Here is a 57,671-nt window from a genome sequence, read left to right as displayed (position 1 = left end):
GACCGGCCGCGACGTCGACGCCTTAAGCGATGAACAACTGGCGCACGCAGCCCGCGACACCACGCTGTTTGCCCGCCTGACGCCGCTGCACAAAGAACGAATTGTGCGCCTGCTGCGTTCGGAAGGCCACGTGGTCGGTTTCATGGGCGACGGCATCAACGACGCGCCGGCGCTGCGGGCGGCGGATATCGGTATTTCGGTGGATTCGGCGGTGGATATCGCCCGCGAGGCGGCGGATATTATCCTGCTGGAAAAAAGCCTGATGGTGCTGGAAGAAGGCGTCATCGAAGGTCGACGCACCTTCGTCAACATGCTGAAATACATCAAGATGACCGCCAGTTCCAACTTCGGCAACGTCTTCAGCGTGCTGATCGCCAGCGCTTTCCTGCCGTTTCTGCCGATGCTGCCGCTGCACCTGTTGATCCAGAACCTGATGTACGATATTTCGCAGATCGCCATCCCGTTCGACAATGTGGACGACGATCAGGTCAAAAAACCGCAGCGCTGGAATGCCGGCGATCTCGGGCGGTTTATGGTGTTCTTCGGCCCGATCAGCTCTATTTTCGACGTTCTGACGTTCTCGCTGATGTGGTGGTTCTTCCACGCCAACACGCTGGATTCTCAGACGCTGTTCCAGTCCGGCTGGTTTATTGAAGGACTGTTGTCGCAAACGCTGATTGTGCACATGATCCGCACCCGCCGCATCCCGTTTATCCAGAGCCGTCCGTCCTGGCCGGTGATGGTGATGACGTTGTTAATCATGGCGACCGGCATCGGGCTGGTGTTCTCGCCGCTGGCCAGCTTCCTGCAGTTGCAGGCGCTGCCATTAAGCTACTTCCCGTGGCTGCTGGCGATCCTGAGCGGTTATCTGCTGCTCACTCAGGCGATGAAAGGCTTCTTTGCCCGCCGCTACGGCTGGCAATAACAACAACCGGCGCAGCGGCTGATTACCGCTGCGCCCTGATTTTCCACTCTTGATTCAGCCTGTTCTGCTTACCTTTTTTCCCAAAACGTCATTCACTATAAGGGACAACAAATCACGTCTACACTGACACTAAATTGAATAATGAAATGACCCGCCAAGGGCTTAGGGAGAAACAGGATATGATTTTTCACCGCCGCGTTATCCCGATGTTATCCGTCATGGTGCTGCTCGCCGGATGTGCGCAACCGCAGACCACTCGCGTACAGAACGAACTTGGTCAGATTAACCAGAAACTGCGCGACCTCACCAACCGCGCCGTCGCGCTGGAACAGCAGAATACGTTAAACGCCAACTCCACCTCCGGCGTTTATTTGCTGCCTGCCGCCTACAATCGGGCATTGCTCGACAGCAGCATCGGCAAGTTAAGTCTGGAACTCAGCAAGGTTGAACCGGAAGCCAACGGCACGCGCGCTTTGCTGACTATCCGCACCATGAACACGCTGACGCTACCGGCCTTCCGCGCGCAACTTGACTGGGGAGCGCTTGACCCGGTCAGCGGTAAGCCGTTAACCGGCGACACGCAGACTCAGTGGCTGACTATCCCGCCAACGCTGACGCCGGTCTCGGAAATCACGGTAGAGGTGCGGCTTTCCGGCCTGACGCCGGAGCAGCTCGGTTTCGTGCGGGTGCATGATGTGGCGGCGGACCCTACGCTGCGTCGCAGCGAACCGAGTCAGTGACAACCCTGAATCGGCCCCCAGCGTCGACCATAAGAAAACCCCGCCGAATGGCGGGGTTTGTGTTTGCAATTCCAGGCAGTGAAAAAGCGGTTACGGCAGCAACGACGGCTGGTCCGCGCCTTCTTTTTCCACTTTCTGCACCAGCATATGCTCGCGCTTCATACCCAGCTTGAGCGCCAGAGCGGATGCCACATAGATAGAGGATGCCGTACCGATGGTGATACCGATCAGCATCGTCAGCGAGAACCCCTGTAGCATCGCGCCGCCGAACAGATACAACATCAGGATAACCACTAACGTCGTCCCCGACGTGATCAAGGTCCGGTGCAGCGTTTGGGTCAACGACACGTTGAAAATCTCGTAAGGCGTACCGCGGCGGATCTTGCGGAAGTTTTCACGAATACGGTCAGAAACCACGATGCTGTCGTTCAGCGAGTAGCCGATGACCGACATCAGCGACGCCACAATGGTCAGGTCGATTTCAACAGAGAACAGCGACAGCACGCCCATGGTGATGATAACGTCGTGCGCCAGCGCGATAACCACACCCGCAGCCAGACGCCATTCGAAACGAAAGCCGACGTAGACCAAAATACAGATTAACGCCGCCAGCAACGCCATGGCGCCGGTCTGCGCCAGATCCGCGCCCACGCTCGGCCCGACGAACTCGATGCGTTTAACCGCTGCATTCTGGCTGGTTGCTTCGTTGATCACGCTGACAACCTTGCTGCCCAGCACCTGACCGCCGGTTTCACCTTGAGCAGGCGGCATACGCACCATAATGTCGCGGCTGCTGCCGAAGTTCTGCACCAACGGATCGGCAAAGCCGGCTTTCTCCAGCGCCCCGCGCATCTGCTCCAGATCCACGGATTTTTCCAGCGAAATTTCGATAACCGTGCCGCCGGTAAAATCCAGCCCCCAGTTGAAGCCGCGCACGCCCATCACGACGATAGACAGCACCAGCAGCAAACCGGAGAAGCCGAAGGCCCAGTAGTCCCAGCGCATAAAGTCATAAACTTTACGGCCGTAATTCAATTGTTCAACAGTATATTCCTGTGCCACAACGCACTCCTCAGATAGACAGCTTTTTGATGCGTTTGCCGCCGTACAACAGGTTTACGATGGCACGGGTACCCACGATCGCAGTAAACATGGACGTCGCCACGCCGATACCGGTCGTAATCGCAAATCCTTTAATCGAGCCGGTACCGATCGCATACAGGATAATGACCTTAATCAGCGTCGTGACGTTCGCATCGAAGATGGAACTGAATGCGCCCCGGTAACCTTCGTCGATCGCCTGCTGAACGGAACGTCCGTTGCTTAGCTCTTCTTTGATACGCTCGTTAATCAGTACGTTGGCGTCCACCGCAACCGCAAGGGTTAACACGATACCCGCGATCCCCGGCATGGTCAGCGTGGCCCCCGGCAACAGCGACATAATGCCGACCACCAGCACCAGGTTCGACAGCAGAGCCGACGTCGCAATCATGCCGAACTTCTTGTAGAAGATGATCATGAACAGGATCGACACGGCCAGGCCAGCCAGACAGGCTTCCAGCCCCTGGGTAATATTCTGCATACCGAGGGTTGGGCCGATGGTGCGTTCTTCCACAATCTGAATCGGCGCAATCAGCGCGCCGGCACGCAGCAGCAGTGACAGTTGACGGGCTTCGTTCGGGTTGTTGATGCCGGTAATACGGAAGCTGTTGCCCAGACGGGACTGGATAGTGGCGACGTTAATCACCTCTTCCTGTTTTTCCAGAATCGCGCGGCCGTTGGCATCTTTCTTACCGCTGTCCTTATACTCCACGAACAGGGTCGCCATCGGTTTGCCGATGTTGTCCTTGGTGAAGTTGGACATCATGTTGCCGCCGGCGCTGTCCAGCGAGATATTTACCTGCGGACGGTTGTATTCATCGTTGCCGGAGGTGGAGTCGGTAATGTGGTCGCCGGTCAGAATCACGCGCTTGTACAGCGCCACCGGTCCGCCATCACGCATATTCATCACTTCGGTGTCGCCCGGCACGCGGCCGCTGCTCAGCGCGGCTGGATCGACATTGCTGTTGACCAGACGGAACTCCAGCGTAGCGGTCGCACCCAGAATTTCTTTGGCGCGCGCGGTGTCCTGAATCCCCGGCAGTTCCACCACGATGCGGTCGGCGCCCTGACGCTGCACCAGCGGTTCGGCTACGCCGAGCTGGTTGACGCGATTGCGCAGGATGTTGATGTTCTGCTGCACCGCATATTCGCGGGCTTCACGCAGACGGGCATCGCTCATGACCGCACGCAGCGTATCGCTGCCGCTGGCATTGATCACCAGATCGCGATGACGGGAGGTCAGGTAATTGACCGCGTCGTCACGCAGTTGGCCGTCGCGGAACAGAATGTCCACGCCATAATTGTCTGACTTGCGAACAGAAGCATACTGGATGCCTTTCTCGCGCAGATCGCTGCGCAGGGAATCCATCGTCTGCTCCTGCAGCTTGCCTAACGCGGTGTCCATATCCACTTCCATCAGGAAGTGCACGCCGCCACGCAGGTCAAGACCCAGTTTCATCGGTTCCGCCCCCAGCATTCTCAGCCAGGTAGGGGTAGCGGGCGCCAGGTTGAGCGCAACCACATACTTCTCGCCCAGCGCGGTCAGCAAAACTTCACGAGCGCGGAGCTGTACGTCCGGCGTGGAGAAGCGCGCGAGAATGGCACCGTTTTCCAGCGCAATAGACTTGCTGGCGACATTTTGTTCTTTCAAAACATTCTGGATCTGGACCAGCGTAGATTCACTGGCGGCGGTTCCTCGCGCGCCAGTGACCTGAATTGCCGGATCCTCACCATACAGGTTAGGAAGTGCGTAGAGCAGACCAATGACGATCGCCACGATCAGCATCAGGTACTTCCACAGAGGATAGCGGTTTAACACGGTAGTTCCCTTCGGGAAAGTCGAAAAATTACAGGGCCTTCATGGTACCCTTCGGCAGTACGGACGTCACGTAGTCACGCTTGATCACGACTTCGTTGGTATCGTTCAGGGCGATAGTGATAAATCCATTATCAGCCACTTTGGTCACACGACCCACCAGGCCGCCGTTGGTCAGCACTTCGTCGCCTTTGCTGATCGAATCCATCAACTTTTTGTGTTCCTTAGCACGTTTTTGCTGAGGGCGCAGGATCATGAAGTAAAAAATCAGACCGAACACGGCCAGCATAATCACCAGAGAGTACGGGCTTCCCTGAGCCGGAGCACCTGCGGTTGCTGCCACTGCGTCGGAAATGAAAAAACTCATTTAAATGTCCTCTTTAGTTATCAAAACAACAGTTATCAACACGAAAAGTTATCAAAACAAAAAATTATCAAGACGAAAAGTTATCTGTAAAACGTTCATGCCACGCAAACGTGCTTACTGCGGCGCATGACCTTCATGGTCATTTCCCGCCGCGTTGTCGACTAACGGCGGAACCGGTTTACCGATGCGCTGGTAAAACTCGGTCACAAAGCTCTCTAATCTACCGTCCTCGATAGCCTGACGTAAACCCGCCATCAGGCGCTGATAATAGCGCAGGTTGTGGATGGTATTGAGGCGCGCGCCAAGTATTTCGTTACAACGGTCCAGATGGTGCAAGTAGGCGCGGCTATAATTGCGACACGTGTAGCAATCACAGTGTTCATCCAGCGGTCCGGTGTCATCTTTGTGCTTGGCGTTACGAATCTTGACTACGCCGTCCGTGACGAACAGGTGGCCGTTACGGGCGTTGCGGGTCGGCATCACGCAATCAAACATGTCGATGCCGCGGCGTACCCCTTCCACCAAATCTTCCGGTTTACCCACCCCCATCAAATAGCGGGGTTTATCCGTCGGCAATTGCGGGCAGACATGCTCCAGAATGCGGTGCATATCGGCCTTCGGCTCGCCGACCGCAAGGCCGCCCACAGCGTAACCATCAAAGCCGATGTCCACCAGCCCTTTTACCGACACATCACGTAAATCTTCGTAAACACTACCCTGAACGATGCCGAACAGCGCGTTTTTGTTGCTTAATTCATCAAAACGCTGACGACTGCGCTTCGCCCAACGCAGCGACATTTCCATCGATCGCTTAGCGTAGTCCCAGTCAGCCGGGTAAGGGGTGCACTCATCGAAAATCATCACGATATCGGAACCGAGATCGTACTGAATTTCCATGGATTTTTCCGGGCTAAGGAAAATAGCGTCGCCGTTGATCGGGTTGCGGAAGTGCACGCCTTCCTCGGTGATCTTGCGGATATCCCCCAGGCTAAAGACCTGAAAACCACCGGAATCGGTCAGGATCGGACCATGCCACTGCATAAAATCATGCAGATCGCCGTGCCGTTTCATGATTTCCTGCCCCGGACGCAGCCACAGGTGGAAGGTGTTGCCCAGAATGATCTGAGCGCCGGTGTCTTTGACTTCTTCCGGCGTCATTCCTTTAACGGTGCCGTAGGTGCCGACCGGCATAAACGCCGGGGTTTCCACCATACCACGATCAAAAACCAGACGACCGCGACGCGCGCGGCCGTCCGTTTGCAACAGTTCGTACTTCACTTAGCCTCCAGCATCAGAAAACAGTCTGATGACGTTATTGATATACCCACAGAACCTGGCCTGCGGTATGAAACATGAAAATGAATCGACGGCGGACTACCCCACCAGTTCCTGTTCCGCCGACGGATTACGGGTGATGAACATCGCATCTCCGTAACTGAAAAAGCGGTATTGCTCAGCCACTGCCTGCCGGTAAGCGGTCATGGTGTGGCGGTAACCGGCGAATGCGGAAACCAGCATAATCAGCGTCGATTCCGGCAGGTGGAAATTGGTCACCAGCGCATCCACCACCCGGTAGTGATAACCGGGATAGATAAAGATACGGGTATCGCCGAAAAACGGCGCGATAGCCTCCCCGGTACTAGCCTGAGCCGCGCTTTCCAGCGAACGTACCGAGGTAGTGCCGACCGCAATAACGCGATTGCCTCGCGCTTTGCAGGTCAGCACCGCATCCACCACCGCCTGCGGCACCTCGGCATACTCGGCGTGCATGATGTGATCTTCGATGGACTCCACCCGCACCGGCTGGAACGTGCCGGCGCCGACATGCAGGGTAACGAAGGCCATTTCCACGCCTTTTTCTTTCAGCGCAGCCAGCAGCGGCTCGTCGAAATGCAAACCGGCGGTCGGCGCCGCCACCGCGCCGGGGCGCTGGCTATACACCGTCTGGTACAATTCGCGGTCCGCCGCCTCATCGGGGCGGTCAATATAGGGTGGCAGCGGCATATGCCCGATGTCATTGAGAATGGTCAGCACATCGCGCGTATCGTCAAAGCGGATTTCGAACAGCGCGTCATGGCGTTCCAGCATGGTGGCTTTCACGCTTTCATCTTCGCCGAGCAGCAGTTCGGTGCCGGGCTTCGGCGCCTTGGATGCGCGCACATGCGCCAGCACACGCTGGTCATCCAGCATTCGTTCCACCAGCACTTCCAGCTTGCCGCCGCTGGCCTTACGTCCGAACAGGCGCGCCGGAATCACCCGGGTATTGTTGAACACCAGCAGATCGCCCGGCTGTAATTTATCGAGCAGATCGGTAAAGACGCCGTGCGTGAGCGCGCCTGTGGGGCCATCCAGCGACAACAGACGGCAACCGCTGCGTTTTGCCTGCGGATAACGGGCAATCAGAGACTCAGGCAATTCAAACGAAAAATCGGCAACACGCATGACCATTCACTTAATTTTCGGCACAGTGGAACAAAAGAAGCGGCCTAGTCTAGAGCCCGTCGGGACCGGCTGCAAGAAATAAGCGGGACAGAGCGTCGCCTTCCTCTATACTTGCCGCATTGATTACGCCTCTTCACCTTTCAGGGACCGCTCCGACGCCATGAATTTTCTCGCGCACCTGCATCTCGCCACGCTGGCGCAAAGCTCGCTGACCGGAAACCTGATGGCGGATTTCGTACGCGGCAACCCCGACAGTCTGTACCCACCCAAAATCGTCGCCGGTATCCGTCTGCACCGTCGCGTCGATGTGTTGACCGACAGCCTGCCGGAAGTGCGTACCGCCTGCCGCCATTTCAGCGCCGACTATCGCCGGGTCGCGCCGATCGCGCTGGATGTGCTGTGGGACCACTTTCTGGCGCGCAACTGGCCGGAGCTGGAACCGGCGATACCGTTGACGCGCTTCGTCGCCGACGCGGAACAGCAGATCGCGCCCCATCTGGCCGACAGCCCGGAGCGCTTTCGAAACCTTAACCATTATCTGTGGCCGGAACGCTGGCTGGAACGCTACGCCGAACTGCCGTTTATCGCCGACGTGCTGCACCGCATGTCGGTACGCCGGCCGAAGCTGGCGGCGCTTTCCGGCTCATTCAGCGATATTGAGCATCACTACCATCAATTTGAAACATTATTCTGGCAGTTCTATCCTCGTATGATGCATCTGGCAAAAACAGGTCAGCTTGATGGCCCGGCTGACGCCGCACGGTAAAATGAGGAACAGCTCGCCAGGCTGTTCATCTGTCAGTGAAAAGAATTATCAATTGATTCGATAGACAAAAGCTATCTTATTGATTGGTCGCTTTCGCTTTATTCACCGGCAGGCTGTACCTATACTTACGGCGTTTATTACATTCACCTATCATTAACAGCTATTTACAGGAGTAATTATGGTCCTGGTAACTCGTCCTGCCCCCGACTTCACTGCCGCTGCCGTACTGGGAAGTGGGGAAATCGTTGAGAATTTCAATCTGAAAAAGCACATCAACGGTAAACCGGCTGTGATCTTCTTCTGGCCGATGGACTTCACCTTCGTATGCCCGTCCGAGCTGATCGCGTTCGATCACCGCTACGAAGAGTTCAAGAAGCGTGGCGTTGAAGTGGTTGGTGTGTCTTTTGACTCCGAATTCGTGCACAACGCCTGGCGTAAAACCCCGGTCGAAAACGGCGGTATCGGCGAAGTGAAATACGCGATGGTCGCTGACGTTAAACGCGAAATCCAGAAAGCCTACGGTATCGAACACCCGGAAGCCGGCGTGGCGCTGCGTGGTTCTTTCCTGATCGACAAAAACGGCATCGTGCGTCACCAGGTGGTGAACGATCTGCCGCTGGGTCGTAACATCGATGAAATGGTGCGTATGGTTGACGCGCTGCAGTTCCACGAAGAGCACGGCGAAGTATGCCCGGCTCAGTGGGAAAAAGGCAAAGCGGGTATGGGCGCGTCTCCGGACGGCGTTGCAAAATACCTGAAGGAAAACGCCAACAACCTGTAATCGGCGTATTCGATATCAGTAATCAGCCAGCGGCTTCGTCCGCTGGCTTTTTTGTCTATAGAAAACCCCCAGCTAGGCTGGGGGTTCCGTAAAGCTTCCAGCTTTGAGCCAGTTATCAAAACCCCTTTTGATTTGTTAAAACACCTTGCGGTCTGGCAACTGCAAAAGTTCAACAAGAAATCAAAAGGGGGTCCCAATGGGGGACGAAAAGAGCTTAGCGCACACCCGATGGAACTGTAAATATCACATAGTTTTTGCGCCAAAATACCGAAGACAGGCGTTCTACGGAGAGAAACGCCTGGCGATAGGCAGCATTTTAAGAAAGCTGTGTGAGTGGAAAAACGTACGTATTCTGGAAGCGGAATGCTGCGCAGATCATATCCATATGCTTGTGGAAATCCCGCCCAAAATGAGCGTATCCGGCTTTATGGGATATCTGAAAGGGAAAAGCAGTCTGATGCTTTATGAGCAGTTTGGAGATCTGAAATTCAAATACAGGAACAGGGAGTTCTGGTGCCGGGGATATTACGTAGATACGGTAGGGAAAAACACGGCGAAGATACAGGAATACATAAAGCACCAGCTTGAAGAGGATAAAATGGGAGAGCAGTTGTCGATCCCTTATCCGGGTAGCCCGTTTACGGGCCGTAAGTAACGAAGTTTGATGCAAATGTCAGATCGTATGCGCCTGTTAGGGCGCGGCTGGTAACAGAGCCTTATAGGCGCATCTGAAAAACCTCCGGCTATGCCGGAGGATATTTATTATGCCCGCCATCCGGCGGCGGGCAATGCAGGTCAGTACGCTCAGCTACCGCGCCGGCGAAGCGCGTAACTCGCCAGCAGCAGTGCAATCCACACCATGCCGGCGTACAGCGCAATGCGGGTATCCGGGAAGTAGCCAATCAGGCCGATGATAAACACCAGGAACACGATGCCGACCACCGCGGTCGCTGCGCCGCCCGGCAACGGAAACGCCAGCGCTTTGGCCTGCTCGCGGCTCAGTTTGCGGCGAAAGGCAATCTGCGAGCACAGAATCATGATCCACACCCAGACGGTGGCGAAGGTCGCCAGCGAGGCGATCACCAGAAACACCTTCTCCGGCATGATGTAGTTGAGGTACACCGCCACCAGCAGCGCCAGCACCATCACCACCACCGTGACCCAGGGCGTGCCGCGCCGCGACAGGCGGCTGAACACCTGCGGCGCATGCCCCTGCTCCGCCATGCCGTGCAGCATGCGGCCGACGCCGAACACGTCGCTGTTGATGGCGGAGAGCGAAGCAGTAATCACCACGAAATTAAGGATACCGGCCGCCGCCGTGATGCCCATGTGCTGGAAGGTCAGTACGAACGGGCTGCCGCTGGTCCCTACCTGATTCCACGGATAAATCGACATGATCACGAACAGGGTGCCGACATAGAACACCAGAATACGCCAGGGCACCGAGTTGATGGCGCGCGGAATGGATTTATGCGGCTCTTTGGCTTCGCCGGCGGTGATCCCGATAATCTCCACGCCGCCATAGGCAAACATCACCATCTGCAACGACAGAATCATCCCCATCACGCCGTTGCTGAAGAAACCGCCGTTGGTCCACAAATTATGGATGCCGGTAGGCTCGCCGCCGTTGCCGATCCCCCAGACGATGATGCCGATCCCGGCCACGATCATCACCACAATGGTGGCGACCTTGAAGAACGACAGCCAGAACTCCAGCTCGCCGAACACTTTAACGTTCATCAGGTTGATGGCGCCGATGATCAGCACCACGCTCAACACCCAGATCCAATGCGGCACCGCCGGAAACCAGACGCCCATATAGATGCCGAAGGCGGTAACGTCGGCAATCGCCACAATCAGCATTTCAAAGCAGTAGGTCCAGCCGGTGATGTAACCGGCCAGCGGGCCGAGGTAATCGCGAGCGTAGCGGGAAAAGGAACTGGCCTGCGGGTTGTTGACGGACATCTCGCCCAGCGCACGCATAATGATATAGGCGAACACGCCGCCAATCAGATACGCCAGCAACACGCTGGGGCCCGCCATCTGGATAGCGCTGGCCGAACCATAAAACAGCCCGGTGCCGATGGCTGAGCCCAGCGCGATAAAACGAATATGCCGCGTACTTAAGCCGCGCTTGAGTCTGGATTGTTGTTCCATAGGTTTGGATTGTTGTTCCATAAATGAGCAACCCTGTCTTTACAAACGAAAAAACCACAGGCAAACGCCTGTGGTGAAAAACATCAGTCAAACCGTACTCAGGAATGTGCGGTAACTTCCTGACGACCGGTGATGCGGTCATAAATCGCCACCACCAGCAGAATGATCAGCGACGGCGGCAGCCAGGCCAGCCCTTGCTCGCTCATCGGCAGGCTCTGCATCCAGCCCGGCAGCAACGGCTGAAAAGCGGACGACTTGATGCCGTCAACCAGACCGAACAGCAGACTGACCAGCATCACCGGCGCGATGACGTGGGTGCTGTTATTCCACCAGCGGCGGGTGAAACTCAACAGCACCAGAACGATACACGGCGGATAGATGGCGGTCAGCACCGGCACCGACAGCTGAATCAGGTGACTCAGCCCCAGATTGGACACCACCATCGAGAACAGCCCCAGCACAAATACCAGCGCACGGTAGGACAACGGCAGGTACTGAGCAAAAAATTCGGCGCAGGCGCAGGTCAACCCTACCGCGGTCACCATACAGGCGATAAAAATCAGCAACGCCAGGAAGCTGCTGCCCATATTACCGAAGGTGTATTGCACATAAGCGTGCAGGATCTCGGCGCCATTCTGCGCGTTCGGCACCAGCGAACCGCTGAAAGAACCGAGGTGGAACAGGCTCAGGTACACCAACGTCAGCCCCAGACCGGCGATCAACCCAGCCAGAATGGTGTAGCGGGTCAACAGCGCCGCATCGGTGATGCCGCGTGAACGAGCGGCGTTGACAATCACAATGCCGAATACCATCGCGCCCAGCGTGTCCATGGTCAGGTAGCCGTTGACGAAACCGCTGGAAAACGGCACCTGCTGGTACGCTTCGGCGGTCGGCGCCGGCGAGCCGGCCGGCCATAGCAATGCCGCGATGCCCAGCACGGTCAGCGCGATGATTTTCACCGGCGCCAGAATATGCCCAACGGTATCCAGCAAACGGCCGGGATAGAGCGAAATCGCGATCACAATGGCGAAGTAAATCAGGCTGTAAATCAACAGCGGCGACGCGCCTTCGCCCACCAGCGGCGCGATCCCGACTTCGAACGATACCGTAGCGGTACGCGGCGTGGCGAACAGCGGCCCGACCGCCAGATAGCAGACCGTCGCCAGCAGTACGCCGGCTTTTTTGCCGATCGGGCTGCTCAGCGTATCAATACCGCCGCCCACGCGGGCCAACGCTATCACCGTCAGCACCGGCAGGCCCACCGCGGTAATCAGGAAACCGAGCGCGGCGATCCACACGTGCTCACCAGCCTGCTGACCGACCATCGGCGGGAAAATGATGTTTCCGGCGCCGACAAACAGAGCAAAGGTCATGAAGCCCAATGCCACGATATCTTTGGAAGTTAAACGATGACTCATATGTATGTTGTTGTTGCCTGTAAAAATGTTGTTGTCTGTAAAAAACGGTGTTGCCGGCAGAAACCGGGCGCTAAAGCGGCGCACGCGAAAAGCGAGACGTCCGTGCGATGTGCAGGATTATGGATGTGAGATTTTATTGCACAGCGTTAATGGGGGCTAAGTAAAACGTTTATAGCAATAAAAGGCAATACGCGATCGGTAAACCAGAACATTAATCTGATATTTTGTAAAAAAATAGCATCTCAGTTTATCTTTTCACGGGCAGGCTATACATGATTTGTGCATTAAAACAGTTTGTAGCGCGATAAATCAGCTCAAAATTACGACAACGAGCAATAATTATCCATATTAAAAACTTATAGAAATAAAAAACGCCGGTAATACGCGCCGGCGTTATAAAAAAGCATATTGGTTTGCAGCGCCGGTGATTACCAGACGCGTTTGGCGATATCCACCACCAGCTTCAGTTTGTCCCACTGCTGCGCTTCCGACAGCGTGTTGCCCTCTTCGGTAGAAGCAAAGCCGCACTGCGGGCTTAAGCACAGCTGGTCCAGCGCAATATATTGCGTCGCTTCGGCAATGCGCTTCTGCACGTCGTCCGCATTTTCCAGCGTCCCGGTCTTGGTGGTAATCAGGCCCAGCACCACCTTCTGGTGACCCGGCTTGATGAAACGCAACGGTTCGAACCCGCCCGCCCGTTCGGTATCATATTCGAGGAAGAACGCATCCACTTTCACTTCGCCAAACAGGGTTTCCGCCACCGGCTCATAGCCGCCTTCGGAAATCCAGGTGGAACGGAAGTTGCCGCGGCAAACATGCAGGCCCACCACCAGATCGGCCGGTTTGCCTTCCAGCGCCTTGTTCAGCACCTGCGCATAGGTACGACGCAGATAATCCGGATCATCACCGCGTTCGCGGATTTGGCGCTTCTGGTCTTCGGAGCACAGATACGCCCACACCGTATCGTCCAGTTGCAGATAACGGCAGCCCGCGTCATAGAACGCATGGATGGCATCACGCCAGGTCTGCGCCAGATCGTCGAAGTAGTCGGCCAGATCCGGATAAACGGTACTGTCGATTACGCTACGGCCGCCGCGGAAATGCAGCACGCTCGGGCTGGGGATGGTCATTTTGGCTACGGCGTCGCCGGCCACGCTTTTGAGGAAACGGAAATCGTCCAGCATCGGGTGCTGCGGATTAAAGCTGACCTTGCCGGTCACTTTTACACCGCGGGCTTTAGTCTGCACGCCGTTGAACTGGATGCCCTGCTCCGCTTCATAACGTTCCACGCCGTTCAGGTTGTCAAAGAAGTCGAAGTGCCACCAGGCGCGACGAAACTCGCCGTCGGTCACCAGTTGCAGACCCGCCGCGCGCTGCAATTCCACCGCACGCTGAATTTCCTGATCTTCGACGCGGCGCAACGCTGCCGCATCAATCTCACCGGCCTGAAACTGCAAACGCGCCTGCTTGATGGCAGCCGGACGCAACAAACTGCCGACCACATCGGCACGGAACGGAGGAAGGGCTTGTGTCATGTTTAGCTCCTGCACTTCAGCTGACGCGAAACGGATCGGTTTCAGTCAGTCGATTTTTAGATGAATTGATTTTTAGAGGAAATAGTTACGCCGCTGAACTTTATAGCCATCCAGACGGCTAGACATGGAGCTATCCTGTCATGAGTTTTTCTCAGCGACAATGGAAGAATTTTCACATCACGTGAAATAAATTCATCTTAGGCATCAGTTTATTGCAGGATCACCCATCGACGACGAAACGGCATCGCCAAGCCCAAGCAGTTGTCTGGCCTGCTCGCGCGCCATTTCCGGCAGCGGCAGGTAACCATCCTGGCTGACCAGCGCCTGCCCCGGCGCCGACAGTACCCGCTCCAGAAACGCGGCGGTCAGCGGTTCCAGCGGTTTACCAGGCATTTTATTGACGTAGATGTAGAGATAGCGGGTATAGGGATAACGCCCGCTGCGGATGGTGTCGGCGGTCGGCAGCACGTAATCGTCTTTGTCGCTGGCCGCCAGCGGCAGTACCCGTACCCCGCTGGCGCGAAAGCCGATGCTGGCGTAACCGATGGCGTTGACCGACGCCGCCACCGCCTGCACTACCGAGGCTGAACCGGGCAATTCGTTGACCTGCGGCAGGAAATCGCCGCCGCACAGCGCCTGTTGTTTGAAGAAGCCATAGGTGCCGGAGGCTGAATTGCGCCCATAACGCAGTAGCGATCGTTGTCGCCAGACGCCGTTCAGCCCCAGTTCCTGCCAGCGTTGCACCGTTTTTCCAGCGCCGCAGCGGCGCGTCACGGAAAAGATGGCGTCAAGCTGGCGCACCGTCAGCCCGGTAATCGGGTTATCCTGATTGACCAGCACCACCAGCGCGTCCAACGCCACCGGCACCGCCGTCGGCGCGTACCCGTAATGCTGCTCGAACGCTTCGATTTCGCTGCTCTTCATCGGCCGGCTCATCGGCCCCAGCTGCGCCGCCCCTGCCGCCAGCGCCGTCGGCGCCGACGACGAGCCGGCCGCCTGAATCTGCAGGTTAACGCCGGGGTAATGCTGGCTGAAATCCGCCGCCCAGAAGGTCATCAGGTTCGCCAGCGTGTCGGAGCCGGCGCTGGACAGGTTACCCGCCAGCATCGCCTGCGGCGCAGCGGCGGCGGCCTGACCGAACAGGCACAACAGCAAGGCAAGCAGGCGGCGGGTGGGTATCATGTGCGGTTTCCATCGGGGTGAAAGACAAGAGCACGCTATTTTCGGCACAGCGGCGGAGACAATCAAGCCCCGCCGCCGTCATTACAGCTGTGGATTCGCGGCGTTCTGACTCAGCACCGAGCGGACTATCAGCCGGTTCGGCAACGTGAACATGAAGCGGGAGCCGGCGCCCTCTTCGCTGAGGATCTCCAGCCGGGAGTCGTGGTGGCTGAGCGCATGCTTGACGATCGCCAGCCCTAGCCCGCTGCCGCCGGTCTGGCGCGAACGGGCCTTGTCGACGCGATAAAAACGCTCGGTCAGGCGGGGAAGATGTTCGGCGGCGATGCCCGGGCCGTTATCGCTGACCTGGAACTGCGCGCCCTGCGGCGTCTGCTGCCAGCATACCTCAATGCGGGTACCCTGCGGCGTATGGTTGACGGCGTTATACACCAGATTCGACACCGCGCTGCGCAACTGCTCTTCGTTGCCGAACACCTGCAGTTGCTCGTTGACGCGAAACACAATCTCGTGACGTCCCTGACTCAGGGTATCGGCTTCACGCTTGAGCACCCGCAGCATCAGCGGGATATCCACCTTCTCGTTGAGATCGATGGCGGCAGCGGCTTCGATGCGCGACAGCGTCAGCAATTGCCGCACCAACCCGTCCATGCGGCGGGTTTGCTCCTGCATGGTGTGCAGCGCCTTGGACTGCAACGCGCCATCCAGCGATTCGTCGTTCATCATCTCCAGATAGCCCTGCAACACCGTCAACGGCGTGCGCAGCTCGTGGCTGACGTTGGCGAAGAAGTTGCGGCGCGCGCCTTCCAGTTGGTGCATCTGGGTCACATCGCGGGCCACCATCAGCAGTTGTCCTTCCGAGTAGGGCATCACCCGGAATTCCACGTGGTGGGAATTTTTCAGCATCAGCGTCAGCGGGCGGCTGAAGTCCTGCTGTTGCATGTACTGAGTGAACTCCGGGTAACGCAGCAGGTTGAGGATGTTCTGACCGTTGTCTTCCGGCCAGCGAAAGCTGAGCAGGTGCTGAGCCAGCCGGTTACACCAGATGATGACGCCCTCTTCGGTGGTGATGACCACCGCATCCGGCAACGATTCCGCCCCGCTGCGAAAGCGTTTAATCAGCAGCGCCAGCTCGCGCCGACGGCGGCGGTTGCGCAGTTGCATCTGATAGAGGCCGTAAAACAGCGGCTCCCAGCTCCAGCGGCCGGGCGGCGGGGTCATGCTGCGGTCAACCCACAGCCAGTAGGACAGGCGCAGCTGGTTATAGAAGTTCCAGCACAGCGCCGCCAGTACCGACGCCAGCAGAAACCAGGGCAGATAGCCGATAATCAGCCCCAGCAGCAGACCGGGCAAACAAAAAAAGCCAGCTCCAGCGCCAGCTTTTTCCAGGACAAACGTTCTAGCACGTCAGATTTTCTCCGGGACTCACGCTATCAATAACGTGTTGAGAAACGGTATCCAGTTCCCCGAACGGTCTGAACCATCTTGTCGTGTCCGCTGGTTTCCAGCGCCTTGCGCAGGCGGCGGATATGGACATCCACAGTGCGATCCTCAACATAAACGTTAGTGCCCCATACGTGATTCAGCAACTGCTCACGACTATATACCCGTTCCGGGTGCGTCATAAAGAAATGCAGCAGCTTGAACTCCGTCGGCCCCATATCCAGCGCGTGTTCTTCCGTGGTCACCCGATGCGAAGAGGGATCCAGACTCAACCCGCGCATTTCAATCACTTCCTCAACCGCCATCGGCGAAATCCGGCGCATCACCGCCTTGATGCGCGCCACCAGTTCTTTGGGCGAAAACGGTTTGGTGATGTAATCGTCGGCGCCGACTTCAAGACCACGCACGCGATCTTCTTCTTCACCACGCGCCGTCAGCATCATGACCGGAATATCACGGGTCAGCGCTTCGCGTTTCATGTGCTTGATAAACTGCAAACCGGACCCGCCGGGCAGCATCCAGTCCAGCAGCACCAGTTCAGGATAAGGTTCGGCCAGCCGGGTAACGGCGCTGTCGTAATCCTCAGCCTCAACCGGCTGATAACCGTTCTGTTCCAGCACGAAGCACACCATCTCGCGAATCGGCGCTTCATCTTCCACCACCAAAATACGTCTTGCCATATCAATCCTGCCGTTAATCGTCACGGTTAGCGTGCGGTGTGCATTATGCGTCAGTTTTATGACAGATTTATGAAAAATGGCGCCCCGGACTACGGTACGTTTCCGCCCTGACAGCCGCAGCCCCCTGCCGCTGCCGAAGACCGCCGGTACGCTTAATTTCTCACATTACCTGTCCGCGACGACACAGCCAAATACTCCCGGGTAGCCGGGGCCATACAGATATTATGGGACATGCCCTAAACTGCACGCCTATAATCGCCGATGATAAAGACGCGGTGTTTCGCCATGACGAACAAGCGCCTTGCCTCACTGACCGCCATTGTCCGCAAGCACCGCCAAAACAACATATCGTTTGCACTCACCTGCAGGGAGTCTCATGCGAATTATTCACACGTCTGACTGGCATCTTGGTCAGTACTTTTATACCCGGAGCCGTGCGCCTGAGCATCAGGCATTTTTACACTGGCTGGTTCAGCAGGTTGAGCAGTATCAGGCCGATGCAGTAATAGTAGCAGGCGATGTGTTCGACAACGGCGCGCCGCCCAGTTATGCCCGTGAAATGTATAACCATTTTGTGGTGGCGTTGCAGCGCACCGGCTGCCAGTTGGTGGTGATGGGCGGCAACCATGATTCGGTCGCCACCCTGAATGAATCACGCGCGCTGCTGGCCTGCCTGAATACCCGGGTGGTCGCCGGTTTTGACGGCGATATCCACGAACAGGTGCTGGTGCTGAACAACCGCGCAGGCGAGCCCGGCGCGCTGCTGTGCGCCGTTCCTTTTTTGCGTCCGCGCGACGTGCTCACCAGCCAGGCCGGCCAGTCCGGCGCGCAAAAACAGCAGGCGTTGCAGGATGCCATCACCCATCATTATCAGCGCTGTTACCAGCTCGCCTGCGAGCAGCGTGAAGCGCTGGGTCGCGAACTGCCGATTGTGCTGACCGGCCACCTCACCACGGTGGGCGTCGCCACGTCCGATTCGGTGCGCGATATCTATATCGGCACGCTGGACGCGTTCCCGGCGCAGGCCTTCCCCCCGGCGGACTACATCGCGCTCGGCCATATTCATCGCCCGCAGCGGGTGGCGCAATGCGAACACATCCGGTACAGCGGCTCGCCGATCCCGCTGAGTTTTGACGAACTGAATCATGAGAAATCGGTGTATCTGGTGCATTTCGAGCAGGGAAAACTGCAGGAGGTCACCGCGCTGACCGTGCCGACCGAACAACCGATGCAACTGGTGAAAGGCAATCTGCCGGAGATCGAACGCCGGCTGGCCGGATTCCGCGACTATCACGGCGACAAACCGGTGTGGCTGGACATTGAAATCGCCACCCAGGATTACCTGAGCGACATTCAGCAGCACATTCAGGCGCTGACCGAACCGCTGAACGTGGAAGTGCTGTTGCTGCGCCGGGCGCGGGAACAGCAGCAACAAATGCTGGTGCAACTGGAAAAGGAAACGCTGGAGGAACTGCAACCCGCCGAGGTGTTTGCCCGACGGCTGGCGCTGGAGAGCGATCTGGACGAGGCGCGCCAGCAGCGCCTGAAAGGGTTGTTCGACCGGGTCATTCAGGAGATTGACGAGCAGCGACGGGAGGCGTCCGCATGAAAATTCTTAGCCTGCGATTGAAAAACCTCAACTCGCTGCAGGGTGAGTGGAAAATCGATTTCACCCGCGAGCCGTTCGCCAGCAACAGTCTGTTCGCCATCACCGGCCCTACCGGCGCGGGTAAAACCACGCTGCTGGACGCCATCTGCCTCGCGCTGTACCACCAGACGCCGCGTCTGAAGGTCGGCCCCAGCCAGAACGAGCTGATGACGCGCCACACCGCCGAATGTCTGGCGGAAGTGGAATTCGAGGTGAAGAATGTCGCCTACCGCGCCTTCTGGAGCCAGCGGCGCGCCCATAACAGCCCGGAAGGCAATCTGCAGCCGCCCAAGGTGGAACTGGCGTTGTGCGCCGACGGCAAAATCCTCACCGACAAGGTGAACGACAAGCTGACGATGATCGCCGATATCACCGGGCTGGATTTCGATCGTTTCACCAAATCGATGATGCTGTCCCAGGGGCAGTTCGCCGCCTTCCTGAACGCCGATGCCAATCAGCGGGCCGAACTGCTTGAAGAGCTGACCGGCACCGACATTTACGGCCAGATCTCGGAGCGGGTATTCGAGAAACACAAAGACGCCCAGAGCAAGCTGGAAACCCTGCGGGCGCAGGTCACTACGCTGGAACTGCTGAGCGACGAACAGCGTCAGGCGCTGGAGCAGCAGTTGGAAGCCATCCGCCAGCAGGAACAATCGCTGTCATTGCACCGGGAAGAGGTGTTGGGGCATCAACGCTGGTACGACACGCTGCTGCAGCTCCAGCAGGCGCAACAACAGGCCCAGCAGCAGCGTGCCGCACAGGAACAATTGCAGCAACAGTCACAATCGCAGTTGGATAAGCTGCAGCGCAGCGAACCGGCGGAAAAACTGCGTCCGCGCTTTGATGAACGCGAACGCGCGCTACGGGAAAAACAGCGCCTGACCCAGCAGTTGAATAGCGTCCGCCAGCAGATCAGCCGCCAGCAGGATGCGCTCAATCTGTTGAAAATCCAGCTGGAAAAAGCGCAGGCCGCCCGACAGCAGCACGCCGAGTATCGCCAGCAGCAGGAAACCTTGATCAATGAACGTATCCTGCCGCTCGACCACCACATCGCCACCCAGCAGGCCCAGCGCGCCCAGCAACAGCAGGCGCTGGATAACCTGCTGGAGCAGCAGAAAACGCTGATCGCCAGCCTGACCAGACTACAACGCCAGCAGGAACAAACACGGCAACGGCTGGAAGACATCGAAAACTATCGCCGGCAGCATAGCCGCCATCAGCATTTGGGCAGCCATATTCCGCTATGGCAGGCGCAATTTCCCCAGCAGCAGAAATGGCAGCAGGACTTGCAGGTGCTGCAGGAAAAAGCGGCGCAGCAGCAGATTCAGGCGGAATACCTTGACCAGCAGCGCGCCTCGCTCGCCGAAAAACATCAGGCGCAGCAAAGCGCCTGCGAGCGAGCGAGCCAACTGCTGACCGAGCACTTGCAGCAGGATGAACAGCTGGAAGCGGAGCAACCGCTGGCGGACCTACGCCAGCAACTGGCCCGGCTCATGGCCGAACGGCCGGATCGCCAGCAACTGGCCACCAGCGCCGCCGTGCTACAGCAGTTGATTAGCCAGCGCACCCTGCTGGAAGCGCAACAGCTGGACACCCAACGCCGCATTCAGGCGCTGGAAGATCAACAGACCCAGCAGCGTCAGGACTATCAGCGTCAGGCCGACCATCTGGCCGACCTCGACAAACGTCACGAACTGGAGCTGCGCATCGTCAGTCTGGAACGCGAGCGCCAGCAACTGCAACCGGGCAAAGAGTGCCCGCTGTGCGGCTCCCCGCATCATCCGGCGGTGGAACGCTATCAGGCGCTGCGCCCTTCGGAAACCCAGCTCCGGCTGCATGCGCTGCGTCAGGAAGTGGAGGCGCTGAAAGCCAGCGTGGTGCAGACTGAAACCCAGCTTCAGTTGCAAAAACAGCACCGCCTGCAGCAGCAAAACGCGCTCGACGGCGTCCGACGCGATTACGAGTCGCTGCAGTTACAGTGCAAATCAGTCAGTGAACGCTTACTTGTTGATTTCGATCCGCTGCAACTGCCGGCCCTGCATCAGTGGATTGAAGAATCCAACGTGCAGGAGCAGTCGCTGCAAGCGCAGATCGCCAGTCGTGAGCGTAATCAGCGCCATATTCAGGAAAGTAAGGATTTACTCACCTCGGCGCAGCAACTGCTGGCGCAAACCGTACAGCAACTGGAGCTGAACACCCAGCAACAGTCGTCGCTGCACGCCTCGCGGGAAGAACTGCGGCTGTTGCTGGAAAAAACCGAACGCGAGTTGCAACGCCTGCACGACAGCCTCAGCCAGACGCTGGAAACGTTCGAACTGACGGCGCCTACGCTGGCGCAGCAGGAAGACTGGCTGCGTCAGCGCCAGACGGAATGGCTGCGCTGGCAGGAAAACGAACACGAACAGCATCAGTGCCAGCCGCAACTCGCCGCGCTGGAAGCGGAAATCATCGCCAGCCAGCAGCGGCAGGAAGAAACCGACGCCGCCATCAAAACCTATCAGCAGCAACTGGCCGACACCCAGCGCACGCTGGAACAGGCGCAGCAACAGCGCTGGCAATTGATGGGCAATCAGGCGGTGAATGAGGTGCTGAAGCAATTGCGGCAGGTCAGCCAGACGCTGGAGCTGGAAAGCCAGCAGGCGCAGCAGCAGTGGCAACAGGGCCAGTCGTTGCACAGCCGCCTGAACGGGGAAATCGGCAGTCTGGAGCAGCAAAACCAGCATGCCGAAACCGCATTGCAGCAGCTTCAGACCGGATTTGCGGAAGAGCTGACCGCCGCCGGGTTCGACGATGAAGCCGCCTTCCGCCATGCCTTGCTGGCCGAGGCCGAGCGCCATCATCTCCTCACGCTAAAAGAGCGGCTCAACCAGCGTCAGCAGCAGGTGGATGCGTTGCAGCAGCAGGCGGACAGCGCGCTGGAGCAACACATGACGACCCGGCCGGAATCGATGCCGGAAGGCATTAGCGACCATGACATCCGTCAGTTGCTTTCCGGCCTTGGGGACATGGTGAAAGCCGAAGCCGCACATCAGGGTGAACTGCGCCAGCAGCTTGCCAGCGATCAGCAACGCCGCGACAAACAGCGCCAGTTGCTGGAAGCCATCGCCCGCGGTCAGCAACAGTGCGACGACTGGGGCTACCTCAATCAGTTGATTGGCTCGCAGAAAGGCGACAAATTCCGCCGCTTCGCGCAGGGGCTGACGCTGGATCATCTGGTGTTTCTGGCCAACCGCCAGCTGTCGCGTCTGCATGGGCGCTATCTGCTGCAGCGCAAGGCATCCGACACGCTGGAATTACAGGTGGCCGATACCTGGCAGGCCGACGCGGTACGCGATACCCGCACGCTGTCCGGCGGCGAAAGTTTTCTGGTCAGCCTGGCGCTGGCGCTGGCGCTATCCGATCTGGTCAGCACCAAAACCCGCATCGACTCGCTGTTCCTCGACGAAGGTTTTGGCACGCTGGACGGCGAGACGCTGGATACCGCGCTGGACGTACTGGATAACCTGAATGCTTCCGGCAAGAGCATCGGCGTCATCAGCCATGTAGAAGCGATGAAAGATCGTATCCAGGTGCAAATCCGGGTCAGAAAGCGCAACGGTCTGGGCGTCAGCCAGCTCGACAGCGCGTATGCGGTGAAATAAATTCAGCGGGGACGCATCTGGCGTCCCCGCTGGACGTTTACCGCGCTTGCGGCCACAACCAGGCGGCGCCGCGCACGCCGCTGGAGTCGCCGTGCATCGCCTGTCGAACCGGCGTATCGCACTCGCCGCCGAACACCCACTGTTTCAGCAAACCGGGCACGGTGTCATACAGCCGTTTGACATTACTCATGCCGCCGCCCAACACAATCACATCCGGGTCCAGCAGATTGACGATATGCGCCAGCGATTTGGCCAACCGCCGCTCATAGCGTTGCAATGCCTGTTCCGCCAGCGCATCGCCCCGCCCGGCCAGATCAATAATTTCATGGCCCTGACGCGTCTGGCCGCTCAGGCGCTGATAATCCATGCCAAAGCCGGTGCCGGAAATAAACGTCTCGATGCACCCCGTGCGGCCGCAATAGCAAGGCATCGACTGCTGGTCGCGCCATTCGTCGGCATCCATCCACGGCAGCGGATTATGCCCCCACTCGCCCGCCACGCCGTTGCGCCCGATGTGCGCCTGCCCATTCAAGGCGATGCCGGCGCCGCAACCGGTGCCGATAATCACCGCAAACACCTTGCCGGCGCCAGCCGCCGCGCCATCCACCGCTTCGGATACCGCAAAGCAGTTGGCGTCGTTCGCCACCCGTACCGGCCGGCCTAACAGCTGCGCCAGATCCTGATCCAGCGGCTGCTGATTCAGCCACACCGAATTGGCGTTTTTGACCCGGCCGGTCACCGGCGACAGCGTGCCGGGAATACCGACGCCCACGCTGCCGCGCTGTCCGGTGGCCTGCTCCGCCATGCCAACCAGATCGGCGATAACCTGCAGGGTTTGACGATAATCGTGGCGCGGCGTCGCCACCCGGTGGCGGAATGCCTCGCTCCCCTCATCCGTCAGCGCAATGACCTCGGTTTTGGTGCCGCCCAAATCAATACCTATTCGCACGTTGTCTCCTGTTTATCCACCGAACTCGCGTATTCCTGATGATGACATTATCGTACCGTCCCTCACCACAATTCGTTATCATGCCCGCTGCGAATAACCCCTGCGTCCTGATACTCGCCCCGCGTTATCACGTGGAGCCGCGCCAGCGACGCGCCAGTCTGGGAAGAAAAATGCTGTGGTTTAAAAATTTGATGATTTATCGCCTGAGCCGCGATATCAGCCTCTCTGCGGACGCCATGGAGACACAGCTGGCCTCCTTCGCCTTTACCCCCTGCGGCAGTCAGGATCTGACCAAAACCGGCTGGGTCTCGCCGATGGGGCCGCACGGCGATGCCCTGACCCACGTGGTCAACGGTCAGATACTGATCTGCGCCCGCAAAGAAGAGAAGATCCTGCCTGCGCCGGTCATTAAGCAGGCGCTGCTGGCCCGGATCGACAAGCTGGAAGGCGAACAGCACCGCAAACTGAAGAAAACCGAGAAGGACGCGCTGAAAGACGACGTGCTGCACAGCCTGCTGCCCCGTGCGTTCAGCCGTTTTAGCCAGATTTCGCTGTGGATCGACACCGTCAATCACCTGATCATGGTGGATGCCGCCAGCGCCAAGAAAGCCGAGGATACGCTGGCGCTGTTGCGTAAAACGTTGGGGTCGCTGCCGGTGGTGCCGTTAACCATGGAAAACCCGATCGAGCTGACGTTGACCGAATGGGTACGTTCCGGCCAGACGCCAGCCGGTTTTACGCTGCAGGATGAAGCCGAACTGAAAGCGGTGCTGGAAGACGGCGGCGTCATTCGCTGCAAGAAACAGGAGCTGGTCAGCGACGAAATCGCCACCCACATCGAAGCGGGCAAAGTGGTGACCAAACTGGCGCTGGACTGGCAGGAACGCATCCAACTGGTGCTGGCGGACGACGGTTCGCTCAAGCGTCTGAAATTCGCCGATACCCTGCGCGAGCAGAACGACGATATCGACCGGGAAGACGTGGCTCAGCGGTTTGACGCCGACTTTACGCTGATGACCGGCGAAGTGGCGGCATTGATCGCCAACCTGACGGAAGCGTTGGGTGGCGAGGCGCAGCGGTAATCACACCAGCCGCAACAGGGCACCAGATAAGCTGGTTCCCTGTTGATTGCCGACAAAACTTCTTACAGGTAATGGTTTTTTGTGGCGTCAAAACTGCGCTGAGGTGGGCGACTTCGCCGGGTGAGCGACAGGACGTCGCGAAAGCCCGTGCCGCGCCGGACAAAAACGTCGGGAACGTTTTTGAACAGCGTTTACGCTGGCCCGAAGGGCGAGCCCCAGGGATGGGGCGAGTAACCGCGTCACGGGCGGCCCGAACAGCGAAGTCGAACGCCGAAGGTAGCGCGCAGCGCCGCAGTTTAGCCCTCAGCCAGTGGTCAAGGAGAGGCGGCGTCTGAGCCTCTCCTTGTCGTGCGTGCGATGAAATGGCAAGGAAACTCCACCGTTTATCTCGCACGAAATCACTCACAGGTCGGACAAACATCACCATTCGCAAAACATCCGGCTCGCCCGATAACCCGGCACCCTGTCGTGTTACAGCTTAAAGTGACTGATCGAAGAGTGCAGTTCTTCCGACTGCGATTGCAACGAGGCGAAAGCGGATGCCGCTTCCTGCACCATCGCCGCGTTCTGCTGCACCATTGAATCCAGCTGCGCCACCGCTTTGTTGATTTCCTGAATCCCGCGCATCTGTTCTCCTGACGCATGGGTGATTTCCGACATCACCGTACTCACGGAAGACACGCCGCCGACAATTTCGGTCATGGTGTTGCCGGCCTGACGCACCTGCCGCGAACCGGTATTCACGCTCTCTACAGTAGACTCGATCAGCGCCTTGATCTCTTTCGCCGCCTGCGCGCTACGCTGCGCCAGCGAACGCACCTCGCCAGCCACTACCGCAAAACCGCGCCCTTGTTCGCCGGCGCGGGCGGCTTCCACCGCCGCGTTCAGCGCCAGGATATTGGTCTGGAAGGCAATACCGTCGATCACGCCGATAATATCGCCGATCTTACCGGAAGCCACCTCGATTTCCTGCATGGTGTCGACAACCTCGGCCACCACTTTACCGCCGACGCTGGCATCGTTCGCCAGCGAGCGGGTACGATCGTTCACCTGCTGGGCGGAACCGGCCGACTGGGTAACGGTGGCGGAAATCTGCTCCAGCGCGGCGGCGGTTTGCTGCAGGCTGGCCGCCGCCGCTTCGGTGCGGGACGCCAGATCGTTGTTGCCGGTCGCCACTTCGTCGGTCGCGGTTTGCAGCGATGCGCTGATGTCGCGAATCTGCAGCATGATCATGCTGAGTTTGTCGACAAAGGTGTTGAACGAGCGGGCAATCTGCGCCACTTCATCATGACCGTCGTCCGGCAGACGCAGGGTCAGGTCGTTGGTGCCGTGGCTGATGTCGTCCATCGCATCGCGAATCTGCAGCAGACGTTTGAGCGAGGCGTTGATCAACAGCCCCACCACCACCGAACCCAGAATGCTGATGATCACCAGCGCGATCACCGACGTCCACAGCAGCGAACCCATACCGGCGGTGGCTTCAGCCTTGTCCAACGCGACCAGCACATACCAGTCGGTGCCGACCACCGGCTGAGTTCTTACCAGCATGTCGCGCCCGCTGATGTTCAACTGCACCGGGCGGTCGGATTTCAGCACCTGTCCCAGATTCACCTGCGGGGCGATTTCGGTCAGTTTTTTCAACGTCAGTTTGGCGTCCGGATGGGCGATGATGGTGCCATCGGCCTGAATCAGAATGCCGTAGCTGGCGGGCGTAGGATGGATGGCTTTGACGTTGGCGATGACGCTGTCCATGGTCACGTCGCTGCCCAGCACGCCCTTAACGCTGCCGCCGTCCAGCACCGGCGCCACAAACGACACCACAATGGTATTGGTCGCCATATCCAGATACGGCGCGGTCGCGATGGCTTTACCTTCTCTCACCGCCTGCTGGTACCAGGGGCGGACGGTAGGGTCATAATTGGCCGGAATGCCGCCGGGATCGGCAAATTTGGCGGTGTGGTTGGCGTACCCCATATACACGTTGATGAAGCTGCCCGCCGTCGTCATCTGTTTGAACACCGGAATCGGATCATCGTTGGTCAGCACCACGCTATTGAGCGACGTAATGATTTGTTTTTTAGCGGCTACCCAGTCGCTGATGGCCAGGCTGTGGCCAGCGGTCACGGCGGTAAGCAGGTTATTGATGGATTCATCGTTATATTTATCAGTCACCCGGTAATTCAAAAAAGTGTTAATTACCAGGGCAACCACAATGATAGCCGTGCACACGGCCAGAATACGAGCGCGAGTAGTTTTAAGCATAGTGACCACGTAATTATTGAAATGCTTTTTTTTAGATAACCACAACGATCGCCTCATCAGTTACGAGGCATTCCATTCGAGAAAGTGAAACTGTTTGTCAGAAGTATCTCCTCTCAATTACGCGGACTAACGACACCGCAACCAACAGGAAGGCCCTCTCACAGGAAAATACAATGGCCGCTATCAGATTTACAGATTTATCTGAAATTTTTCATATAAGAAAATAATATGAATTTTGCAATTAATAACAAATCAACAATATAGCCAAATATATATTTTCAAATCACTATCGTTTCGATGGGTAATTACCAAACGTCATTATCACTATACCCAAAATAATTCGAGTTGCAGGAAGGCGGCAAGTGAGTGAATCCCGATGAGCTTACTCAGGTAAGTGATTCGGGTGAATGAGCGCAGCCAACACACCTGCAACTTGAAGTATGACGGGTATATAAAATGGAATAGCAAAACGTTTCTACAATCATATGGCGGCAGGATGACAAACAGATGGCACTGCGGCATGGATAAGCCGGGAGCGTAACTTAATATCAGAAACGACATATCAGAAAACGGCTGCCGATATCACCGACAGCCGATTATCACGAAAGGAAAAGATGACCGAAATCAGAGATAACGGCACAGATAGGACGATGGTTCGGACACCTTCAGCTTGAATTCGCTTTTTTCCGGCACGTTGAAGACCGCACCGGCTTCAAACAGTTGCCATTCCTGCTCGCCCGGCAGCAGCACGTTCAGCGCGCCGCTGACTACCGTCATTTCTTCCGCCTGCCCGGTGCCAAAGGTATATTCGCCGGCTTCCATCACCCCGACGCTGGCGCGGCCGATGCGGCTGCCGTCAAAACCGATGGATTTTACTTTCCCTTCAAAATACTCATTTACATTCAGCATAATGCCCAACCTTTCTGTTAAAAAATCGATTGACCGTCAGGCCGCCGGCAGACGCAGTGTCTGCACCAGTTCCGAAACAATCACGGCCGGCGCCCGGGTGGCGTCCACCACATAGTGCGCCACATCCTGATACAGCGCTTCGCGCTCCCTGAGCACCGCTTCCATCTCTTCGGCGATCGGCCGCCCGGTCAGCGTCGGTCGCTGGTGCGCCTGCGGACTGGCCTGCAACCGCTGCGCCAGCGCCTGCGCCGGCGCGTGTAGGTAGATTACGATCCCCTGCGTACGCATAAACTGACGATTCTGTTCCAGCAGCACCATACCGCCGCCGGTCGCCACAATCCGGTTCGGCGCCGTCACCGCGTGCAATGCCTCGCTTTCCCGGCGGCGAAACCCCGGCCACCCTTCAGCGGCGACCACATCCGCCACGGTCAGGCCGCTGGTATGCTGCATAAAAATGTCCGTATCGACAAACTCATAGCCAAGCGACCGCGCCAGCTCACCGCCAACCGTGGTTTTTCCGCACCCTCTGGCACCGACCATAAAAATGGGTTGTGTCATGTCACGACCAGTCCTTATTTTTCTCAGGCCTGCCAGCCGCAGCGGGGACTGCTGCCAGCCGGCGCCTGTCGAACCAAGAGCAGAATCATACAGGCAATAATCCTCATTAAGAAAGCCTCCGCGCTGCACCGGCATGGGGAAAGCCACTTCACGCCAGCTTTCCGTTCAAATTCAGCACAACACGCCATAATGCTTACCAAATATGGCAAGTTACGCCGTAAAAACCGATGTTATGCCGCCGGTCGCATGACAAACAGTCAGGCCGCCAGTCGGCGGCCTGTGCGTGCGGCAAAAGCGCCGATCAATAGGTATGGAAATAGTCCTGGATCACCGCCGGATCGCTGGTGCGGGTCAGTGCCAGCATCAACAGGATACGGGCATGCGCCGGGTTAAGAGAATCCGCGACCAGACCCGGCAGTGCCTCATCCGGCGGCACGATGCCGTTACCGGTGCGGGAGGAGCGCATCACCACCACGCCTTTATCCTGCGCCTTGCGCATGCCGGCGATGCCGCGCACCGACACCGAACCCGCGCCCATACCGGCATAGACAATACCTTTCACACCGTGGCTGATGGCGGCGTCGTACAGGTATTCCGGGTCATCCTGATACCCATAAAGAATATCGACTTTCGGCAGCAAGGTCAGGCCGCGCACATCGAACACCGAACGGTTGGTATGCAGTTTGTCGAGACGATTCTGGTAGTAGATATGGTTGCCGATCACGACCCCCAGATAACCTTCTTCATTCGCCCGGAAACTGTCCAGCGTCGAGGCGTTGCTCTTGGTGATATAACGGGCGGAACCGATACGATCATTGAGCACCACCAGCACCCCGCGGCCGCGAGACTGTTTGTCGCTCGCCACGCGGACCGCCTCCAGCAGGTTCATCGGACCGTCGGCGCTGATGGCCGTGGCCGGACGCATCGCCGCCGCAAACACCACCGGCTTGTCGCTTTTCACCGTCAGGTGGAGGAAATAGGCCGACTCCTCCAGCGTGTCCGTACCGTGGGTAATCACCACGCCGTCCACATCATCGCGCGCCAGCAGCGCGTTCACCCGTTGGCTCAGTTTCAGCACCACATCGCCGGTCATGTTTTCGCTGGCCATGTTGGCGAATTGCTCGCCTTTCACGTTAGCCAGTTTTTTCACGTCAGGCACGGCGTTGATCAGCGTATCCACGCCAAGCGCGCCCGCCTTGTAACCGGTGGTCTGGGTGCTCGTCGCCGCCGAACCGGCAATAGTACCGCCGGTTGCCAGGATGACGATATTTGGCAGTTTATCCGCCGCGTTGGCCGTAAAAACAAAGAAGAAAACAAGAATAAACAGAGATTTAAACCATCGTTCCATAACAGATTCTCTTTAATGGGTCAGAGGACGATCGGGCTGTTCCTGCCCGGAAACCGGCATCAGCCGATCGTTTTTTTATCGAAAAACTCCTTATCTGCCAGCCGGAAAGCTGGCATCGGCGCTTATGTTGCAGCGCCCCCTAAAGGCTGTATAGCGTCTGATGGTCAACAGGAGAGCCAGATCACTGAATAAGCGGCCTATTTTCAGCGGCATCTTCTTCAACGAGGCTGATGCGGGCAACCGCATCGCGGCTGGCCTCGCGGCGGGCGTCGCCAACCAGTTCCACCAGCGTGCCGGCGCGCATTTCCAGCAGCCGGTCCGCCTGTTCGAAATAGTGGTCGTCATGGCTGATGGCGATAACGGTTTTTCCTTCCGAGCGCAGTTGCGGCAATAGCACCTGATAAAATACCCGGCGGAATTGCGGGTCCTGATCGGCGGCCCACTCATCCAGCAGCAGAACATCGCGCTGCTCCGCTACCGCCAGCAGCAACGCCACCCGCTTGCGCTGCCCCTGCGAGAGCGACAAATTCAGGATGCGCTGCTCCGTGATATGCAGTTTCTGGCGCATGTTGAGCCGGTCGAGCCAGTCGGATACCAGCGATGTATCCGGAGCGCCGCCCTGCGGCCCCATCAGGCGATCAAACAGGTGGAAATCGGTAAACACCGCCGAAAACAGCGTCTGATACTGCTCCAGCGGCACCGGCCGGTTATCCAGCGTCAGCTCGCCCGACACCGGCGTGTATAGCCCGGTCAGCAGCATCGCCAGCGTTGACTTGCCGCTGCCGTTGCCGCCGATCAGGAACACCAGCTCGCCGCGCCGCAGCGTGAGATTGATCGGTCCGACCTCAAACCTGCCGTCGTCATAGCGAAAGCAGACATCGCGCAGCGTCAGGGTTTGCCACTGGCGGGGGGCGGATGCCGACGAAAACCCCGGCTGATAATCGACCAGCTTCAACTGGCGCAGCTTGTCAAACGCCACCTGGGCGCTGACCAGCGTAGGAAACGCGCCTACCGCCTGCAGCAATGGCGTGCGCAAAAACAGCAGAATCAGGGAATAGGTGGCGGCCACCGCGTTATCGGCCCAGCCCAGACTGTTGGCCATAAAGAACACCGCGCCGATCGCGCCCAGCATCATGATATTCGACCAGTTGATGGCGCTCAGGTGGTAGGTATCCGCCCGGATAATATGGTGACGGTAGTCGTCGGCATGGCGCTGATAATCCTGTTCATACAGCTGGCGCGCCCGGTCGCGGTTCAGCGACAGCTCTTTGCAGCCGTCGATCACCCGCTGGTAATCTTCGTGCAGCCGGTTTTCCTCTTCGCGCACCCGACTGAAATGGCGATACACGCGGGAAACCAGCCAGTAGCCGCCCCAGATGGTGAGCGCCACCCACAACGCCGTCACCAGCATCATGCGCGGTGACAGCCAGGCCAGATAAGCAGCGCAGCCGAAGGTCAGAATGATGCCCTGCACCAGTTCCGGCAGGCGCACAAACGCCAGCGTGATGGTGCGGATATCGCTGGCAAGGCTGGCCTGTAACTGCGCGGGGCCAATCTGCCGCAACCGTTCCAGCCCGGTGTCGAGAATACGTTTGATCAGTTGCCCGCGCAGGCGGCAGACGAAATGGTGGCCCAGCACGGTCAGCGCCAGCTGCGAAGCCAGCGTCACCGCCATCAGCAATACCAGTAAGCCGATGAACCCCGGCAGCACCTGCAGCGTCGGGCTAACGGCCTCAATCAGTTGCTGGTTAATGAAAGCGATCAGGCCAATCCCCAGCGCCGCGCTGGCGAGGCTAAGAAAGATGACGGTCAGGAACGGCCAGCGATACTGCCGGTAGACAAGGTGAAGTAACTCCATAATATCCGCTTTTCGGTAACAACGAGCGCAGCCAGTTTAATCAGCCCCGAAGCGATATCAAGAATTATTCTCACCGCGAATTATGCCGTCTTTCAGCAGCTTACTCCGGCAGCGTCCAGATCTCGCGGGCAATACTCACCATATGTCGCAGTTTAGCCCACTGTTGTTCTTCCGTGATGCCGCCCTGGCCGCCGTGTCCAAAGCCGCACTTCGGGCTGATGGCCAGCTGTTGCAGCGGTACATACAACGAGGCGGTATTGATCGCCATCTTGACCGAATCCGGCGCTTCCAGCGCGGCGCTGTGGGAATCCATGACTCCCAGCACCACTTTCTGGCAGCTCACCTGACGCAACGGCTCCAACCCGACCGGACGCCGGTCATCGTATTCGATGAACAGGCTGTCCACCGCCAGATTCGCCATCGCATGCCCCATCACCTCACGCCCGCAGCCATAAACCCAGTTGGGAGAAAAACGCCGGCAGCACATATGCAGGCTGATGAACATATCCGGCGGACGTTGCGCCAGCGCCTGATTCAAAGTACGGGTGCAGCGCTCCAGCAGATCGCGCAATTCAAACCCGGACGCGTTTTCTCGTTCCATCACCTTGCCGTCGCACAGGCGCGCCCAGAACAGGTCATCCAGTTGGAGATAGCGACATCCCTGGCGATAAAACGCCTGGATCACTTTGCGGTACACCGCGGCCAGATCATCGCAAAACGCGTCCAGCGACGGGTAAACGTCATTGTTGCGGATAGCCGGATACATCAGCATGTTCGGGCTGGGAAGCGTCTGTTTCGCCAGAATCTCCCCGTCGTTGCCCACCGCCTGATGCAAAAAGCGATAGTGGGTCAGAAAAGGGTGCGCGTCGTCAAAATCGAGTTTGCCCACCACCCGCAACCGGCAAGGCGCATCGCCGTCCGGCAGGGCCGTGTCATCAACGTCAATACCCGTCAGGCAGGAGAAAAAATCGGTGATACCGTCGCGAATACGCAGTTCGCCATCGGTAATCGCGCTCAGACCGCAAGCCTTCTGGCGCTCGACCACATTCAGCACTTCTTCGTTTTCGATTTCCGTGAGCCGATCGTGGGTCATGAGCCCCTGCCGCCACGCCTGCCGGGCCTGCTTAAGGCGGTGCGGCAATAAAAAACTGCCTACATGCTCGGCGTGAAACGGCGGATAAGGTTTTTTCACTGTGCGCATCTCACGCGTCCTTTTGGTTTACACGACACTGTTGGTTTACACGACCGGTTTTGCACGACAATGTCTGCGCTTCAATGCGCGTCTGTTTGCTTGGGTTATCGTCCAGGCGGCGGACTGTCACTGATCCGTTCACCGATGTCAATCGACGGGGCGATGATTGTCGCACCGATTCCTCCTTATCGACAAATAACAAAATTTAATTATTTCATTGCTATTCATTTAGCCCATTCCACGATAGCGTATTTGCCTGCTATCGCCGTTTTCCGGCGCCACTTTTTTATACAAAGGGAAATTGTCCCTACCGGCCGCTATCGTTATGATTCAACGGATGGTTTCCGTCAATCCACCCGTCATACCGTCTTATTATTGTGCGCGCTCGCCCGCAAGGATGGCTTTATGGAATACACGCTCCTCTCTGTCTCGCGCCGGTTGTTAACGGCAAGAACGCTGGCGCTGATGCTGGCAATCACGCTGCCGCTGCTTGCCGCTTGTGGTCGTACCGCGCTTCCCCCGCTGGGGCAGCCTTCTTTCGATGCTTACCAACAGCAAACCGAACAGTGGGTACGGCAACATCGGGCGTTTCAGTCCGACGATCTCCGACAAGAGCTGCGCTGGAATACGCCGCAGGAAACCCGCCCGGCGGACTCCCCCCGTAAAGGCATCCTGCTGGTACACGGACTGGGCGATGCGCCCGGCACCTTCAGCGATGTCGCCCCGGAGTTGGCGCGGCAAGGATACCTTGTTCGCACGGTGCTACTGGCCGGACATGGCACACGGCCGGAAGATATGATCCCGGTGTCGCTCGACGACTGGCGACGGGTGGTCGCCGAGCAGGCCAGACTGTTGCAACGTGATGTGGATGAAGTGTATCTGGGCGGGTTCTCCACCGGCGCTAATCTGGCGCTGGAGTATGCGCTGGAACATCCTGAGATCCGCGGGCTGGCGCTGTTTTCCCCCGCTATCCGCTCTAATGAAACCTTTGACTTCCTGACGCCGCTGATTGCCCCGTTTCGGGAGTGGTTGCGCACGCCGCGACCGGGAGCGCCCGCGCAACTGACGACGCGCTACCTGCGGGTGCCCACCAACGGCTTGGCCCAGTACTATCTCTCCAGCCTGGCGGTGCGCCGCCTGTTGTGGCGCCATGATTACGACCGCCCGGTGCTGATGGTGGTTGCCGAACACGACTCGGTGCTGGATACCCCCTACCTGCGACAGCTTTTCCGCACCCACTTCACCCACCCCGCCAGCCGTCTGATCTGGTACGGTCAGCCGGACAACGCCATAACCAGTCGGGAACAGATACGCGACGATCGTCTGCCGGATTGGCGCATCAGCCAGTTCTCACACATGTCGGTGCTGTTCTCGCCGGATAACCCGCTGTATGGCAGCAACGGCTCGGTGATACTCTGCAACAATGGTCCTACGTCTGTTACTGCCGACCAATGCCGCGATCGCAGCCGGTTCTGGTATTCCGACTGGGGCTATCAGGAAGAGGGTAAAACCTATGTCCGGCTAACCTTCAACCCCTATTTTGACTGGCAGAACGGTATCATGCGGGAGGTTCTGGCGGCGTCTGACCAGACACAACTGCGCTGACGCGCGACTGTCATCATTGACCAATACACTGGTGCGTCGGCGACGCTGCGCCCGACGCACCATTCGCCGCGAACCGACCGCCTGATACCTGTTTTTCACTTACTTTTTTTTCACTTAATTTTTTCAATTACTTGTTTTTAAATTACTTTTTCTAAATTAACTGTTTTTCACTTCCGGAGGCCCCCGATGGATTTAGCCCTGTTTGATCTGGACGAAACCCTGATCTGCGCCGATAGCACCGGCTTGTGGCTGCGCTGGCTGGAATCGCAGGGATTTGCCGGCAAGGAACTGCTACAGCAGGAACAACACCTGATGCAGCGTTACTATCAGGGCACATTGGCGATCGAAGATTACATGTATCTTTCGCTGTCGCCGCTGATTGGCCTGAGCGCCGAAACAGTCTCCGGCTGGGTGGACCGCTTTATCCGGCGCGACATCCTGCCCCGGCTCTACCCGGCGGCGCGCGAGCGCATGGACTGGCACCGTCAGCGCGGCGATACCCTGATCATTATTTCCGCCAGCGGCGAGCATCTGGTACAACCCATCGCCCACCATCTGGGGGCCGATCACGCGCTGGCGATCGGCGTTACGCTGGAAGACGGGCGTTTCACCGGCGACATCTACGGCATGCCGACGTATCAGCACGGTAAAGTGATCCGGATACGCGAATGGCTGGCGCAACGCGATGGCGAACCATTCGACCAGTTGCACGGCTACAGCGATTCGCTCAACGACCAGGCAATGCTGGAATTCGTCGATCAGGCTTACGCCATCAACCCGGCGCCAGAACTGGCGGCGCTGGCGCAGGAGAAAGGCTGGCGTATCTGCCGCTGGCAGCGCTAGCCGGGCGTTTACCGGCTACCGGAACGTATCGGCTCCAGCCCGATATCCGCCGCCAGACGCGCATGCTCACGATCCAGTTCGTCGATGATAAAGGTGATGAAATGGCTTAGCGCGGCGGAGCGATGCTTGCCCGCCAGCGTCTGCACCTGCAGGCTGCGCTGGGTCAGCGGTTCGCTGCGCACCGGCTTGAGCAGCAAACCGTCCTCCCGCGCCCGGTACAGCACCGAAAAATGGCTGCAGGCGGTAACGGCATCCGGCGTCTGCTGCATGAAGTAGTAAAGCGCGGAGAAGTTGTTGCAACTGAGCGCCGGTTCCAGAAAAGTGCCGCTCATCCGGCAGGAGAGATCGAACAATTGGCGAATGGTGGTGCCCTGCTGCGGCAGCACCAGCGGAAACCCGTGCAGATCCGCCAGTTGGACCGCTTTGTCCGCCAGCGGGTGATCCGGCCGCATCAGCAGTAGCACCGGCGCCGGGTAAGACGCCATCACCTCGACGCCGCGCTCCGGCGACAAGCTGAACTGAAACGCCACATCGCATTCGCCGTTGCGCACCATTTCCGACACCTGTATCGCGGTGCCGACCTGCAGGAAGAACGTCACGGCCGGGTTGTCCTGCCGGAAACGGGCAAACAGCCCCGGCAGCAGATCAAACGCCATGCCGTCAGTACAAGCGACGCGCACAAACGTTCGCCGCACCGCCTTCAGCCCCTGAATCTCGGCAATGGCGTACTCCATGTCCATCATGCTCTTGCGCACGTGGTTTTCCAGAATTTGCCCGGCGTCGGTCAATACCATGCCCCGGGCATGGCGTTCAAACAGCGGTGCGCCGATGCGTTCTTCCAGTTTGTGGATCTGTCGGCTGATGGCCGACACCGCCACAAACAGCTGCTGGCTGGCGGCGCTCAGGGAGCCGGTATTGGCGACCGCCAGAAAATACCTGATTTCGTTACTATGCATCGCATCGCCCCTCCGCCTGCCTCGTTTTTGTGCAAGCAAGCTTTATATTAAAAGCAAAGCTTGCTTGCAATTATTATTATTGTGGCAATGCTGGCGATGATTTAGAACGTGGTTAATACCATCACTAAAAAAACATCACCACAGACAGACAGGCACAACATGACAACACCACAGGTTATTCAACAGGCGCTGGCGTATTTCGACAGCGGCCGCTTCCGTGACGTACTGGCGCGTCGCGTCGCTATCGCCAGCGAAAGCCAGCGCACCGACCGGGACGCGGCGTTGCAACAGTATTTATCCGAGGAAATCATCCCGGCCCTGCAGGCGCTGGGTTTCGAATTACAGCAAATCGATAATCCGGCCGCGGCCAACCGCCCGTTTTTGATCGCCTCGCGCATTGAAGACGCCGCCCTGCCCACCGTGCTGTGTTACGGCCACGGCGATGTGGTGTTCGGCGACGACGAACACTGGAGCGAAGGGCTTTCCCCGTGGCAACTGGTGGAACAGGCAGGCCGTTGGTACGGTCGCGGCAGCGCCGACAACAAAGGCCAGCACTCGATCAATATTGCCGCGCTGGAGCAGGTATTTCAGGCCCGTCAGGGGCGGCTCGGTTTTAACTGCAAGTGGCTGTTCGAAATGGGCGAAGAGATCAGCTCGCCGGGATTGGCCGAGGTGTGCCGCCAGCATGCGCAGGCGCTGCAAGCCGACCTGTTCATCGCCTCGGACGGCCCGCGCCTCAACGCCGAACGCCCAACGCTGTTCCTCGGCTCGCGCGGCTGCGTCAACTTCCGCCTGACCATCCGCGCCCGCGAGCGGGATTACCACTCCGGCAACTGGGGCGGTCTGCTGAGCAACCCCGGCACTCAACTGGCCAACGCCATCGCCAGTCTGGTCAACCAACATGGTCAGATGCAGGTGGCGGCGCTGAAACCGCCGCGCCTGACGCCGGCATTGCGCACGATTCTGGCGGACATCGCGCCCGGCGGGCAAGCGACGGATCCGGCCATCGATCCGCAGTGGGGCGAAGCAGGTCTGAGCCCGTCCGAGCGGCTGTTCGGCTGGAACACGCTGGAAGTGCTGTCATTCCTGACCGGCAATCCGCAGCGGCCGATGAACGCCATTCCCGGTCACGCCACCGCGGTATGTCAGTTGCGTTTTGTCGTCGGCACCGACTGGCAGCAACTGGCGCAGCATCTGCGCCATCACCTCGACGAGCACGGCTTCACGATGGTGGAGATCAGCGACGTGCGCGGTACGCCGGCGACCCGTCTCGACCCGACCGACCCGCTGGTGAACTGGACGCTCGACCTGATGCGCCAGACCAGCGATAAAAAGCCGGCGTTGCTGCCCAACCTCGGCGGTTCGCTGCCCAACGAAGTGTTTGCCGAAATTCTCGGCCTGCCGACCCTGTGGATCCCGCACTCTTACCCGGCCTGCGGCCAGCACGCCGTGGATGAGCACATGCTGGTCAGCGTCGCCCGCGAAGGCTTGCAGATCATGACCCGCCTGTTCTGGGAACTGGGGGAACAGGGCCACGCCGTTCTGGCGCAACACCGCGCACACCGTGCCGCCCACGAGCAGAGCTGAGGTGAATCATGACGACTGCATCCGTTTCGCACTACAGCACCGCGCGCCCCAGCCTGTACAAAACGCTGTTCGCCACCTGCATCGGCAACGCGCTGGAATGGTTTGACATCGCGGTATACGGCTTCTTCGCCAATTACATCGCCCATGCGTTCTTCCCCACGCAGGACCCGGCAGTATCGCTGCTGCTGGCCTTCGGCAGCTTCGGCGTCTCTTTCCTGATCCGGCCGCTGGGCGCGGTCGTGCTGGGCGCTTACGCCGACCGCGCCGGGCGCAAGGCATCGCTGCTGCTGTCCATCAGCCTGATGCTGCTGGGCGGCGCAATGATTACCTTTATGCCCACCTACGCCAGCATCGGTCTGGCCGCGCCGGTGCTGATCATGCTGGCGCGCCTGATTCAGGGCTTCTCCGCCGGCGGCGAGTTCGGCAGTTCCACCGCGTTTCTGGTGGAGCACTTCCCGGAACGCCGCGCGTTTATCGCCAGCTGGCAGTTCGCCACCCAGGGCGCCAGCACCCTGCTGGCCTCGGCGTTCGGTCTTGGATTATCGCAATCGCTGAGCGAAGCCCAGATTCAGGAGTGGGGCTGGCGTATCCCGTTTGCCTTCGGTCTGCTGATAGGGCCGGTAGGGTTGTATATCCGCCGCCACGTGCATGAACCGGCAGGCTTCGAACAGGCCGAGAAAAGCCATGCGCCGATCAAGATCCTGTTTACCCGGCAGAAAGCGCTGTTTCTGATTGCGGTCGGCCTGATGGTGATTTCCACCGCCATCAACTACATGCTGAACTATGTCCCCACCTATGCCACCAAGACGCTGCACCTGCCGTCCGGCGCCGCCTTCAGCGCCACGCTGATCGCCGGCATTATTCTGACGGTCGTCACACCGCTGGTTGGATTGTGGGCGGAGAAAGTCGGCCGGCTGCCGCTGATGTGGGGGGCGCTGCTGCTGTTGGCGGTCACCATCTACCCGGCATTCTGGCTGATGACCCAGCACTTGTCGGCCGTGTCGCTGATTGTGGTGGTAGGCTGGATGGCGTTGTTGAAGTCGGTGTATTTCTCCACCGTGCCGTCGATGATGGCCGACCTGTTTCCGATCTCCACCCGCGCCAGCGGCATGGCGATCAGCTACAACGTGGCGGTAACGGTGTTCGGCGGTTTCGCCCCGTTCATCTGTACCTTGCTGATTAGCGCCACCGGCAGCAGCCTGGCGCCGAGTTACTACCTGATGATCACCGCGCTGTTGAGCGTACTGGCGCTGTGGCAGGCGCAGCAGCGCCAGCGCTGACCGCACGACCTCCGTCAGGGCGTCACGCTTACGCTCTGACGGAATCACTCATCGGATAGCAGAACCGAGCGCGCAGCGCGCTGCCGCGTCAGATAAAGCAGCACTGCGGTAAGGGTGATCAGACAGGCTACGCCGAAAGAAAACATCAGGACGCCCCGATCGCCGATCGAGGCCCTGAGCGCCGCATAAACCGACGGCGCGGCGGCAGAAAAAAAGAACCCCGGCGTCAGCAACAGCCCAATCCGGGAGGAGTACCCCGCCCGGCCAAACAATTCCAGCGGCAATGCCGCCTTCACCAGCGTACTGAGTCCATTCGCCGCGCCGTATCCGGCGACAAACAGTACCGCCGCTATCAGCGACTGTTCCCCCAGCAGCGCCAGCAGAAAACAGACCGGCAGCCCCGCCCCCAGAAACAGACTCAGCTTCAACGCCGGAAGACGTCCGCCCATCAGCACATCGCCCACCCGGGCGCACACCTGGCCTACGCCCCACAACGCGCCCAGCGAGGCCGATACGCCAAACCCAGTCAGTATTGCCAGCAGGTGCGCGGAAATGCCGGCGGACAGAAAGCTAAACAATGCCATCAGTACCGCGTACAGCACCGCGGGAAGCAGGGTTCGCGCATCCGCGGTCAGTGAGGTTTGAGTCTGCTCCCCGGTCCGGTGCGCCAACTGCGACGCCGGTTGCGGCAGCGCCCACAGCCACAGCAAACCCGATAACACGATGACGCCGTAAATCGCCACGCCCCAGCGCCAGCCCAGCCCGTTCAGCAACGCCATGCCCAACGGCCAGAACAGGGACGATGAGATGCCGCCAAACAACGTGACCAGCGAAATAGCGCGCCGGGCCTCGCCGCCATACAGTGCGACCAGCGTGGCGAAGGCCGCTTCATACAGCGACAGCCGCATCCCGACGCCCAGCATGACCCAGGCCATAAAATAGTCCGTCATACCGGTGCTGGCGGCCATCAGCATACAGCCGGCGGCGCTGCCGCCACCGCCCAGCATCATGACTCGCCGGCCGCCTGCCCGGTCGAGCAACCGACCGGCGTAAGGCGACAGGCACCCCATGACCATCAGCGCCAGCGTGGCGCCGGAAAACGCCAGCGTCGGGCTCCAGCCGCGATCCGCCGCGATGGCGGCGCAAAACACGCCGGGAAGGTAGAACGCCGTTCCCCAGTTAATCAGTTGGGTCATGCCGATGCAGACGGTGACCCGGCGGCGTCCGGCGGACTCAGACATGCGGCAAAGAGGCATCCCCCTCCCCCAACGCGCGTTGCAGCAACACGGTATCCACCCAGCGACCATGCTTCATACCTACCGAACGCAACGTCCCGATCCGCTCAAAGCCCAGCGACAGATGCAACTGCAGCGAGGCCTGATTTTCGCTGTTGCCCACCACCGATATCACCTGGCGGTATCCCTGCTGCTCCGCCTGCGATAACGCGGCGGACAGCAAGCGCTTACCGACGCCTTTCCCCAGATGGTCCGGGTGCAGATAGATCGAATCTTCCAGCGTGAAACGGTAGGCAAAGCGGGTGCGGTACATCCCCAGATAACAGTATCCCAGCACCTGCTGGTTTTGCGTCGCCACCAGCCAGGGCAGCCCGGCATCACGAATTTTCTGCCAGCGCTGGCGCATTTCCGCCTCATCGGGCGGTTCGGTTTCAAAGGTGGCGATACTATGCAGGACATGTTGAGCATAAATATCCCTGATGGCGGCGATATGTTCCGCCCGGGCATCCTCAATTATAATGGCGCTCATTGGTGTATCCTTGTCAGAACAGCGAGTTAGCGATTAGGCTTAGCCCCCTTGCCGCATCAACCAACGTGTGCGGAAGCGGGACTTCAGCTAGCTTAACCAACGCCCGATACAGGCAACAGACACAAACACTTATGCCCGTCATAAAGGAAAGTTTGATATGGCCAGGTTGAATCTGGAACTGCTGGAAACCTTTACCACGGTGATACGGGAAGGCAGCTTTTCCGCGGCGGCCAACCGGCTCAATCTGAGTCAACCCGCGGTCAGCCAGCAATTCCGTCAACTGGAGCACTATTTTGGCGTGCGGCTGGCCGAGCGCAGCGGTAAAAACCTGCGGCCAACGCCGGCGGGCGATATGCTGTTGATCAAAGCGGAACAGATTCACCGGCTGTTGGGTGAAACCCGTCAGGCCATCGCCGAATATACCGAAGATGTCATGGGACATGTGATTCTGGGCACCGGAGCCACCGCCTGCATTCACCTGATGCCGTCGTTACTGCGTCAGTTGCGACAGGACTACCCCCGACTGACGGTGGGCGTGCGCACCGGCAACACCCGCGACATTATTCAGGCGGTAATTGACAACCGCATCGATGCCGGGCTGGTGACGCTGCCTATCCCCAGCGCCAACGTAGCGGTTACGCCGGTGATGGAAGACGAACTGGTCGCCATCAGCAACGAGCCCGCCTTCTCCGAAAGCATCTCGCCAGCATTTCTGCATTCCCGACCGCTGATTCTATTCGAGCGCGGCAGCAGCACCCGCACGTTGATCGACCGCTGGTTCAACGACGCAGGCACACAACCGCAACCGGTGATGGAACTGGGCAGTATCGAAGCAATCAAAGAAATGGTGTTGGCCGGGCTGGGATGCAGCATCGTGCCGAAAATGTCGGTGGGTTCTGACGCGCCGTCGTCGGCGTTTCATATCCGGCCACTGAGTCCGGTGCTGCACCGAACACTGGCTATTGTCATGCGGCAGGATAAACCGTTGAATAAGGCGTTGCGCCTGGTCCTGGAAAGGCTGAAAAAAGGAAATATATAAAAATAGTTAACTACCTGATAATTTATCAGGCCATTGATATATTTTCGAAATAGCAAAAATAGCGTCGATTATTTTTACTTATCATCCTGGTTGCGGCAATTCACTTCCGCCACCCGGCAGCGTCCAGGAAACATCGCCGGATTTCGTGCCCATCATCTGCTGTATTTTCTCGTAAACTTCAGCTGCCGACATGCCGCTATATAAGCCCTGGCTATAATAACCAAACTCGGCATTACCAACTTGCGAACGGGAACCAATCAGATTCGCTTCAGGGGACGTAATACGTTTACCGGTAAATACGTTATAACTTTCGCTTTGACCATCCGGATATTTGACCACGGAAACCAGTACGCCGCCATAAAGCGGGATACCGGTCATACGCAGCGAGCGCTCAACGGAAGGTTCGCTCTGCTGTTTCTGAAGTTTTTCTTTAGTCAGTCGCTCATCCAGCGATTTAGTACGATCGCTCACATCACTGGTATCGCCGGAATTGTTATCCGCAAATTGATTATTTTGCGAATCATTCATTTTTCCGGTTTTAAAGGAACCAGATTTATTTGTTCCAATAGCATCGACGCTGGCGCTGTCTCCAGGACCAGAATTGCTATTGGCGACATAAGTCGGCTGTGTATAAGAAGATGTAATGTTTTGACTCTGAATACCTGATATGGACACGATGTCACTCCTTTTTATTTTTTAACGATAGCATGCCTCTAAGGGCACTGATTTATTACGACACACCAACACCTGCACACCGAAAAAAAGCAGCATACCCGCCGAAGCGAGTATCAAGCAGGACGGCTCAACAGATTTATGCCGCCCAAAGCTATCAGGAAATAGAAGAGTGGTTTACGAACCACACGGCGCAGTCTCATTTTTCACACCGCATTTTTTGCATCACACTAGCGGAATAGAAAAGACAGACCCACCTCTAAAATATATCGGCCAATTTATTTTTTTATTAATACGAAAAAGGCATAAAAACGCTCATGAAACGACCACCTCAGCAATATTTAGTCATGAGTGTAAAGACAAACCTGACAGTTCCTTAGCATTTCAGCGGCTTGTCATGTTTCCGTCATCTGCCGCTGTTACCTTAACGGCAGCTTATTTTCCCAGAAAGACAAGACAATGAGTGCCTTACCGCCACAGGAACATCGGTTACGCTTCGTTTCCTTCCCAAGTGCACGCGACTTGTGTATCACCACGCCGGATGTATCTCCCACCACTGACAACGCCACCGTATTGCACCTGTTCAGCCGCCACAAGGATCTGGTGAGCCTGCCGGTGGTGGAAGAGGGACGGCCGTTCGGCCTGATCAACCGCCACAGCTTTCTGTCGCAGATGGCCCGCCCTTACTACCGCGAACTGTATGACCGAAAAAGCTGTATCGCCTTCATGGATAAAACCCCGCTGATCGTCGAAGCCGCCGCCTCGCTGAGCGACGTGGCGGACAAGGCGGTAATCAGCGGCGACCGCTTTCTGGCCGACGGCTTTATTATTACCGAAAACGGCCGCTACCTCGGTATCGGCCTGGGTATCGATCTGTTCCGCATCGTGTCGGACACCCATGTCCGCCAGCATCAGCACATCGTACAAAGTATAGAATATGCCAGCGTGATTCAGGGGGCGATGCTCACGCCGTTCCGGCAGACGCTGGCCGACACGCTGAAAGACTGGTGTCTGGTCTGGGAACCGCGCGACTGCGTCGGGGGCGACTGCTATGCCTTCAGGCGCTATGACCACGGCTGGCTGGCGGTGCTCGCCGACTGCACCGGCCATGGCGTGCCCGGCGCCTTCATGACGCTGATTTTCAACTCGGCGCTGGAACAGGCGCTGACGCAACACCGCCCGGACCAACCGGGGCTGCTGCTTGGCGGCATCAATCGCTATATCAAGGACACGCTGGGCCAAAAGAGCGGCTATCCGGGGCAAACCACGGCCTCCGACGACGGCTGCGACGCGCTGGTGGTGTACGTGAATACCGCCGAACAGACTCTCAGCTGGGCCAGCGCCCGTATGACGGCGTTTCTGATCGAAGCGCAAAGCGGCGAGCTGCTGACGCTCGACAGCGACCGCATGGGCGTGGGCTATACCAACACGCCATACGATTACAGCTGGCCGGCCTTTCAGCGCCCGCTGTCGCCGCAAGATCTGTTCTTTGCCACCACCGATGGCCTGCTCGATCAGATTGGCGGCGAACGGCAGATCAAATTCGGCAAACGCCGGCTGCAAAACCTGCTGCAACGCGTCATGGAATTACCCATGAGCGCGCTGGCAAACCAACTATTACAACACCATCACACCTGGCAGGGAGCTCAGGAAAGACGGGACGATCTTACATTTTGGGGCTTCAGGCACCCGTGAACTTTATCAACCAGGTAAAACCGGAACATGTCCGAAACGAAGTACGCTGAATTTTTTGACCTCACCCAGCAGCAAAATATCGCGCTGTACTACGTGGGGTACTTTTCACAAAACATCATCTGCTCGCTGGCGGAAACGGTGCGGCTGCAGTTGGAAAAAAGCCGGGTGCCGCCCAACGTGCGCCGCAAGCTGTTTTCCAGCTTTGTGGAAATGGTGCAGAACATCATCCATTACTCCGCCTCGGCGCTCACCTCGGAAGAACAGGAAAATGAAATCCGTCGCGGCTCGGTGTGTATCGGCTTTGAGGCGGGAAAATACTTTTTGTTGAGTGCCAACCGGGTGTATCCGGCGGATGCGGAGAAGCTGCGCCAGCGGCTGGAGCCGCTGTGCGCGATGACGCTGGATGAAATCCGGCTTGCCTATAAGGCCTCGCTGCGTGAAGACATTCCGGCTTCCAGCAAAGGCGCGGATATCGGCCTGCTGACCGTGGCCCGCGACGCCAGCGAGCCACTGCAATTCACCTTTCGTAGCGACGCCACCACCGGGCTCTCCACGTTTTATCTGAAGGCGGTGATTTAACCATGACAGACATAATAACAACGGACAATCTCCACATCGCCGGCACAGCCAGTACGCCGACCGTGGATTTTCGCTTTGACACACACCAGCTTTCGTTATCCGGGGAGTCCTACCCGGAAAACGCGGCGGCATTTTACGGCCCTCTGATTGAGCGCCTTCAGCGCTATCTGCAGACTCGTCTTGCCAGCGCGACGGCGCAATCAACCCGTATTGACGTGCATGTGTCGCTGCCCTACTTCAACAGCTCCAGCACCAAAATGCTGTTCAGCCTGTTCAATATTCTCGATCAGGCCGCGCAGCAGCAGCTTCCCATCGCGCTGCACTGGTATTACGACCAGGAAGACGACATCGCCGAGGAGTTCGGGCAGGAACTGCATATCGATTTTTCGGCGCTCGAATTCCACCCTCACATTCTGGAGTAACGGCATGAGTAGCTATGAACTGTTCACCCCCGAATATGACATCCTGCTGTCAGCCCGCAACATCGCCGCGCAGGCCGATATGCCGGCGGAGGTGTACCGGGAAAGCCTGATTATGCTGGCGGAACACTATCAACGGCTGGTGCGGGAAACCCACCGCCTGATTACCCGCAGCGACCGCGCGGAACGGGAGCTGACCCGTCTCAATACCCAACTGCATCAGTTGGCGGTGGAGCTGGAATACAAAGCCACCCATGACCCGCTGACCGATGTCTTCAACCGCAGCGCGATCATCGATCTGGTCGACCATGCGCTGGAGCAGGATCAGGCGGCGCTGATTGTGCTGGATATCGACCATTTCAAGCAGGTCAACGACGCTTACGGCCATCCGACCGGCGATGCGGTGATCTGCTCGCTGATCGCCCGAATCCGCGACGTATTGCAGGGGAAAGGCAGCATTGGCCGCGTCGGCGGCGAGGAGTTCACCATCCTGCTGGATGGCTATACGCTGATGGCGGCGGTAGATGTCGCAGAGCACATCCACGCCAGTTTGAATTACGCCGCGCTGGAGGCGCTGCCTCAGCAAAAGGTGACCGCCAGTTTCGGCGTCAGTTGGGCGCCGCCGCACACCGGATTCGACACGTTGTACGGCGCCGCCGACACCGCGCTGTACCAGGCCAAGCATCAGGGCCGCAATCGGGTGGAATATAGACCGATCGACGCTGTCAGCTGAACAACCCGGGCTGCCCAGAGCAATCCGGGCAGTGCGGGGCATTCATCAATCACGGTTTCTCAGTCGCGGTTTCTCAGATCAGCTTTTCTTCACAAATTCAGATTTCAGCTTCATCGCGCCGAAACCGTCGATTTTGCAATCGATATTGTGATCGCCTTCCACCAGACGAATCCCCTTCACGCGGGTGCCGATTTTCAGCGTCGACGAACTGCCTTTGACTTTCAGATCCTTGACGACGGTAACGGTATCGCCGTCCGCCAGCAGGTTGCCGTTGGCGTCGCGCACCACCAGCCCTTCTTCCTGCGCGCCGCTGTCGCCCTGCGTCGACCACACGTGCCCGCATTCCGGGCAGTTAAGCATGGCATCATCCTGCCAGGTGTATTCAGATTGACATTTCGGGCAAGCGGGCAACTGTTGCATACAAATCCTCGTTAAAACCAAATAAGTTAAATAAAATTTAAATATATCAATAGATAAAAAATCCTGTGTTTATTATTTTATCGCCTTTTCCCGCACGCCGACAGCAAAAAGAGCCGGACAAATCAATATTCCTCATCCTTTACCATCAAAGCCACTCAATTCATTCACTTTTCTTTTCGTCGCCGCGCAGGCTAAACGGTCACATCGGAACCTGGCTTTTCAATACGCGCCAGCCCGCACAATCGGTTATATTTTGCTTACATCTGTGGAGAAAACTTCAGTTTAATAAAACAATAACTTGGGTACACTGAACACTTTTCATTACAACTGCCGTCGTGGATAACAACCTGTGGAAACCGCTTCCCCACTTAAAAACCCCACTTTTCTGTGCTTCTGGATCGGACAAATCGCCTCCTCCTTTGCATTTCAGATGCTGGTGGTCGGGATTGGCTGGCAGATGTATGACCTGACCAACAGCGCCCTGAATCTGGGTCTGGTCGGATTGGCCCAGTTTCTGCCGCAGCTGGCGTTGACGCTGGTTGCCGGTCATGCGGTGGATCAGTACAACCGCCGCGTGATTATCCTGTGCTGCCGCCTGCTTATGGCCGCCACCATACTGGTGCTGGTACTGGGCAACGTCACCCATACCATCAGCGCCACCATGATTTACGCCTGCTCCGCGCTGCTGGGCGCCACGCGGGCATTTGAAATGCCCGCCACGCAGGCGCTGCTGCCGAACCTGATTGCGCCCGGTCTGCTGTCCCGCGCCGTGGCGCTGATGGCCTCCGCCCGCGAAGCCACGGTTATCGCCGGCCCGGCGCTCGGCGGCCTGATTTACCTGATCGGCGCCACCACCCTTTACGCCGCCAGCGTAGCCTGCTTTCTGATTTCGTTTCTGGTGCTGCTCAACCTGCGCTATGAATACAAGGCGCTGGCCCGTACGCCGGTGAGTCTGGAAAGCCTGTTTGGCGGCATGAACTTCATCCGCCGCAATCCGGTGATTCTGGGGTCCATTTCGCTGGATATGTTCGCCGTGCTGCTCGGCGGCGCCACCGCGCTGCTGCCCATCGTCGCCAAGGATATCCTGCACACCGGCCCGTGGGGGCTGGGGCTGCTGCGCTGTGCGCCCGCCCTCGGCGCGGTACTGATGTCTGTCTACCTGAGTCGGCGCCCGCTCACCCGCAACGTCGGTAAAATCATGTTCTCGGCGGTGGCGATGTTCGGCGCGGCCACCATCGCGTTTGGCCTGTCCACCAATCTGTTTCTGTCGCTGTTCGCGCTGCTGTTTCTCGGCGCGTCCGACATGGTCAGCGTGGTGATCCGCTCAACGCTGGTGCAACTGGAAACGCCGGATGACATGCGCGGCCGGGTCAGCGCCGCCAACTCCATCTTCATCGGCACCTCCAACCAACTGGGGGAATTCGAGTCCGGCGTGACCGCCGCCTGGCTGGGGGTCGTGCCGGCCATCGTACTGGGCGGCGTCGGCACCCTGCTGGTGGTGGCGTTGTGGATGAAATATTTCCCGACGCTGACCCAGCGCCAGACGCTGGAGGCGGGAGAAAACACGTAGGACCTGCCGATATGAACAACGGGGCGGATTCGCCCCGTTTCTACTGCTCATCGTCCCGTGACGATTAAAATACCTGCACCCGCCACAACTCACGACTGCGCGATGCTTCGGTCATCGGTAGCCGGCCGTGCAGCGTCTGCCAGTTATCGATGATCAGCAGGTCGCCCTGATCCCAGTCATGGGCAATCATGCAGCGCTCATCGTACACCAGCCGGTCAAGCTCCTCGATGAAGGCGCGGCTCTCCTGCCCGGAGACGCCTTCCACCTCGACGGTAAATTTCTGCAATTCGGAGTCGCTGCCTTCCTGATAACGAAACGCCTTTTTGCCGGTTTTCGGGTGCGCATACACCAGCGGATAAGTGCGTGGTTTGCCGCCGAAATAGGTCATGGGGGTGTTATAGGTGATGTGAACATCTTCCCATTTTTTCACGACGTCCGGGCCGACCATCTCCATCACGATGCGGCCATCCACCACCGTGGTGCTACCTTCGCCTTTCTTCGGCGGGGTCTTGCAATACAACATGAAGCGCTCTGCGGTAAACCAGGGATTGCCGCCGACCTGTTCGTGATCCAGCCGGATCATGCTCAGGTCCCAGTGTATCGGCGTTTTCTCCAGCGAATGTACGAATCCGCTCGGTTTTTCCTCCGGTTTCACCACATGCACCGCACCGAACTGCCACTGGAAAATCTCGCCGAACGGCTGGCAAAACGTTTCCAGTTGCTCGCTGCGCTCAAACTGCACGCCCTTGATGCACACGAAACCGAACTGAGCGGACAGGAAAGCCAGAAACGCCGGCGACAGCGCCTCAACCCCCAGCCCTTGCGGGTCGTCAATCTTCAGGCCGAACAACGGTTGCTTGAGCAATTCGTAATCGAATTTCCCGGCGCTGGCGTCCTCACTTTCCACATACACCCAGGGGCGCCCCTGATAGGTCACCAGCACGTGGCGATTTTTATCAACGCTGGCATGTCCCAGCAGGGAAACGTTCCCCGACGCCGACAAAACCGGCACGCTGTGCCACGGTTGACGCACGGTGGAGAGGCCGTCGGCAAAACCGAAGGTAAATTTCGGGCCGTCGTTGTCATACTGATGAACCGACAGACGAACCGCGTCAGGAAAGGCCCGTTCCACCAGCGCACTCAGGGCCTGACCGCGGTACATCATCTGATAGGCTTTTTCCGCCACGCTGCTCAGGTAGTCTTCGTCAGACTGCTGAGGCTGCCGGTTCAGCCGCACATCGTTATACAAATAACTGCAGATTTTATCGTGCGTCGCCGCCAGTTCATCATGATTCCCGACGCGTTTGATAAAGTCAGCGATTCCCTTGTACGGTAATCCGGCCGATTTGATCAACGCTTTACGCGTTTCATCATCCGAGCGCGTTTCCGGGAAGAAATCTCCGAGTTCTTTCCATTCAATATAAGGCGACTGAATCAGCGCTCGTAACTGATGGTTATATTCTTTACGGGTGTGATCCGGCACCTCGACAATATCATTAAAGGTTGTGCCATCGCTCAGAATGGTCACCTGACAGCCGGGTTCATATAACGCCTGAATCGCTTTCGCCAGCGACTCCAGACGATTGATGGAAATCACATCGCCATAATCCGGCAAAATGCCGAACGACTTGTCGACAACATTAGGGGATTTGCAGGGGAAGCCGGGCAGGACAAACCTGACGGGTTCAAAAGCGTGCAGGAAGGCGCTGATTTGTTTTTCCAGCAATACACGCCCCTCCGGCTCAAAACGATCATTCGGCGCCTGAACCAGATAGGATTTTACGATATCGGCTATCTTGCCGATCGTTTCACTCAAATTATCGTGCATAATTCCACTCCATTGATATTGGGTATTTTCCATTGTTTCCACTCACGGGAAAAAACAATGTGTCGAATATTCCTTGCACTCATAACCAATAAACGGGCTCGCCATTTCATACTGAAATCGCGCCGCCAGAAAAATAACAAGACCAGATAAAATATAAAGCCAACGTATTCTTATAGCCTATTGAGATAGGCTCTTAATGATGTCCGGCACCGCCGTCATCATGATGGTGGTTAAAATAAATATTAATCAGAAAACAACTGTATTAATGATTAATGCATTTCCTGCTGTGCGAGACAGCATCCTCTTTATTTCACGCCATTCACCTCGTTAACGCTTTTTCAGCGCGAGACAACAGATTCCTGCCACGCCAGATGCTGACGCAGACAGGTATTCAATTCCGCCACGTCATGACAAATATGGTTCGGCTGCCAGTCGGCCATGTTATCGGCATCGCCATATCCCCACGTCACGTAAGCGACGGCAACGCCGGCAAGGTTTGCCGTTTGCACGTCAATCGACGTATCGCCCACATACAGACACTGTTCGCTCGTCGTCCCCAGCGCGGCCATCACCTGTTGCAAGCCGCTAATATCCGGCTTGAGCGGCCGATCGGGCCGGGCGCCATACAGCAGCGCAAATGTATCTGGCGGAAATAGCGCCTGCACTATTCGGTGGGACAACGCGTCATCCTTATTGGTCAGTACCGCCAGCCGGACGCCCTGTGCTTTTAGCGCCGCAACCAGTTCTTTCACGCCGGCATAGCAGACGGTCTCGTGCAGACAATGCGCCTGATACAGCGCGTGGTAGCGTTGCGACAGCGCCGCCGTATCGCTGATGCCATGATGCCTGGCGGCGGCAGCCAGCATGTTTCCCGACCCGCCGCCGATATGCGCCCTGACAATGAACGCCGGGTCCGGCGTTACGCCTAATCCGCCCAGCGCCTGACGTAATGCAAATGCGATGCCGGGCAAGGTATCGACCAGCGTACCGTCCAGATCGAAAATCGCAGCTTTATTTACCGACATAGGTTACTCCGCGTTCATCTGAGTGCTGACGTCAGTTATTTGAGTACTGACGTAATGAAACGGGCGGCCCGATTTAAAGATCAGCTGATAATGGCGTTCGTCCACATTGCTGCGTTTTTCCAGATAAATGTCAGCGCCCCGTTTTACCGCCACCGAATGCCACGGCGTCCGCCAGCGATCTTTTACCGGAGCCAGTCTGATGCCGATCTTTTTGGAAATGCGGAATTGCGGATGAATCGACAGACGCACCGCCTGCGGGAATTTCTCTTCCAGATGTTTGCTCCAGGCTTCGCTGCGCTGAATTACGCGGTAAGCCGCCACGCGGGCCACTTTCTGAATTTGCGCGTTGCTGACGCCGGTAAATTCATCCATGCCGCCGTAGTCCTCGCACAGAAAACGCGTCACGCCTCTATACATGGAGGCGGCTTCAGGCTCCTCTTTTACCCTGTTCTTCAGCGCCAATAACGACGTACCGTACTGAATCATCAATTCTTCCCGCAGGGAGTCGAGATCCTTGATTCCCGGATAGGTATCAATCAGGTCATACATAAAAAACATGCCCGGATATTTTTTCGTGCAATAGTCGCTGATCACATCCGTATAAGCTTTCACCTGGCGATCGGGGATTCTGACCACATCGGCAAAGACATAGCCGTCAGAACAAATACCGATAACGGCGCCAGGCTGGTAAACGCGACGAATTTCCTGACATAATTCATGCAAATTATCCAGTGCGTAAAGCTCTGCATAATCAGGAAGATGGCTGAGGGTTTTCTTGCGATTCGGTGACTTTCCCGGAAAGGCGGGCAGAATCATGACTATCGGTTGCTGATGGCTGACCGCCTGCATGACGGTATCAAGATGAGGTGCGACTTCATCCTCATAGCGGCAATTTTCCCGGGCGCCCTCCTCCTCTGCCAGACAGCGACGTGCGAATATCTTCTCTATAATCGCCAACGCGATTTCTTTCGCGCTGGTTTCCATCAGAAAATCATCGGCGTCATTCAGCCGACTTTCCTTTCTCTGAATGTTCATCTGAATAACCTTTATATATGCTTTATACCCGTCATACATCCGATGACGGGTATCGCGGCGGCGTTATGTTCCCCATTCACTGATTGTCGTGAGCGGATGGGCTTTCACTTGCTTCTCATTTTCCTGCAACCTGAATTATTTAGGGTATAGCACTATCACTAATCAAGTTATTTGATTAATAACCCGGTTGTTTTTTCAAAAAATGAGGACATGAAAAACGGCTTATCTGCGGAAAATTTCGCAGTGAGCTTAAGTTGATATTTTTAGGTCGTCAATAGAACTTATTGAATATGAAATTCATCTTTTTTGAATAATGGCGACCTCTCTATTGCAAATCATTTACACGCGAAATTTATAATAAAATAATCAATATGATTTAAATATATCTATTTATTTCCAAAAAAGACGCACGCAAACGGCATTTTTAACAAGGAAATAATAAGAAAACAATTTCCATCCCGTCGCTCTATCCGCATACTCATCCTGCGACTAAATCGATTCATTAGCGAAGAGAAAATTCGCCCAAATCCTGTCATCATGAAAATAGCTAATGATTGATCGCCAGACAAACGGCTGTTTTTCATCACACCATCGGCATGGATATATTTAACACGTTTATTGTCGCCTTTATTTCCCGCTAATTACCCGATGATGACTGGCTACTCATCATCAGGCTTATAGGGTGTGATTTCCTTTTCCGTATACAGAACATTGTTCGGATATCACGCGCAGTGAAAATTATTCATTTCATCTGATGCTAATCATTTCCAGTGAATTTAATATTCTATCGCCACACATTTGTAACAATTTATTTACCATCATCGAGCTATGACTCAGGGACTTGCGGTAACGAGCCGCTCGCCATAGGCGAAAGCGTCAGGATAGAATTAGCGAATCGATGATGAAGGGAAGAGTGGGATGAAAAAGGGGTATCGCAATATTATTCTGCTGTTCATCGGGCAAGGGTTAACCGGCTCCATCATCTCTCTATTGACGTTAACCTCCACGCTGGCGGGCCAAAGCCTGTCTCCGGTTCCTTATCTTGCCACCTTACCCGTCACCGCCACCGTATGCGGTTCCACGCTGATGGTCTATTTCGTCTCTTCGCTGATGAGCCGCTATGGCAGAAGAACGGCATTTTTGATCGGCGGCCTTATTGGGCTTATCGGCAGCGTACTGGCCGCGATTGCGCTGTATTACCGCTCTTTTACTTTATTTACTGTGTCCACGCTGATTTTGGGAGGCGCCACGGTATTCAACCAGTACTATCGTTTTGCCGCCGCCGAAGTGTCGGACAATGACGCCAGGAATAAAAAAGCGACGTCGCTGGTGATTGGCAGCGGCGTTATCGGCGGGTTTTTAGGCCCATTCGTCGCCGGACACGGCATCATGATGTTTGACCGCTACCCGTACCTGGGCGCCTTTCTTATCGCCGCCGTCATTTTTTTACTGGTGCTGGCGACGCAAAACTTTATCAATCTGCCGCATACCGCCCCTTCGCCCGCCATGCGGAACGACGCGCCGGATAACGCGTATTATTCGGCGGCGTTGCGCTCACCGGCCTTCATGACGGGCACCGTCAGTTGCGCGGTGGGATTCGCCATCATGACCCTGATCATGAATTCGACGCCGCTGGCGATGTCTCACCACCATTTCGATATCCGTGCGAGCGCAACGGTACTGCAATGGCATTTCTTTGCCATGTACGCGCCGGCGCTGTGCTTACCGTTGTTGATGAATATCCTGAGCACGCCGGTGACGATCGCTGTCGGCGCCCTGTTTTTCATCGCCGGCACCGGCACCGCGTTAATCAATACGGACATGACCGGCTACGTCCTCTCGTTGATTCTGGTGGGACTCGGCTGGTCTTTTATGTTCAGCGGCGGCACGTTCCTGATTAACAGCATAAAAGAGAACGCGATCAAACATAGACTACAGGGCATCAACTCACTGGCGACCTATTCCTTCAACCTGGTGGCGGCGTTGGGGGCCGGGCTGTTCATGAGCGGTGAAGGCGGCTGGCGCGTGGTGAATATCGTCTCGCTGGCGATCATGGCGTTCTTCGTGCTCTATTTCTGTCTGAGTCGCAAACGCAGGGGCAACGCGAGATAGCGTGACGCGTTCGAATCCCCCACACGCGTCGCTACACGCGCCAGGGAACCGGCACCAATAACGCTTTTAGTATTTCAACGAACCGTTCCATACGGGCCGCGCGCCCGGCCCGTGGCCCAAGCAGAGCGACGACATCCGCGTTCGGCAGACGCCAGTCAGGCATCACTTCGACCAGGCGCCCGGCTTTCAGATCGTCGGCGATCGCCCACTCGGAGCGCTGAATCAGGCAAAGCCCGGCGACGGCCCAATTCCTGACCACCTCGCCGTCATTACTGGTGAAAACGGGCCTGATACGCACGGTCTTCGTCTCGCCATCGTTACGGCGGGCGAATCCCCACAGCGACGCATCCGCCCGGTCTTCCCGCAGCACGCCGCATACATGGCGGGGAAGATCCATCGGATGCTCGGGCATTCCGTGTTGCGCCAGATAGTCAGGCGCGGCGCACAGAATACGGCGGTTAGGCGCCAGCGGCCGCAGCGCCAGGCTGGAATCGGTCAACGGGCCGACATGAATCAATACATCCCAGTCATCGATATCCAGCGTCCCAATCGGCGCATCCGACAGCATCAGCGAGGGTTCGATGGTCGGAAATTGCCGACACATGCGCGTTACCGCCTCCGCCACATAGGCTCGCCCAAACCCCAGCGGCGCCAGTACTCTCAACGGGCCGATCACCTCGTTTCGCCGCTCGGCAAGCAAGGCCGCGATCCCCTCGATTTGATCCAACACATCGGCCCCCTTCTCCGCCAGCAAGGCGCCTTCCGCCGTCAGGTGGTAGCGATGGCTGGAGCGATCGACGAGCTGAACCCCCAGACGCTGTTCGAGCGCCTGCAGGCGTTGCGTCACGGCAGGCGCCGTCACATCAAGCGCTCGCGCCGCCGCAGCCAGCGAAGGGGCGCTGGCAAGAACGGAAAAGAAATGCAGGTCCCGGGAGGTGATCATTAATGTCAGTCTTAACAACAGATGCAGTTTTGGTAAATTCCATTCTAAATGGCGACAGGGTAAAAATCTCATACCGACAGAGCAAAATGAGAACTACACCATGACACTGACCGATCGGCTATCGACTTTACCTACCCCCTCGCTGGTACTCGACGAAAAAATCATGCTGACCAACATCGCACGCCTGCGCGATCGCCCGGAGCTTGCCGGCATCACCTTACGCCCGCACCTGAAAACGGCAAAATCGGTGGAGGTCGCCCGCCGGTTGCTCACCGACGGCACCGGACCGGCGACCGTTTCAACGTTACGTGAGGCGGAGGTGTTTTTCGAATCCGGCATCAGGGACATCCTGTACGCGGTGGGCATTGCGCCGCAGAAGCTGCCTCGCGTCGTACAGTTGATTAAAGCCGGCTGTGACCTGACCGTACTGCTGGACTCTATCGAGCAGGCGCAGGCGGTTGTCGATGCGTCGCGCGCATCCGGCATCCAGATCCCGGCGCTGCTGGAGGTCGACAGCGACGGCCACCGCAGCGGTTTGCCGCCGGCATCGCCGGCGCTTATCGAGATCGGTCGCGTGCTGCACGACGGCGGCGGATTGCTGCGGGGCGTACTGACGCATGCGGGAGAGAGCTACGGCGTAGCCGGCGCCGGCGCCCACGCGGCGTTTGCCGAACAGGAACGTAGCGCGGCGGTGACCGCGGCTGACAACCTGCGGCAGGCCGGCTTGCCCTGCCCCATCGTCAGCGTCGGTTCAACGCCCACCGCGCACGCCGCCCGCAATCTGGCTGGCGTGACCGAAGTGCGGGCCGGCGTCTACGTCTTCTTCGATCTGGTGATGGCCGGGATCGGCGTGTGCCGCACCGATGATATCGCCTTGTCCGTGCTGACCACCGTCATCGGTCATCAGGCCGCGCGCGGCTGGATCATGGTGGACGCCGGCTGGATGGCGCTCTCGCGCGATCGCGGCACCGCCAATCAGGCGGTCGATCAGGGGTACGGCCTCGTCTGCGATGACCACGGAAAGATCATCCCCGATCTTATCGTCACCGCGGCCAATCAGGAACACGGCATCATTGCACTGCGCCCCGGCAGCGACGGACCGTTACCGGATCTGCCGGTCGGCACGCGGCTGCGTATTCTGCCGAATCACGCCTGCGCTACGGCAGGCCAGTTCGACGCCTATCATGTTATTCCTGCGCAAGCGGACGCGCCGCTGTCGCAATGGTCACGTTTCGGTGGATGGTGAGGTAAGCATCATGTTTTTAATCAATGAGAAAGACAGTGCAGCATTGGCCAGCCACGCGATGGCCTATGATGCGGTGCGCGCCGCGCTGATCGATGCGGTACACCCTGCCACCGCCAACTTCCCCGTCGTCCACGGTCATGGCTCCGACCCCGGCAACCGGTTTACCGTGAAGTCAGGCGCCACACCGGAACTGGCGGGGCTGAAAGTAGGTTCTTATTGGCCGGGAAACCTCGCCGGCGGGCTACCGTGCCACAACTCAATCATCTTCCTTTTCGACCAGTCGCGAGGCGTTATCGACTCAGCGGTAGAAGCTGGAACCCTGAATGCCTATCGCACCGCGGCCGCCGATGCGGTGGCTACCGATGCACTGGCGCGCGCCGACGCCTCGGTACTGGCGGTTTTCGGCACCGGCCATCAGGCGCGTTACGAGGTCGGGGCGGTGGCGCGCATTCGCCCGATCAAGGAGATTCTGGTTGTCGGGCGTACTGAAGCCGCCACCCAAAACATGGTGGAGGCCCTGCGCGCCAACGCGCTGCCGGCGCGGGCATGTCAGGCACAAGCGGCCTGTCGGGCAGCGGACATCATCATCGCCGCCACCACCGCCAGAGCGCCGCTCTTTGATGCCGCCTGGGTCCGCCCCGGCACGCACGTCTCCTCAATGGGCTCGGACGCCGTCGGCAAACAGGAACTGCCGGTCGAACTACTGATGGCCGGCCGGTTATTCTGCGATCTTCCGGCGCAGTCTCGCCGCATTGGTGAATTCCAGCACGCCGACGAGGATAAGGCCGTTTTCGCCATTGGCGATGTGCTTTCCGGCAGCGTCACCGGCCGCGAAGCGGCCTCGGACATCACCGTTTTCGACAGTTCGGGTCTGGCGATTCAGGACCTGTATGTAGCCAAAGCCGTGATTGACGCCTGGCGACGTCAGCACGCTTAAGCCGCTATACACGTCAAACCAGACACGACATATCAAACCGGATGCCGTCCCATCGGGCATCCGGTTTGACGATCGGCAAACTACCGCGCTAAATAACCGTCGGCTCCCCCCTGATTCCACACCGCCCGGCGGGCAGATATGTACCGCCGATTTCACCTGCGGGCTGGGGCGGTATCTGCAAATAAAAAGCCTGGTCGCGATATCAGAATATTATTTAATAAAAATAACGGGCGTTAAGGACAAGAGTAGCGACAGCCGCCAACGCATATTGAATGAGTAATATACCATCGCAACTATATCACATATAAATATTCATCTAATTAATAGCAAGCAAATATCAACATATGTATTTAGTTACGCACCTATAATCCCCAAACCACCAAGATCATTTTTTAATCACCGGGACATTAATGGAGAAGTTTCATTTTAATTACCAATTAAATTCATTGGTAACCATTATGGCAAACCAAGGGATTAATCTCTGCTTTCATGTTAAAAAAAAGATATAAACACCTAATTAACCATACAAAAACTAAGTGAACAGAGTTTTATCTCAAATTACAATACATTTTTTAACATTATTGAC

Annotated in this window: 48 protein-coding genes (1 of these 48 only partly in view); 21 read left to right on the top strand and 27 right to left on the bottom strand. The window is 57.6% G+C overall.

Going from position 1 to position 57,671, the window contains the following annotated elements; genetic code table 11:
* A protein-coding gene (mgtA, locus tag DXXMK7_RS05210; RefSeq protein WP_038918162.1) for a magnesium-translocating P-type ATPase crosses the window boundary here: on the top strand, nucleotides 1-925 show its final stretch. 1,787 nt of this gene lie to the left of the window's left edge; only the last 925 of its 2,712 coding nucleotides appear in the window; its start codon lies off the left edge, out of view; its stop codon occupies nucleotides 923-925.
* A gap of 179 nt (nucleotides 926-1,104) precedes the next feature.
* Nucleotides 1,105-1,665: a DUF3251 domain-containing protein gene (locus DXXMK7_RS05205; RefSeq protein ID WP_038918161.1), complete on the top strand. Its 561-nt coding sequence runs from the start codon at nucleotides 1,105-1,107 to the stop codon at nucleotides 1,663-1,665.
* Between the two features lie 90 nt (nucleotides 1,666-1,755).
* On the opposite strand, the gene secF is transcribed toward DXXMK7_RS05205, so the two are convergent.
* The 5 genes from secF to queA form a co-directional block, all read right to left on the bottom strand.
* Complete coding sequence (secF, locus tag DXXMK7_RS05200; RefSeq protein WP_038918160.1) at nucleotides 1,756-2,727, bottom strand: protein translocase subunit SecF; 972 nt, start codon at nucleotides 2,725-2,727, stop codon at nucleotides 1,756-1,758.
* Nucleotides 2,728-2,737: 10 nt separating this feature from the next.
* Complete coding sequence (gene secD, locus DXXMK7_RS05195) at nucleotides 2,738-4,585, bottom strand: protein translocase subunit SecD (RefSeq protein ID WP_071605171.1); 1,848 nt, start codon at nucleotides 4,583-4,585, stop codon at nucleotides 2,738-2,740.
* Between the two features lie 28 nt (nucleotides 4,586-4,613).
* Entirely contained in the window at nucleotides 4,614-4,949 is a 336-nt protein-coding gene (yajC, locus tag DXXMK7_RS05190) for a preprotein translocase subunit YajC (protein WP_012770768.1), read from the bottom strand.
* A gap of 114 nt (nucleotides 4,950-5,063) precedes the next feature.
* Nucleotides 5,064-6,227 carry a tRNA guanosine(34) transglycosylase Tgt gene (gene tgt / locus DXXMK7_RS05185; protein ID WP_038918156.1) on the bottom strand — a complete coding sequence of 388 codons (1,164 nt, stop codon included), beginning with the start codon at nucleotides 6,225-6,227 and terminating at the stop codon, nucleotides 5,064-5,066.
* A gap of 96 nt (nucleotides 6,228-6,323) precedes the next feature.
* Nucleotides 6,324-7,391, bottom strand: a complete 1,068-nt coding sequence (gene queA, locus DXXMK7_RS05180) for a tRNA preQ1(34) S-adenosylmethionine ribosyltransferase-isomerase QueA (RefSeq protein ID WP_038920840.1) — start codon at nucleotides 7,389-7,391, stop codon at nucleotides 6,324-6,326.
* A gap of 160 nt (nucleotides 7,392-7,551) precedes the next feature.
* Here queA and DXXMK7_RS05175 point away from each other — a divergent pair, with 160 nt between their 5' ends.
* The 3 genes from DXXMK7_RS05175 to tnpA all read left to right on the top strand — a co-directional run bounded on the left by DXXMK7_RS05175 (nucleotide 7,552) and on the right by tnpA (nucleotide 9,593).
* A complete protein-coding gene (locus tag DXXMK7_RS05175) occupies nucleotides 7,552-8,157 on the top strand; it encodes an ACP phosphodiesterase (protein WP_038918154.1) in 606 nt (201 codons plus the stop codon).
* Nucleotides 8,158-8,335: 178 nt separating this feature from the next.
* On the top strand, nucleotides 8,336-8,938 hold the full coding sequence (locus DXXMK7_RS05170; protein WP_038661321.1) for a peroxiredoxin C: 603 nt from the start codon (nucleotides 8,336-8,338) through the stop codon (nucleotides 8,936-8,938).
* Nucleotides 8,939-9,134: 196 nt separating this feature from the next.
* Nucleotides 9,135-9,593: an IS200/IS605 family transposase gene (gene tnpA / locus DXXMK7_RS05165; protein ID WP_038918153.1), complete on the top strand. Its 459-nt coding sequence runs from the start codon at nucleotides 9,135-9,137 to the stop codon at nucleotides 9,591-9,593.
* Nucleotides 9,594-9,742: 149 nt separating this feature from the next.
* Here tnpA and proY read toward each other — a convergent pair whose 3' ends face one another.
* The 6 genes from proY to phoB form a co-directional block, all read right to left on the bottom strand.
* A complete protein-coding gene (gene proY, locus DXXMK7_RS05160; RefSeq protein WP_038920839.1) occupies nucleotides 9,743-11,095 on the bottom strand; it encodes a proline-specific permease ProY in 1,353 nt (450 codons plus the stop codon).
* Between the two features lie 98 nt (nucleotides 11,096-11,193).
* Entirely contained in the window at nucleotides 11,194-12,513 is a 1,320-nt protein-coding gene (gene brnQ / locus DXXMK7_RS05155; protein ID WP_038918152.1) for a branched-chain amino acid transport system II carrier protein, read from the bottom strand.
* A 428-nt stretch (nucleotides 12,514-12,941) separates the two neighbouring features.
* Nucleotides 12,942-14,048 (bottom strand): cobalamin-independent methionine synthase II family protein, encoded by a 1,107-nt coding sequence (locus DXXMK7_RS05150; protein ID WP_038918151.1) that lies wholly within the window; start codon nucleotides 14,046-14,048, stop codon nucleotides 12,942-12,944.
* Between the two features lie 204 nt (nucleotides 14,049-14,252).
* Entirely contained in the window at nucleotides 14,253-15,230 is a 978-nt protein-coding gene (locus tag DXXMK7_RS05145; protein ID WP_038918150.1) for a PstS family phosphate ABC transporter substrate-binding protein, read from the bottom strand.
* A gap of 81 nt (nucleotides 15,231-15,311) precedes the next feature.
* The gene (gene phoR / locus DXXMK7_RS05140; protein ID WP_371206721.1) at nucleotides 15,312-16,580 is read right to left on the bottom strand and encodes a phosphate regulon sensor histidine kinase PhoR; all 1,269 of its coding nucleotides are present in this window, start codon (nucleotides 16,578-16,580) and stop codon (nucleotides 15,312-15,314) included.
* A gap of 80 nt (nucleotides 16,581-16,660) precedes the next feature.
* Nucleotides 16,661-17,350 (bottom strand): phosphate response regulator transcription factor PhoB, encoded by a 690-nt coding sequence (gene phoB / locus DXXMK7_RS05135; protein WP_012770778.1) that lies wholly within the window; start codon nucleotides 17,348-17,350, stop codon nucleotides 16,661-16,663.
* A 376-nt stretch (nucleotides 17,351-17,726) separates the two neighbouring features.
* Between phoB and sbcD the strand changes: the two genes are divergently transcribed.
* Complete coding sequence (gene sbcD, locus DXXMK7_RS05130) at nucleotides 17,727-18,959, top strand: exonuclease subunit SbcD (protein ID WP_038918149.1); 1,233 nt, start codon at nucleotides 17,727-17,729, stop codon at nucleotides 18,957-18,959.
* The gene (locus DXXMK7_RS05125; RefSeq protein WP_038918148.1) at nucleotides 18,956-22,639 is read left to right on the top strand and encodes an AAA family ATPase; all 3,684 of its coding nucleotides are present in this window, start codon (nucleotides 18,956-18,958) and stop codon (nucleotides 22,637-22,639) included. The genes sbcD and DXXMK7_RS05125 overlap by 4 nt, the downstream gene beginning before the upstream one ends.
* Nucleotides 22,640-22,676: 37 nt before the next feature.
* On the opposite strand, the gene mak is transcribed toward DXXMK7_RS05125, so the two are convergent.
* Complete coding sequence (gene mak / locus DXXMK7_RS05120; protein WP_038918146.1) at nucleotides 22,677-23,588, bottom strand: fructokinase; 912 nt, start codon at nucleotides 23,586-23,588, stop codon at nucleotides 22,677-22,679.
* A 170-nt stretch (nucleotides 23,589-23,758) separates the two neighbouring features.
* Between mak and rdgC the strand changes: the two genes are divergently transcribed.
* A complete protein-coding gene (rdgC, locus tag DXXMK7_RS05115) occupies nucleotides 23,759-24,670 on the top strand; it encodes a recombination-associated protein RdgC (RefSeq protein ID WP_038918145.1) in 912 nt (303 codons plus the stop codon).
* Between the two features lie 471 nt (nucleotides 24,671-25,141).
* On the opposite strand, the gene DXXMK7_RS05110 is transcribed toward rdgC, so the two are convergent.
* The 6 genes from DXXMK7_RS05110 to DXXMK7_RS05085 form a co-directional block, all read right to left on the bottom strand.
* Nucleotides 25,142-26,932 carry a methyl-accepting chemotaxis protein gene (locus tag DXXMK7_RS05110; protein WP_038920838.1) on the bottom strand — a complete coding sequence of 597 codons (1,791 nt, stop codon included), beginning with the start codon at nucleotides 26,930-26,932 and terminating at the stop codon, nucleotides 25,142-25,144.
* 624 nt (nucleotides 26,933-27,556) lie between these two features.
* Complete coding sequence (gene ppnP / locus DXXMK7_RS05105; protein ID WP_038918144.1) at nucleotides 27,557-27,841, bottom strand: pyrimidine/purine nucleoside phosphorylase; 285 nt, start codon at nucleotides 27,839-27,841, stop codon at nucleotides 27,557-27,559.
* A 36-nt stretch (nucleotides 27,842-27,877) separates the two neighbouring features.
* Nucleotides 27,878-28,399, bottom strand: coding sequence for a shikimate kinase AroL (aroL, locus tag DXXMK7_RS05100; protein ID WP_038918143.1), 522 nt, complete (start codon nucleotides 28,397-28,399; stop codon nucleotides 27,878-27,880).
* 301 nt (nucleotides 28,400-28,700) lie between these two features.
* Entirely contained in the window at nucleotides 28,701-29,747 is a 1,047-nt protein-coding gene (locus DXXMK7_RS05095; protein WP_038918142.1) for an asparaginase, read from the bottom strand.
* A 181-nt stretch (nucleotides 29,748-29,928) separates the two neighbouring features.
* On the bottom strand, nucleotides 29,929-31,605 hold the full coding sequence (locus DXXMK7_RS05090) for a multidrug ABC transporter permease/ATP-binding protein (RefSeq protein WP_038918141.1): 1,677 nt from the start codon (nucleotides 31,603-31,605) through the stop codon (nucleotides 29,929-29,931).
* A gap of 100 nt (nucleotides 31,606-31,705) precedes the next feature.
* Nucleotides 31,706-32,806: a 5-methyltetrahydropteroyltriglutamate--homocysteine S-methyltransferase gene (locus DXXMK7_RS05085; protein ID WP_038918140.1), complete on the bottom strand. Its 1,101-nt coding sequence runs from the start codon at nucleotides 32,804-32,806 to the stop codon at nucleotides 31,706-31,708.
* Between the two features lie 456 nt (nucleotides 32,807-33,262).
* Here DXXMK7_RS05085 and DXXMK7_RS05080 point away from each other — a divergent pair, with 456 nt between their 5' ends.
* On the top strand, nucleotides 33,263-34,402 hold the full coding sequence (locus tag DXXMK7_RS05080) for an alpha/beta fold hydrolase (RefSeq protein ID WP_038920835.1): 1,140 nt from the start codon (nucleotides 33,263-33,265) through the stop codon (nucleotides 34,400-34,402).
* A 186-nt stretch (nucleotides 34,403-34,588) separates the two neighbouring features.
* Nucleotides 34,589-35,245 carry an HAD family phosphatase gene (locus DXXMK7_RS05075; protein WP_038918139.1) on the top strand — a complete coding sequence of 219 codons (657 nt, stop codon included), beginning with the start codon at nucleotides 34,589-34,591 and terminating at the stop codon, nucleotides 35,243-35,245.
* 8 nt (nucleotides 35,246-35,253) lie between these two features.
* Here DXXMK7_RS05075 and DXXMK7_RS05070 read toward each other — a convergent pair whose 3' ends face one another.
* Nucleotides 35,254-36,201: a LysR family transcriptional regulator gene (locus DXXMK7_RS05070; RefSeq protein WP_038918138.1), complete on the bottom strand. Its 948-nt coding sequence runs from the start codon at nucleotides 36,199-36,201 to the stop codon at nucleotides 35,254-35,256.
* 159 nt (nucleotides 36,202-36,360) lie between these two features.
* On the opposite strand from DXXMK7_RS05070, the gene DXXMK7_RS05065 reads away from it, so the two are divergent.
* Both DXXMK7_RS05065 and DXXMK7_RS05060 read left to right on the top strand, forming a co-directional pair.
* Nucleotides 36,361-37,788, top strand: coding sequence for a M20 family metallopeptidase (locus tag DXXMK7_RS05065; protein WP_038918136.1), 1,428 nt, complete (start codon nucleotides 36,361-36,363; stop codon nucleotides 37,786-37,788).
* A gap of 8 nt (nucleotides 37,789-37,796) precedes the next feature.
* Nucleotides 37,797-39,068, top strand: coding sequence for an MFS transporter (locus tag DXXMK7_RS05060; protein ID WP_038918135.1), 1,272 nt, complete (start codon nucleotides 37,797-37,799; stop codon nucleotides 39,066-39,068).
* A 44-nt stretch (nucleotides 39,069-39,112) separates the two neighbouring features.
* On the opposite strand, the gene DXXMK7_RS05055 is transcribed toward DXXMK7_RS05060, so the two are convergent.
* Nucleotides 39,113-40,309, bottom strand: a complete 1,197-nt coding sequence (locus tag DXXMK7_RS05055; protein ID WP_038918134.1) for an MFS transporter — start codon at nucleotides 40,307-40,309, stop codon at nucleotides 39,113-39,115.
* Nucleotides 40,302-40,832 carry a GNAT family N-acetyltransferase gene (locus tag DXXMK7_RS05050; RefSeq protein WP_038918132.1) on the bottom strand — a complete coding sequence of 177 codons (531 nt, stop codon included), beginning with the start codon at nucleotides 40,830-40,832 and terminating at the stop codon, nucleotides 40,302-40,304. Before DXXMK7_RS05050 ends, DXXMK7_RS05055 begins: the two co-directional genes overlap by 8 nt.
* 157 nt (nucleotides 40,833-40,989) lie before the next feature.
* On the opposite strand from DXXMK7_RS05050, the gene DXXMK7_RS05045 reads away from it, so the two are divergent.
* Nucleotides 40,990-41,871 carry a LysR family transcriptional regulator gene (locus DXXMK7_RS05045; RefSeq protein WP_038918131.1) on the top strand — a complete coding sequence of 294 codons (882 nt, stop codon included), beginning with the start codon at nucleotides 40,990-40,992 and terminating at the stop codon, nucleotides 41,869-41,871.
* A gap of 81 nt (nucleotides 41,872-41,952) precedes the next feature.
* Here DXXMK7_RS05045 and DXXMK7_RS05040 read toward each other — a convergent pair whose 3' ends face one another.
* The gene (locus DXXMK7_RS05040; protein WP_038918129.1) at nucleotides 41,953-42,546 is read right to left on the bottom strand and encodes a hypothetical protein; all 594 of its coding nucleotides are present in this window, start codon (nucleotides 42,544-42,546) and stop codon (nucleotides 41,953-41,955) included.
* Between the two features lie 456 nt (nucleotides 42,547-43,002).
* Between DXXMK7_RS05040 and DXXMK7_RS05035 the strand changes: the two genes are divergently transcribed.
* The 4 genes from DXXMK7_RS05035 to DXXMK7_RS05020 are packed head-to-tail and all read left to right on the top strand — an operon-like array spanning nucleotide 43,003 to nucleotide 45,969.
* Nucleotides 43,003-44,238, top strand: coding sequence for a SpoIIE family protein phosphatase (locus DXXMK7_RS05035; RefSeq protein ID WP_038918128.1), 1,236 nt, complete (start codon nucleotides 43,003-43,005; stop codon nucleotides 44,236-44,238).
* 27 nt (nucleotides 44,239-44,265) lie between these two features.
* Entirely contained in the window at nucleotides 44,266-44,817 is a 552-nt protein-coding gene (locus DXXMK7_RS05030) for a SiaB family protein kinase (RefSeq protein ID WP_038918127.1), read from the top strand.
* A gap of 2 nt (nucleotides 44,818-44,819) precedes the next feature.
* Nucleotides 44,820-45,239, top strand: coding sequence for a DUF1987 domain-containing protein (locus DXXMK7_RS05025; RefSeq protein ID WP_038918126.1), 420 nt, complete (start codon nucleotides 44,820-44,822; stop codon nucleotides 45,237-45,239).
* A 4-nt stretch (nucleotides 45,240-45,243) separates the two neighbouring features.
* Entirely contained in the window at nucleotides 45,244-45,969 is a 726-nt protein-coding gene (locus DXXMK7_RS05020) for a GGDEF domain-containing protein (protein ID WP_038918125.1), read from the top strand.
* Between the two features lie 78 nt (nucleotides 45,970-46,047).
* Here the strand turns inward: DXXMK7_RS05020 and DXXMK7_RS05015 are convergent, their stop codons facing one another.
* The gene (locus DXXMK7_RS05015) at nucleotides 46,048-46,389 is read right to left on the bottom strand and encodes a zinc ribbon domain-containing protein YjdM (RefSeq protein ID WP_038918124.1); all 342 of its coding nucleotides are present in this window, start codon (nucleotides 46,387-46,389) and stop codon (nucleotides 46,048-46,050) included.
* A gap of 349 nt (nucleotides 46,390-46,738) precedes the next feature.
* Between DXXMK7_RS05015 and DXXMK7_RS05010 the strand changes: the two genes are divergently transcribed.
* Nucleotides 46,739-47,959, top strand: a complete 1,221-nt coding sequence (locus DXXMK7_RS05010; protein ID WP_038918123.1) for an MFS transporter — start codon at nucleotides 46,739-46,741, stop codon at nucleotides 47,957-47,959.
* A 64-nt stretch (nucleotides 47,960-48,023) separates the two neighbouring features.
* On the opposite strand, the gene DXXMK7_RS05005 is transcribed toward DXXMK7_RS05010, so the two are convergent.
* The 3 genes from DXXMK7_RS05005 to DXXMK7_RS04995 form a co-directional block, all read right to left on the bottom strand.
* A complete protein-coding gene (locus tag DXXMK7_RS05005) occupies nucleotides 48,024-49,787 on the bottom strand; it encodes an L-tyrosine/L-tryptophan isonitrile synthase family protein (RefSeq protein ID WP_038918122.1) in 1,764 nt (587 codons plus the stop codon).
* Nucleotides 49,788-50,125: 338 nt separating this feature from the next.
* Nucleotides 50,126-50,812 (bottom strand): HAD family hydrolase, encoded by a 687-nt coding sequence (locus tag DXXMK7_RS05000; RefSeq protein ID WP_038918121.1) that lies wholly within the window; start codon nucleotides 50,810-50,812, stop codon nucleotides 50,126-50,128.
* A gap of 3 nt (nucleotides 50,813-50,815) precedes the next feature.
* Entirely contained in the window at nucleotides 50,816-51,847 is a 1,032-nt protein-coding gene (locus DXXMK7_RS04995) for an L-tyrosine/L-tryptophan isonitrile synthase family protein (protein ID WP_193745940.1), read from the bottom strand.
* A gap of 918 nt (nucleotides 51,848-52,765) precedes the next feature.
* On the opposite strand from DXXMK7_RS04995, the gene DXXMK7_RS04990 reads away from it, so the two are divergent.
* Nucleotides 52,766-53,959, top strand: a complete 1,194-nt coding sequence (locus DXXMK7_RS04990) for an MFS transporter (RefSeq protein ID WP_038918120.1) — start codon at nucleotides 52,766-52,768, stop codon at nucleotides 53,957-53,959.
* A gap of 31 nt (nucleotides 53,960-53,990) precedes the next feature.
* On the opposite strand, the gene DXXMK7_RS04985 is transcribed toward DXXMK7_RS04990, so the two are convergent.
* Entirely contained in the window at nucleotides 53,991-54,902 is a 912-nt protein-coding gene (locus DXXMK7_RS04985) for a LysR family transcriptional regulator (RefSeq protein WP_038918119.1), read from the bottom strand.
* Nucleotides 54,903-55,002: 100 nt separating this feature from the next.
* On the opposite strand from DXXMK7_RS04985, the gene DXXMK7_RS04980 reads away from it, so the two are divergent.
* Together DXXMK7_RS04980 and DXXMK7_RS04975 are read left to right on the top strand one after the other, a co-directional pair.
* Nucleotides 55,003-56,148, top strand: a complete 1,146-nt coding sequence (locus DXXMK7_RS04980; RefSeq protein WP_038918118.1) for a DSD1 family PLP-dependent enzyme — start codon at nucleotides 55,003-55,005, stop codon at nucleotides 56,146-56,148.
* Between the two features lie 10 nt (nucleotides 56,149-56,158).
* Nucleotides 56,159-57,085 carry an ornithine cyclodeaminase family protein gene (locus DXXMK7_RS04975; protein ID WP_038918117.1) on the top strand — a complete coding sequence of 309 codons (927 nt, stop codon included), beginning with the start codon at nucleotides 56,159-56,161 and terminating at the stop codon, nucleotides 57,083-57,085.
* The last annotated feature ends 586 nt before the right edge of the window (nucleotides 57,086-57,671 follow it).

It is taken from the genome of Dickeya sp. MK7 (assembly GCF_000406305.1).
Classification (GTDB): Bacteria; Pseudomonadota; Gammaproteobacteria; order Enterobacterales; family Enterobacteriaceae; genus Dickeya; species Dickeya fangzhongdai.
The sequence above is the reverse complement of the archived record's forward strand: the minus strand, read 5'-3'. Positions and strand labels throughout refer to the sequence as shown.

What these genes read in the sequence shown, in the direction of transcription:
- DXXMK7_RS05110 (WP_038920838.1), bottom strand. Translation starts at nt 26,932, where the DNA reads ATGCTTAAAACTACTCGCGCTCGTATTCTGGCCGTGTGCACGGCTATC.
- DXXMK7_RS05030 (WP_038918127.1), top strand. Translation starts at nt 44,266, where the DNA reads ATGTCCGAAACGAAGTACGCTGAATTTTTTGACCTCACCCAGCAGCAA.
- DXXMK7_RS05035 (WP_038918128.1), top strand. Translation starts at nt 43,003, where the DNA reads ATGAGTGCCTTACCGCCACAGGAACATCGGTTACGCTTCGTTTCCTTC.
- phoB (WP_012770778.1), bottom strand. Translation starts at nt 17,350, where the DNA reads ATGGCAAGACGTATTTTGGTGGTGGAAGATGAAGCGCCGATTCGCGAG.
- DXXMK7_RS05015 (WP_038918124.1), bottom strand. Translation starts at nt 46,389, where the DNA reads ATGCAACAGTTGCCCGCTTGCCCGAAATGTCAATCTGAATACACCTGG.
- DXXMK7_RS05065 (WP_038918136.1), top strand. Translation starts at nt 36,361, where the DNA reads ATGACAACACCACAGGTTATTCAACAGGCGCTGGCGTATTTCGACAGC.
- sbcD (WP_038918149.1), top strand. Translation starts at nt 17,727, where the DNA reads ATGCGAATTATTCACACGTCTGACTGGCATCTTGGTCAGTACTTTTAT.
- DXXMK7_RS05005 (WP_038918122.1), bottom strand. Translation starts at nt 49,787, where the DNA reads ATGCACGATAATTTGAGTGAAACGATCGGCAAGATAGCCGATATCGTA.
- DXXMK7_RS05025 (WP_038918126.1), top strand. Translation starts at nt 44,820, where the DNA reads ATGACAGACATAATAACAACGGACAATCTCCACATCGCCGGCACAGCC.
- brnQ (WP_038918152.1), bottom strand. Translation starts at nt 12,513, where the DNA reads ATGAGTCATCGTTTAACTTCCAAAGATATCGTGGCATTGGGCTTCATG.
- DXXMK7_RS05175 (WP_038918154.1), top strand. Translation starts at nt 7,552, where the DNA reads ATGAATTTTCTCGCGCACCTGCATCTCGCCACGCTGGCGCAAAGCTCG.
- DXXMK7_RS05170 (WP_038661321.1), top strand. Translation starts at nt 8,336, where the DNA reads ATGGTCCTGGTAACTCGTCCTGCCCCCGACTTCACTGCCGCTGCCGTA.
- ppnP (WP_038918144.1), bottom strand. Translation starts at nt 27,841, where the DNA reads ATGCTGAATGTAAATGAGTATTTTGAAGGGAAAGTAAAATCCATCGGT.
- DXXMK7_RS05020 (WP_038918125.1), top strand. Translation starts at nt 45,244, where the DNA reads ATGAGTAGCTATGAACTGTTCACCCCCGAATATGACATCCTGCTGTCA.
- DXXMK7_RS05070 (WP_038918138.1), bottom strand. Translation starts at nt 36,201, where the DNA reads ATGCATAGTAACGAAATCAGGTATTTTCTGGCGGTCGCCAATACCGGC.
- yajC (WP_012770768.1), bottom strand. Translation starts at nt 4,949, where the DNA reads ATGAGTTTTTTCATTTCCGACGCAGTGGCAGCAACCGCAGGTGCTCCG.
- DXXMK7_RS05000 (WP_038918121.1), bottom strand. Translation starts at nt 50,812, where the DNA reads ATGTCGGTAAATAAAGCTGCGATTTTCGATCTGGACGGTACGCTGGTC.
- queA (WP_038920840.1), bottom strand. Translation starts at nt 7,391, where the DNA reads ATGCGTGTTGCCGATTTTTCGTTTGAATTGCCTGAGTCTCTGATTGCC.
- proY (WP_038920839.1), bottom strand. Translation starts at nt 11,095, where the DNA reads ATGGAACAACAATCCAGACTCAAGCGCGGCTTAAGTACGCGGCATATT.
- DXXMK7_RS04985 (WP_038918119.1), bottom strand. Translation starts at nt 54,902, where the DNA reads ATGATCACCTCCCGGGACCTGCATTTCTTTTCCGTTCTTGCCAGCGCC.
- DXXMK7_RS05055 (WP_038918134.1), bottom strand. Translation starts at nt 40,309, where the DNA reads ATGTCTGAGTCCGCCGGACGCCGCCGGGTCACCGTCTGCATCGGCATG.
- DXXMK7_RS04980 (WP_038918118.1), top strand. Translation starts at nt 55,003, where the DNA reads ATGACACTGACCGATCGGCTATCGACTTTACCTACCCCCTCGCTGGTA.
- tnpA (WP_038918153.1), top strand. Translation starts at nt 9,135, where the DNA reads ATGGGGGACGAAAAGAGCTTAGCGCACACCCGATGGAACTGTAAATAT.
- DXXMK7_RS05075 (WP_038918139.1), top strand. Translation starts at nt 34,589, where the DNA reads ATGGATTTAGCCCTGTTTGATCTGGACGAAACCCTGATCTGCGCCGAT.
- DXXMK7_RS05205 (WP_038918161.1), top strand. Translation starts at nt 1,105, where the DNA reads ATGATTTTTCACCGCCGCGTTATCCCGATGTTATCCGTCATGGTGCTG.
- DXXMK7_RS05045 (WP_038918131.1), top strand. Translation starts at nt 40,990, where the DNA reads ATGGCCAGGTTGAATCTGGAACTGCTGGAAACCTTTACCACGGTGATA.
- DXXMK7_RS05145 (WP_038918150.1), bottom strand. Translation starts at nt 15,230, where the DNA reads ATGATACCCACCCGCCGCCTGCTTGCCTTGCTGTTGTGCCTGTTCGGT.
- DXXMK7_RS05060 (WP_038918135.1), top strand. Translation starts at nt 37,797, where the DNA reads ATGACGACTGCATCCGTTTCGCACTACAGCACCGCGCGCCCCAGCCTG.
- DXXMK7_RS05125 (WP_038918148.1), top strand. Translation starts at nt 18,956, where the DNA reads ATGAAAATTCTTAGCCTGCGATTGAAAAACCTCAACTCGCTGCAGGGT.
- aroL (WP_038918143.1), bottom strand. Translation starts at nt 28,399, where the DNA reads ATGACACAACCCATTTTTATGGTCGGTGCCAGAGGGTGCGGAAAAACC.
- DXXMK7_RS05080 (WP_038920835.1), top strand. Translation starts at nt 33,263, where the DNA reads ATGCTGGCAATCACGCTGCCGCTGCTTGCCGCTTGTGGTCGTACCGCG.
- DXXMK7_RS05150 (WP_038918151.1), bottom strand. Translation starts at nt 14,048, where the DNA reads ATGACACAAGCCCTTCCTCCGTTCCGTGCCGATGTGGTCGGCAGTTTG.
- DXXMK7_RS05050 (WP_038918132.1), bottom strand. Translation starts at nt 40,832, where the DNA reads ATGAGCGCCATTATAATTGAGGATGCCCGGGCGGAACATATCGCCGCC.
- DXXMK7_RS05095 (WP_038918142.1), bottom strand. Translation starts at nt 29,747, where the DNA reads ATGGAACGATGGTTTAAATCTCTGTTTATTCTTGTTTTCTTCTTTGTT.
- DXXMK7_RS04975 (WP_038918117.1), top strand. Translation starts at nt 56,159, where the DNA reads ATGTTTTTAATCAATGAGAAAGACAGTGCAGCATTGGCCAGCCACGCG.
- DXXMK7_RS04990 (WP_038918120.1), top strand. Translation starts at nt 52,766, where the DNA reads ATGAAAAAGGGGTATCGCAATATTATTCTGCTGTTCATCGGGCAAGGG.
- DXXMK7_RS05090 (WP_038918141.1), bottom strand. Translation starts at nt 31,605, where the DNA reads ATGGAGTTACTTCACCTTGTCTACCGGCAGTATCGCTGGCCGTTCCTG.
- DXXMK7_RS05085 (WP_038918140.1), bottom strand. Translation starts at nt 32,806, where the DNA reads ATGCGCACAGTGAAAAAACCTTATCCGCCGTTTCACGCCGAGCATGTA.
- DXXMK7_RS04995 (WP_193745940.1), bottom strand. Translation starts at nt 51,847, where the DNA reads ATGAACATTCAGAGAAAGGAAAGTCGGCTGAATGACGCCGATGATTTT.
- rdgC (WP_038918145.1), top strand. Translation starts at nt 23,759, where the DNA reads ATGCTGTGGTTTAAAAATTTGATGATTTATCGCCTGAGCCGCGATATC.